The 54948-nt window shown below is 73.1% G+C and carries 54 protein-coding genes and 2 pseudogenes; 23 read left to right on the forward strand and 33 right to left on the reverse strand.

The window, feature by feature from the left end:
* A pseudogene (locus ACWEOZ_RS25440) lies at positions 1-320 on the forward strand (hypothetical protein); the annotation flags it as partial.
* Here the strand turns inward: ACWEOZ_RS25440 and glgA are convergent.
* The 5 genes from glgA to ACWEOZ_RS25465 all read right to left on the reverse strand — a co-directional run bounded on the left by glgA (position 302) and on the right by ACWEOZ_RS25465 (position 4454).
* Positions 302-1525, reverse strand: a complete 1224-nt coding sequence (glgA, locus tag ACWEOZ_RS25445; protein ID WP_451913170.1) for a glycogen synthase — start codon at positions 1523-1525, stop codon at positions 302-304. The pseudogene ACWEOZ_RS25440 and the gene glgA sit on opposite strands and share 19 nt — an antisense overlap.
* A gap of 41 nt (positions 1526-1566) precedes the next feature.
* The gene (locus tag ACWEOZ_RS25450) at positions 1567-2196 is read right to left on the reverse strand and encodes a class F sortase (protein ID WP_451913171.1); all 630 of its coding nucleotides are present in this window, start codon (positions 2194-2196) and stop codon (positions 1567-1569) included.
* Positions 2193-2849, reverse strand: a complete 657-nt coding sequence (locus ACWEOZ_RS25455) for a DUF4142 domain-containing protein (RefSeq protein ID WP_451913172.1) — start codon at positions 2847-2849, stop codon at positions 2193-2195. The genes ACWEOZ_RS25450 and ACWEOZ_RS25455 overlap by 4 nt, the downstream gene beginning before the upstream one ends.
* A gap of 91 nt (positions 2850-2940) precedes the next feature.
* The gene (locus ACWEOZ_RS25460; protein ID WP_451913173.1) at positions 2941-3927 is read right to left on the reverse strand and encodes a hypothetical protein; all 987 of its coding nucleotides are present in this window, start codon (positions 3925-3927) and stop codon (positions 2941-2943) included.
* Positions 3927-4454: a SigE family RNA polymerase sigma factor gene (locus tag ACWEOZ_RS25465; RefSeq protein ID WP_451913174.1), complete on the reverse strand. Its 528-nt coding sequence runs from the start codon at positions 4452-4454 to the stop codon at positions 3927-3929. The genes ACWEOZ_RS25460 and ACWEOZ_RS25465 overlap by 1 nt, the downstream gene beginning before the upstream one ends.
* A gap of 140 nt (positions 4455-4594) precedes the next feature.
* Between ACWEOZ_RS25465 and glgC the strand changes: the two genes are divergently transcribed.
* On the forward strand, positions 4595-5827 hold the full coding sequence (gene glgC / locus ACWEOZ_RS25470) for a glucose-1-phosphate adenylyltransferase (protein WP_451913175.1): 1233 nt from the start codon (positions 4595-4597) through the stop codon (positions 5825-5827).
* 25 nt (positions 5828-5852) lie between these two features.
* On the opposite strand, the gene ACWEOZ_RS25475 is transcribed toward glgC, so the two are convergent.
* The 5 genes from ACWEOZ_RS25475 to ACWEOZ_RS25495 all read right to left on the reverse strand — a co-directional run bounded on the left by ACWEOZ_RS25475 (position 5853) and on the right by ACWEOZ_RS25495 (position 9248).
* Positions 5853-6878, reverse strand: a complete 1026-nt coding sequence (locus tag ACWEOZ_RS25475; protein WP_451913176.1) for an AraC family transcriptional regulator — start codon at positions 6876-6878, stop codon at positions 5853-5855.
* 36 nt (positions 6879-6914) lie between these two features.
* Entirely contained in the window at positions 6915-7244 is a 330-nt protein-coding gene (locus ACWEOZ_RS25480; protein ID WP_360552291.1) for a phospholipase, read from the reverse strand.
* A gap of 8 nt (positions 7245-7252) precedes the next feature.
* Positions 7253-8662, reverse strand: coding sequence for a DUF4331 domain-containing protein (locus ACWEOZ_RS25485; protein ID WP_451913177.1), 1410 nt, complete (start codon positions 8660-8662; stop codon positions 7253-7255).
* A 47-nt stretch (positions 8663-8709) separates the two neighbouring features.
* The gene (locus tag ACWEOZ_RS25490) at positions 8710-8988 is read right to left on the reverse strand and encodes a hypothetical protein (RefSeq protein ID WP_212986598.1); all 279 of its coding nucleotides are present in this window, start codon (positions 8986-8988) and stop codon (positions 8710-8712) included.
* A 113-nt stretch (positions 8989-9101) separates the two neighbouring features.
* Entirely contained in the window at positions 9102-9248 is a 147-nt protein-coding gene (locus ACWEOZ_RS25495; RefSeq protein ID WP_451913178.1) for a hypothetical protein, read from the reverse strand.
* Positions 9249-9331: 83 nt separating this feature from the next.
* Between ACWEOZ_RS25495 and ACWEOZ_RS25500 the strand changes: the two genes are divergently transcribed.
* Together ACWEOZ_RS25500 and ACWEOZ_RS25505 are read left to right on the forward strand one after the other, a co-directional pair.
* A complete protein-coding gene (locus tag ACWEOZ_RS25500; RefSeq protein ID WP_451913179.1) occupies positions 9332-9787 on the forward strand; it encodes a DUF732 domain-containing protein in 456 nt (151 codons plus the stop codon).
* Positions 9788-9974: 187 nt separating this feature from the next.
* On the forward strand, positions 9975-10265 hold the full coding sequence (locus tag ACWEOZ_RS25505; RefSeq protein ID WP_451913180.1) for a peptidoglycan-binding protein: 291 nt from the start codon (positions 9975-9977) through the stop codon (positions 10263-10265).
* 1 nt (position 10266) lies between these two features.
* Here ACWEOZ_RS25505 and ACWEOZ_RS25510 read toward each other — a convergent pair whose 3' ends face one another.
* Both ACWEOZ_RS25510 and ACWEOZ_RS25515 read right to left on the reverse strand, forming a co-directional pair.
* Positions 10267-12120: a hypothetical protein gene (locus tag ACWEOZ_RS25510; protein WP_451913181.1), complete on the reverse strand. Its 1854-nt coding sequence runs from the start codon at positions 12118-12120 to the stop codon at positions 10267-10269.
* A complete protein-coding gene (locus ACWEOZ_RS25515; protein ID WP_451913182.1) occupies positions 12117-12722 on the reverse strand; it encodes a hypothetical protein in 606 nt (201 codons plus the stop codon). The genes ACWEOZ_RS25510 and ACWEOZ_RS25515 overlap by 4 nt, the downstream gene beginning before the upstream one ends.
* Before the next feature lie 93 nt (positions 12723-12815).
* Here ACWEOZ_RS25515 and ACWEOZ_RS25520 point away from each other — a divergent pair, with 93 nt between their 5' ends.
* On the forward strand, positions 12816-15542 hold the full coding sequence (locus ACWEOZ_RS25520; RefSeq protein ID WP_451913183.1) for an AAA family ATPase: 2727 nt from the start codon (positions 12816-12818) through the stop codon (positions 15540-15542).
* Here the strand turns inward: ACWEOZ_RS25520 and ACWEOZ_RS25525 are convergent.
* The 3 genes from ACWEOZ_RS25525 to ACWEOZ_RS25535 form a co-directional block, all read right to left on the reverse strand.
* Positions 15539-16117, reverse strand: coding sequence for an RNA polymerase sigma factor (locus ACWEOZ_RS25525; protein ID WP_451913184.1), 579 nt, complete (start codon positions 16115-16117; stop codon positions 15539-15541). The genes ACWEOZ_RS25520 and ACWEOZ_RS25525 overlap by 4 nt on opposite strands.
* Positions 16118-16292: 175 nt before the next feature.
* Positions 16293-16715 (reverse strand): nitroreductase/quinone reductase family protein, encoded by a 423-nt coding sequence (locus ACWEOZ_RS25530; protein WP_451913185.1) that lies wholly within the window; start codon positions 16713-16715, stop codon positions 16293-16295.
* Positions 16716-16749: 34 nt separating this feature from the next.
* A complete protein-coding gene (locus tag ACWEOZ_RS25535; protein ID WP_451913186.1) occupies positions 16750-17514 on the reverse strand; it encodes an alpha/beta fold hydrolase in 765 nt (254 codons plus the stop codon).
* A 68-nt stretch (positions 17515-17582) separates the two neighbouring features.
* Here ACWEOZ_RS25535 and ACWEOZ_RS25540 point away from each other — a divergent pair, with 68 nt between their 5' ends.
* Positions 17583-18011: a MarR family winged helix-turn-helix transcriptional regulator gene (locus ACWEOZ_RS25540; protein WP_451913187.1), complete on the forward strand. Its 429-nt coding sequence runs from the start codon at positions 17583-17585 to the stop codon at positions 18009-18011.
* On the opposite strand, the gene ACWEOZ_RS25545 is transcribed toward ACWEOZ_RS25540, so the two are convergent.
* The 3 genes from ACWEOZ_RS25545 to eno form a co-directional block, all read right to left on the reverse strand.
* A complete protein-coding gene (locus ACWEOZ_RS25545; RefSeq protein WP_451913188.1) occupies positions 17983-18243 on the reverse strand; it encodes a DUF6069 family protein in 261 nt (86 codons plus the stop codon). The genes ACWEOZ_RS25540 and ACWEOZ_RS25545 overlap by 29 nt on opposite strands.
* Before the next feature lie 26 nt (positions 18244-18269).
* The gene (locus ACWEOZ_RS25550) at positions 18270-19178 is read right to left on the reverse strand and encodes a S66 peptidase family protein (protein WP_451913293.1); all 909 of its coding nucleotides are present in this window, start codon (positions 19176-19178) and stop codon (positions 18270-18272) included.
* A 140-nt stretch (positions 19179-19318) separates the two neighbouring features.
* Positions 19319-20584: a phosphopyruvate hydratase gene (gene eno, locus ACWEOZ_RS25555; RefSeq protein ID WP_451913189.1), complete on the reverse strand. Its 1266-nt coding sequence runs from the start codon at positions 20582-20584 to the stop codon at positions 19319-19321.
* Between the two features lie 91 nt (positions 20585-20675).
* On the opposite strand from eno, the gene ACWEOZ_RS25560 reads away from it, so the two are divergent.
* The 3 genes from ACWEOZ_RS25560 to ACWEOZ_RS25570 are packed head-to-tail and all read left to right on the forward strand — an operon-like array spanning position 20676 to position 23715.
* Positions 20676-21593: a MerR family transcriptional regulator gene (locus ACWEOZ_RS25560; protein WP_451913190.1), complete on the forward strand. Its 918-nt coding sequence runs from the start codon at positions 20676-20678 to the stop codon at positions 21591-21593.
* 11 nt (positions 21594-21604) lie between these two features.
* Positions 21605-22753 (forward strand): molybdopterin molybdotransferase MoeA, encoded by a 1149-nt coding sequence (locus ACWEOZ_RS25565; protein WP_451913191.1) that lies wholly within the window; start codon positions 21605-21607, stop codon positions 22751-22753.
* A gap of 50 nt (positions 22754-22803) precedes the next feature.
* Positions 22804-23715 (forward strand): endonuclease/exonuclease/phosphatase family protein, encoded by a 912-nt coding sequence (locus tag ACWEOZ_RS25570; protein ID WP_451913192.1) that lies wholly within the window; start codon positions 22804-22806, stop codon positions 23713-23715.
* 27 nt (positions 23716-23742) lie between these two features.
* On the opposite strand, the gene ACWEOZ_RS25575 is transcribed toward ACWEOZ_RS25570, so the two are convergent.
* Together ACWEOZ_RS25575 and ACWEOZ_RS25580 are read right to left on the reverse strand one after the other, a co-directional pair.
* A complete protein-coding gene (locus tag ACWEOZ_RS25575; protein WP_451913193.1) occupies positions 23743-24387 on the reverse strand; it encodes a response regulator transcription factor in 645 nt (214 codons plus the stop codon).
* Positions 24388-24439: 52 nt separating this feature from the next.
* The gene (locus ACWEOZ_RS25580; protein WP_451913194.1) at positions 24440-26044 is read right to left on the reverse strand and encodes a methyl-accepting chemotaxis protein; all 1605 of its coding nucleotides are present in this window, start codon (positions 26042-26044) and stop codon (positions 24440-24442) included.
* 105 nt (positions 26045-26149) lie between these two features.
* Between ACWEOZ_RS25580 and ACWEOZ_RS25585 the strand changes: the two genes are divergently transcribed.
* Both ACWEOZ_RS25585 and ACWEOZ_RS25590 read left to right on the forward strand, forming a co-directional pair.
* Positions 26150-26989, forward strand: a complete 840-nt coding sequence (locus ACWEOZ_RS25585) for a patatin-like phospholipase family protein (protein WP_451913195.1) — start codon at positions 26150-26152, stop codon at positions 26987-26989.
* 83 nt (positions 26990-27072) lie between these two features.
* Complete coding sequence (locus ACWEOZ_RS25590; protein WP_451913196.1) at positions 27073-27435, forward strand: DUF2203 domain-containing protein; 363 nt, start codon at positions 27073-27075, stop codon at positions 27433-27435.
* A gap of 22 nt (positions 27436-27457) precedes the next feature.
* On the opposite strand, the gene ACWEOZ_RS25595 is transcribed toward ACWEOZ_RS25590, so the two are convergent.
* Positions 27458-28252 carry a hypothetical protein gene (locus ACWEOZ_RS25595; protein ID WP_451913197.1) on the reverse strand — a complete coding sequence of 265 codons (795 nt, stop codon included), beginning with the start codon at positions 28250-28252 and terminating at the stop codon, positions 27458-27460.
* A 191-nt stretch (positions 28253-28443) separates the two neighbouring features.
* On the opposite strand from ACWEOZ_RS25595, the gene ACWEOZ_RS25600 reads away from it, so the two are divergent.
* Complete coding sequence (locus tag ACWEOZ_RS25600) at positions 28444-28743, forward strand: hypothetical protein (protein ID WP_451913198.1); 300 nt, start codon at positions 28444-28446, stop codon at positions 28741-28743.
* 46 nt (positions 28744-28789) lie between these two features.
* On the opposite strand, the gene ACWEOZ_RS25605 is transcribed toward ACWEOZ_RS25600, so the two are convergent.
* The 8 genes from ACWEOZ_RS25605 to ACWEOZ_RS25640 form a co-directional block, all read right to left on the reverse strand.
* Positions 28790-30028, reverse strand: a complete 1239-nt coding sequence (locus tag ACWEOZ_RS25605) for a cellulose binding domain-containing protein (protein ID WP_451913199.1) — start codon at positions 30026-30028, stop codon at positions 28790-28792.
* Positions 30025-31452: a cellulose binding domain-containing protein gene (locus ACWEOZ_RS25610; protein ID WP_451913200.1), complete on the reverse strand. Its 1428-nt coding sequence runs from the start codon at positions 31450-31452 to the stop codon at positions 30025-30027. The genes ACWEOZ_RS25605 and ACWEOZ_RS25610 overlap by 4 nt, the downstream gene beginning before the upstream one ends.
* 92 nt (positions 31453-31544) lie before the next feature.
* The gene (locus ACWEOZ_RS25615; RefSeq protein WP_451913201.1) at positions 31545-31826 is read right to left on the reverse strand and encodes a hypothetical protein; all 282 of its coding nucleotides are present in this window, start codon (positions 31824-31826) and stop codon (positions 31545-31547) included.
* A gap of 110 nt (positions 31827-31936) precedes the next feature.
* The gene (locus ACWEOZ_RS25620) at positions 31937-34318 is read right to left on the reverse strand and encodes a phosphoketolase family protein (RefSeq protein ID WP_451913294.1); all 2382 of its coding nucleotides are present in this window, start codon (positions 34316-34318) and stop codon (positions 31937-31939) included.
* Positions 34319-34497: 179 nt separating this feature from the next.
* The gene (locus ACWEOZ_RS25625; RefSeq protein ID WP_451913202.1) at positions 34498-34809 is read right to left on the reverse strand and encodes a hypothetical protein; all 312 of its coding nucleotides are present in this window, start codon (positions 34807-34809) and stop codon (positions 34498-34500) included.
* Positions 34810-34922: 113 nt separating this feature from the next.
* Entirely contained in the window at positions 34923-35564 is a 642-nt protein-coding gene (locus tag ACWEOZ_RS25630) for a response regulator (protein ID WP_451913203.1), read from the reverse strand.
* Between the two features lie 86 nt (positions 35565-35650).
* Positions 35651-36202, reverse strand: a complete 552-nt coding sequence (locus ACWEOZ_RS25635; RefSeq protein ID WP_451913204.1) for an RNA polymerase sigma factor — start codon at positions 36200-36202, stop codon at positions 35651-35653.
* Positions 36203-36284: 82 nt separating this feature from the next.
* Positions 36285-37319 (reverse strand): FAD-dependent monooxygenase, encoded by a 1035-nt coding sequence (locus tag ACWEOZ_RS25640; protein ID WP_451913205.1) that lies wholly within the window; start codon positions 37317-37319, stop codon positions 36285-36287.
* A gap of 51 nt (positions 37320-37370) precedes the next feature.
* Between ACWEOZ_RS25640 and ACWEOZ_RS25645 the strand changes: the two genes are divergently transcribed.
* The 3 genes from ACWEOZ_RS25645 (at position 37371) to ACWEOZ_RS25655 (ending at position 39712) form a co-directional block, all read left to right on the forward strand.
* The gene (locus tag ACWEOZ_RS25645; RefSeq protein WP_451913206.1) at positions 37371-37871 is read left to right on the forward strand and encodes a hypothetical protein; all 501 of its coding nucleotides are present in this window, start codon (positions 37371-37373) and stop codon (positions 37869-37871) included.
* Positions 37871-39001 carry an MAB_1171c family putative transporter gene (locus ACWEOZ_RS25650; protein WP_451913207.1) on the forward strand — a complete coding sequence of 377 codons (1131 nt, stop codon included), beginning with the start codon at positions 37871-37873 and terminating at the stop codon, positions 38999-39001. The genes ACWEOZ_RS25645 and ACWEOZ_RS25650 overlap by 1 nt, the downstream gene beginning before the upstream one ends.
* Positions 39002-39223: 222 nt before the next feature.
* A complete protein-coding gene (locus ACWEOZ_RS25655; protein ID WP_451913295.1) occupies positions 39224-39712 on the forward strand; it encodes a hypothetical protein in 489 nt (162 codons plus the stop codon).
* A gap of 110 nt (positions 39713-39822) precedes the next feature.
* Here the strand turns inward: ACWEOZ_RS25655 and ACWEOZ_RS25660 are convergent, their stop codons facing one another.
* A complete protein-coding gene (locus ACWEOZ_RS25660; RefSeq protein ID WP_451913208.1) occupies positions 39823-41196 on the reverse strand; it encodes a glycoside hydrolase family 43 protein in 1374 nt (457 codons plus the stop codon).
* Between the two features lie 166 nt (positions 41197-41362).
* Between ACWEOZ_RS25660 and ACWEOZ_RS25665 the strand changes: the two genes are divergently transcribed.
* Positions 41363-42547, forward strand: coding sequence for an MFS transporter (locus ACWEOZ_RS25665; RefSeq protein WP_451913209.1), 1185 nt, complete (start codon positions 41363-41365; stop codon positions 42545-42547).
* Positions 42548-42568: 21 nt separating this feature from the next.
* Here ACWEOZ_RS25665 and ACWEOZ_RS25670 read toward each other — a convergent pair whose 3' ends face one another.
* Positions 42569-44578: an FAD-dependent oxidoreductase gene (locus ACWEOZ_RS25670; RefSeq protein WP_451913210.1), complete on the reverse strand. Its 2010-nt coding sequence runs from the start codon at positions 44576-44578 to the stop codon at positions 42569-42571.
* A 125-nt stretch (positions 44579-44703) separates the two neighbouring features.
* Between ACWEOZ_RS25670 and ACWEOZ_RS25675 the strand changes: the two genes are divergently transcribed.
* The 6 genes and pseudogenes from ACWEOZ_RS25675 to ACWEOZ_RS25700 all read left to right on the forward strand — a co-directional run.
* Positions 44704-45291, forward strand: coding sequence for a GNAT family N-acetyltransferase (locus ACWEOZ_RS25675; RefSeq protein WP_451913211.1), 588 nt, complete (start codon positions 44704-44706; stop codon positions 45289-45291).
* 78 nt (positions 45292-45369) lie between these two features.
* Positions 45370-46569: a cytochrome P450 gene (locus tag ACWEOZ_RS25680; RefSeq protein WP_451913212.1), complete on the forward strand. Its 1200-nt coding sequence runs from the start codon at positions 45370-45372 to the stop codon at positions 46567-46569.
* Positions 46570-46698: 129 nt separating this feature from the next.
* A complete protein-coding gene (gene lanKC, locus ACWEOZ_RS25685) occupies positions 46699-49281 on the forward strand; it encodes a class III lanthionine synthetase LanKC (protein WP_451913213.1) in 2583 nt (860 codons plus the stop codon).
* A 57-nt stretch (positions 49282-49338) separates the two neighbouring features.
* On the forward strand, positions 49339-49467 hold the full coding sequence (locus ACWEOZ_RS25690; RefSeq protein ID WP_360552370.1) for a SapB/AmfS family lanthipeptide: 129 nt from the start codon (positions 49339-49341) through the stop codon (positions 49465-49467).
* Between the two features lie 84 nt (positions 49468-49551).
* A complete protein-coding gene (locus ACWEOZ_RS25695) occupies positions 49552-51255 on the forward strand; it encodes an ABC transporter ATP-binding protein (RefSeq protein WP_451913214.1) in 1704 nt (567 codons plus the stop codon).
* A gap of 677 nt (positions 51256-51932) precedes the next feature.
* Positions 51933-52694, forward strand: a pseudogene (locus ACWEOZ_RS25700) (ATP-binding cassette domain-containing protein); the annotation flags it as partial.
* A 225-nt stretch (positions 52695-52919) separates the two neighbouring features.
* Here the strand turns inward: ACWEOZ_RS25700 and ACWEOZ_RS25705 are convergent.
* Together ACWEOZ_RS25705 and ACWEOZ_RS25710 are read right to left on the reverse strand one after the other, a co-directional pair.
* Positions 52920-53528 (reverse strand): LuxR C-terminal-related transcriptional regulator, encoded by a 609-nt coding sequence (locus ACWEOZ_RS25705; protein ID WP_451913215.1) that lies wholly within the window; start codon positions 53526-53528, stop codon positions 52920-52922.
* Between the two features lie 160 nt (positions 53529-53688).
* Positions 53689-53976: a hypothetical protein gene (locus tag ACWEOZ_RS25710; protein WP_451913216.1), complete on the reverse strand. Its 288-nt coding sequence runs from the start codon at positions 53974-53976 to the stop codon at positions 53689-53691.
* A gap of 193 nt (positions 53977-54169) precedes the next feature.
* Here ACWEOZ_RS25710 and ACWEOZ_RS25715 point away from each other — a divergent pair, with 193 nt between their 5' ends.
* Positions 54170-54778 carry a hypothetical protein gene (locus tag ACWEOZ_RS25715; RefSeq protein ID WP_451913217.1) on the forward strand — a complete coding sequence of 203 codons (609 nt, stop codon included), beginning with the start codon at positions 54170-54172 and terminating at the stop codon, positions 54776-54778.
* The last annotated feature ends 170 nt before the right edge of the window (positions 54779-54948 follow it).

Here is a 54948-nt window from a genome sequence, read left to right on the forward strand (position 1 = left end):
CCGACCCGGGCGCCGCGGCCGGGGAGCTGGCCGCGGCGGTCAACGACGTGCTGGGCCTGACCGACCAGCCCGAGGTCCACGTGCACCGCTGGACCTACGCCCAGCCTGTACCGCAGGGCATGCCCTCCCGGCCCTCACCGTCACGGCCGTCCGCCGCGCACGGCGAGCGGGGTTCGATGCAGTCGGTCATGCCGTCATTCGCCACGGACGGGCGGGTGTGGCTGGCCGGGGACGCGTTCGGCAAGCCGCGGGTGCAGACCGCGTGGCTCTCCGGACGGGCTGTGGCCCGGGCGATCCTGGCTCAGAGCACCGAGCGGTAGACCTCCAGGGTGTCCACGGCGATCCGGGACCAGCTGAAGTGCTCCACCGCGCGGCGGCGCCCGGCCAGGCCCATCTCGGCCGCCCGGGCCGGGTCCTTGATCAGCTTGGTCATCGCGGCGGCCAGGTCGGCGATGAAGCGCTCCGGGTCGACCGGGGTGCCGGTGCCGTCGGAGACCTGCTCGATCGGCACCAGCAGGCCCGTCTCACCGTCGGCCACGACCTCCGGGATGCCGCCGGTCGCGGTGGCGACCACGGCCGTCTCGCAGGCCATCGCCTCCAGGTTGACGATGCCCATCGGCTCGTAGACCGACGGGCAGACGAAGACCGTCGCGTGCGTGAGCACCTGCACGACCTCGTGCTTGGGCAGCATCTCCTGCACCCAGATCACCCCGGCCGCGTCCCGGGCGTTGCGCAGCTGGATCGCCAGGCCCTCGACCTCGGCGGCGATCTCCGGGGTGTCCGGCGCGCCGGCCAGCAGCACGATCTGGGTCTCCGGCGGCAGGTCGTGGCAGGCCCGCATCAGGTACGGCAGGCCCTTCTGCCGGGTGATCCGGCCGACGAAGACCACGCTCGGGCGGTTCAGGTCGATGCCGAGCCGCTCGACGACGTCGGTGCCGCGGTTCGGGGCGTACTGCTCGGTGTCGATGCCGTTGTAGACCACCCGGACCTTGTCCGGGTCGACGCTCGGGTACGCCGTGAGCACGTCCCGCTTCATGCCCCCGGAGACGGCGATGATCGCGTCGGCGCCCTCGATGGCGGTCCGCTCGCAGAACGAGGAGAGCGCGTAACCGCCGCCGAGCTGCTCGGCCTTCCACGGGCGCAGCGGCTCCAGGCTGTGCGTGGTGACCACGTGCGGGACGCCGTACAGCAGCTTGGCGGTGTGACCGGCGAAGTTCGCGTACCAGGTGTGGCTGTGCACGATGTCGGTGCCGTCGCAGCCCGCGGCCATCCCCAGGTCGACCCCCATGGTGCGCAGCGCGGCGTTGGCCCCGGCCAGCTCGGCGGGCTCGGGGTACGCCGTCACGCCCGGCTCGTCGCGGGTGGCACCGAAGCAGTGCACCCGTACGTCGGTCAGGGGGCGCAGGTCGCGGGCCAGGTATTCCACGTGCACCCCGGCGCCGCCGTACACCTCCGGCGGATACTCCCGGGTGAGCAGGTCGACGCGCAGGTCCCTACCGCTGGAGGTCGAACGTGAGTCGGTCACGTGTCGCAGAATAGTCGCATCCCGGCCGGCCGGCCCGGTTGTCACATCGGGGTGGCGTAGACGACGACATTGTGGTCGTAGGTGCCGTTGCGGAACGCTCCCCCACAGGTGACCAGGGCCAGCTGCGGGCTGGTGTCCCGGCGGAACAGGGCCTCCGGCAGGCGGCTCTTGGCGTAGCTGCGCCGGGCCGTCACCCGGTAGGCGATGCTGCGGTCGCCGGCCCGGACCTCGATCCGGGAACCGACCGCCAGCTTCTCCAGGCGGTAGAGCGCACCCTGGCCGTCCTCGGCCGTGTCGACATGACCGGCGATCAGGACGGTGCCGCGCCGCTCACCGGGCAGCACGGAGCCGATCCACCAGCCGAGCCGGTCCGGGTCGTCCGGCACGTCGAGCGCGCCGTCACGGGTGACCCCGACCGGATCGACCGGGGCCCCCACCTTCAGCCGGTCGATGGTGACGCCGGTCGGCGTCCACAGCGCGGGGGCCGGCGCCCTCGTCCTCGCCGCGGCCGTCGGGGGCGTCGATGCCGACACGACGACCGGCGGGGGCAGCACGCCCGCGTCGGCCGGAGCCGGGGACGGGCGCAGCATCAGGACGAGGCCGACGGCCAGCGCGCCCAGGCCGGCCACCAGGGTGGTCCAGCCCGCGGCGCGCCGGCCGTGGCGGCTCATCGCGTGGCGGCCGGGGAGCGGCGGCGCAGCAGCACCAGGGCCGCCGCGACCAGCAGCAGACCCAGGGCGCCGAAGCCGATCGCCGCCGGGGCGTTCGACGTGGCGGCCTGCCCGCCGGTGCCCGTGCCGATGCTGCTCGGCACGCCGAGGTCGCTCGCGGCGTCCTCCAGCAGGCCGTGGTGCGCGGCGACCACCGGCGCGGAGCTCTGCGCCACCTTCTTGGCCTGCGCGTCACTGCCCTTGGCGACCTCCTGGTCACCGAGGCGCATGGCCTTCATGTGAGCGTCCATCTGCGTGGGGATCCACAGCGCGTCGAAGTCGCTGCCGGACGCCGCCTGGTAGCGCCGGGCCAGCGCCCGCTGCTCCGCGTTGGGGGCGTCCGGCAGGTCGACCCCGAGCGCCTCGGCGGTGTCGGTCAGCGTCGCGTCGAGCTTGGTGTGGTCGGCGACCCAGCGGGCCCCGAGGTCCTTCACCTGCTTGCTGGCCGCCTTCTGCTGGGCCAGCTTGCCGGTGGCGATCTCGGCCAGGTTGGACTGGTGGGCCGCCTTCAGGAACGTGGTGTCCTGGTCGGACGGCGCCGCCGCCGCGGCGGTCGCCGGCAGGAGCAGAAGGGCAGCCACCCCGGCCACCGCCACTGTACGTCGGATGAACATGGTCATCGATCCCTTCGTCTCGTGACGGGGCGACTACCCGGCCACCCGGCCACTATGCGAAGAATCGACGCAGAAATCGACGCAACTTGTCTCACTCCGCCACGATGACCCCTTCCGCGAAGCGAATCAGCTGGTCACGGGTGAGAGGGACGTCCGTCTGCTCGACCGCGATCGACAGCAGACGCTTGCTGTCGAGCCGCACGTTGAGCGTTCCCGGCCCCTGATCCAGGGTCTCGAGAGTGGCCGGCCGGCCATGGATGGTGAGCCGCTCGTCGTCCGGCGACGGCTCGTCCTGCCCGGAGGCAGTGCCCAGGCCCAGGCAGATCCCCCGGCCGCTCTCGCCGTCGGTGAGGGTCTCCGGTGGCGCCAGGCACAGGTAGTCCGTGGTGAGCGTCTGCAGGACCAGCCCGGGCGGTGCCGTGGCGATGCCGAACGGCAGCGGCGTGGGCGGCGTCGCCACCGGTCGCAGCCCGGCGGCGAACCGCAGCACCTCCGCCTCGGTGTTGCGGCTGCCGCTGCTGAGCTGGGCCCAGCGTCCGTCGGCGAGCCGCCAGCGCACGCCCACGTACCGGTCGCCCGGGCGATTGCCCTGGTAGACGCCCGCGTCCAGGGTCCGGATCAGCGCCGGGCGGCCGTTCACGGTGATCGCCCGGTCGTCGCCCTCGACCCACCAGTCCCCCGGCCGCGGCCCCACCGACAGATCCAGGGCCCGATCGGCGGACTCCCCGTAGATGAGCAGGACGTTCGGCCCCACCCGGCCGACCCGGGCGGCGCCCAGGCCGGGGGGCGTCCAGCCGGGCGCCAGCGGAAAGACGGGCAGGTCCAGCCGGGGCCGCTCCCACCCCGCTCCCGGGTCGGCCGGGGCCGGCCCCTGCGGTGGCGGCGCGGGCGAGCGGTCACCGGCAATGGCGACCGGCACGGCGACCATCGCGGCCAGCACCACCGCCGCTCCCAGCACCGCCGTCCGGCGCCGGTCGGAGCGGCGGATGCCACCGCGCACCGCGTCGAGCAGATCCGGCGCCGGCACCGGCTCGTCGGCGCGCTCGCGCAACATCGCGCGCAGGTCGTCCTCGAGCATCATCGCGAACCTCCGGACAGGGTGGTGAACGGGGTCGGGCTGAGGTCGGTGCGCAGCCGCGCGAGCCCCCGGGCGGCGTGCACCCGGACGGTCGAGGCGGCGCAGCGCAGCACCTCGGCGATCTGCCGGTCGTCGAGGTCCTCGTAGTAGCGCAGCACCAGCACGGCACGCTGCGCGCGGGTCAGCCGGTCCAGCCGGGCCCACAGGTCGTCGCGTGAGGCGTGCTGGTCGGCGAAGTCGGGCACCGAGCGGCCCGGCGGCGCGGTGGTCTGCGGGACGCTCTCGCGCCGGCCCGGGCGTTCCCCGCTGGAGCGCCGCCGCAGCCAGGACACGTGCGACCGCACCAGCGCCGTACGCAGGTAGCCGTCCGGGTCGTCCGCCTCGATCCGCGACCACCGCCGGTACGCCTTGATCAGCACCTCCTGCACGAGGTCCTCGCCCAGGTGCCGGTCCCCGCAGAGCAGATGGGCGAACCGGCGTAACGCGTCTCCCCGCGCTCTGACGTACTCCTCGAACCCATGGCGCACTGCCTCGCTCCCCCGCTGCGGTCGTGACTTCTGCCTCCAGGACGCCGTGGCGGCGCGATTCTGCTTACCGGAAACCGTAAAATCCCGGGAATCGCCGCTTCGACTGGCGCTGGGGCACCGGGAAAGTTAGCGTCACGGGCATGGCTGTCAAGGTGCTCGCGATCGTTCTGGCAGGTGGCGAAGGCAAGCGCCTGATGCCCCTCACCGCGGACCGGGCCAAGCCCGGTGTGCCCTTCGGCGGCATATACCGCATGATCGATTTTGTCCTGTCCAACCTCGCCAACGGCGGGTTCCTCAAGATCGTGGTGCTGACCCAGTACAAGTCGCACTCGCTCGACCGGCACATCACCAAGACCTGGCGGATGTCGACGCTGCTGGGCAACTACGTGACCCCGGTGCCGGCGCAGCAGCGGCTGGGCCCGCGCTGGTTCGCCGGCTCGGCGGACGCGATCTACCAGAGCCTCAACCTGATCAACGACGAGAATCCCGACTACGTCATCGTCTTCGGCGCGGACCACATCTACCGCATGGACCCCAAGCAGATGGTCGACGACCACATCGCCTCGGGCGCGGCCGTGACCGTCGCCGGGATCCGCCAGCCCAAGTCGATGTCCGACCAGTTCGGCGTCATCGACGTGGGCGAGGACGGCAAGAAGATCCGCGCTTTCCGGGAGAAGCCGGTCGATGTCGAGGGCCTGCCGGACGCCCCGGACGAGATCTACGCGTCGATGGGCAACTACGTCTTCACCACCCGGGCGCTGTGCGAGGCGGTCACCGCCGACGCCCAGGACCCGGACAGCAAGCACGACATGGGCGGCAACATCATCCCCATGCTGGTGGAGCGGGGCGAGGCCAACGTCTACGACTTCCGCGACAACGACGTGCCGGGCAGCACCGAACGCGACCGTGGCTACTGGCGCGACGTGGGCACGCTCGATTCCTTCTACGACGCGCACATGGATCTGATCGCGACATTGCCGGTCTTCAACCTCTACAACATGGACTGGCCGATCTTCACCAACTACGGCTCCTGGCCGCCGGCGAAGTTCGTGCACGGCTACGACGACCGGCAGGGCCGCGCGGTCGACTCGATGATCTCGCCCGGGGTGGTCGTCTCCGGCTCCCTGGTCGAGCGCTCGGTGGTCTCCCCCAACGTCCGGGTGAACTCCTGGGCCCACGTGGAGGGCTCGGTCCTGATGGAGGGCGTGCAGGTGGGCCGGCGGGCCGTGGTCCGCAACGCGATCATCGACAAGAACGTGCTGATCCCGGAGGACGCCCAGATCGGCGTCGACCTGGAGCGTGACCGCAAGCGCTACACGGTCTCCGACAGCGGCATCGTCGTCATCGGCAAGGGTCAGCGCATCGAGCCGTAGCAGTCGCCCCCGCGACCGCCTCCGGTCAGAGGCGGTCGCGCAGCGTCTGGCTCGGTGAGACGCCGTAGCGTTCCCGGTAGGCGCCCGCGAAGCGCCCCAGGTGGGTGAAGCCCCACCGGGTCGCCACCTCGCTCACGCTGACCTGGCCCGGACCGGCCCGGGTCAGCTCCGCGTGCACGCCCTCGAGCCGCAGCCGGCGCAGATAGGTCAGCGGGGGCACACCGACGTGCTGACGGAAGGACTCCTGCAGCACCCGGATGCCGACCCCCGCGATGCCGGCCAGCTCGGCCGCCGTGAAGGAGCGGCCCGGCTCGGCGTGCATCGCGTCCAGGGTCCGTTTCACCGTCCGGGGCCGCCGGGCGGTCGGCTGTCCCGCCAGGCCCTCGGAGAACGGGTGCTCGACCGCCTGGGCCAGCCCGCTGATCGCCAGCTCACGCCAGCGGCGCAGCAGCGGCGGCAGCAGGTTCAGGCCGTCCGGCTGGCGGGTCTCGGCCAGCAGCAGCCGGACCAGGGCCAGCCAGCTGCGGCCCGGACCGCCGGCGAGCCCGAAGGTCGCCCCCAGCGGCAGCGGTGAGCCGACCTTGCGGTCCAGGGTCGCGTCGAGCTCGCGTTCCAGGGCGAGCCGGTCCACCTTGAAGCTGATCAGCCGGCAGTCGGCCGACCAGCGCAGCGAGATGTCACCGACCGGGCGGAACACGGCGGCCTGGCTCGGGTCGGCCGTGGTGGCCGCCCCGCGGTGCAGCACCTGCACCGCACCGGTCAGCGGGGCCAGCACGTGGTACGCCGTCTCCAGGTTGCCGGACTCCAGGCACATCTCGACGCCGTAGCTGATCTCGCCGATGGTGATCGGCCCGATCTGCGCCACCTCGCCGGAGAACGTCACCTCGTCCGCGCCGCCGGCGGGTTTGATCTCCAGCGGACCGTAGTACATCCGCCGGCAGAACGAGCTCGCCTGTTCCACATCGGCCGTCCGGAGGCTGACGGAAACCGCCACGTCCCCGTCCGGAGCTCCCGTACCGGGCTCCGGACCGGCCGCCCCTGCCGTGTCCATCCGCTCACCCTAGACCGACAGAGGCGTCACCGCGCGTCACACTTTGGCGGGTACCGGCCACTCGTACTCGGTGACCGAGCCACTGCGCACGTCGACCTCGGCCAATGGGGTGACCGCGTCGCGCCAGACGACGTAGCGGCCCTCGGCCAGGTTGTCGATGACGACGCTGAACAGCACGCCGTCGCGCACGTACCGGGCGCGGACCGCGGCGTGGGTCCGCGTCGCCGCGTCCCCCACCGGGCTCACCTCGATCTCGTGGCCGTGCAGGCTGCCCGGGGTGTGGATCACCAGCGCACCGATGCCCGCCCCGATGTTGAGGACCACGGTGCCCTGCCCGGACGGGTCGAGGGTGTGGTGATGGTGCACGCCCGCGCTCACTTGTCCGCCGGCTCGGGGTTGTTGAAGCCGTCGAACGGCACCCCGAGGTACGGGAACTTCTTGAGCAGCTTGGAGCTGGCGTCCTTGGCCGACAGTCCCTGCTCGACCAGCGCGGCCGCGGCGTCCGGCTTGAACTTCTCGTCGACCAGCGGCACGGTCACGCCGGCGATGGCCCGCAGCGAGATCGACACGACGTCGTCGGCGACGCGGCGCCCGTTCGGGAAGCCGGCCAGGTCTCCGCCGAGGATGCCGAACGCGTTCGGGTCCTCCTTGGTCGGCGGGATGGCCGTGTTCAGCCGCAGCATGTCGGCCTGCACGTCGCCGGTGTTGTTCTGGAAGTCGTCGATCAGCCCGTCCGGGATGCCGGTGAGCAGGATCGCCACCAGGTCGGCGCGGGCGGTCTTGGCCTTGTTGAGCTCGGCCAGGTTGTCGAACAGGCCCGGGTAGAGCACCGGCAGCAGGGCACCGAGCTCGGGCTGCTCGACGAACTCGGCGAAGCGCTTGTCCTCGCTCGGCGGCAGGCTGTTCCACAGGTCCTTCTGCGCCATCGGCACGATGACCTCGTTGAACAGCGGATTGCCGAGCCGCGACACCTGGACCTGCGGGCCCACGTACACGTCGTCGTTGTCCTTCTTGCCGTGCCGGACCTGCACCTGGCGGCGGCTCGCCGAGGTCCAGACGCCGATGACGGCGCCCGGGTCGCGGCCGCGGACCTTCTTCTTGCCGTCCTTGCGCACGTAGTGCAGCGGCAGCTGGATGGCGATGCTGTGCACGTTCATCTTGTCGGTGGCGTTGACCGCCTTGCCGGCGTAGTTGAACAGCTTCTGCCCGACCAGGTGCTTGTCCTGGAACGGCCGCAGCGTGCCGAGGTCGAAGATCGCGCCCAGGTCGACGAAGAACGGGTCGGCGCGCTGGCCGGCGAAGACCTTCTCACCGGTCTTCAGCTTGTGCACCGCGTCCTCGGCGAGCTTGTCGTAGTCCGGGATGGACAGCGGGCCGACGTTGCACGGCGGGCAGGGCAGCTTCTCGGCCAGCACCGTGTGCTTGCCGTGCGCGTCCACCTTGGTGACCGAGTAGAACTGACGGCGGTTCCAGTTCTCGCTGTCGAGCGACTCGATCGGCCCGGTGTTGTACAGGAACGTCCGGTCGTTGCGCAGTTCGGTGCGGAACCGGAACTGGTACGTCAGATCCGGGCGGCCGTCACCGTTGGAGTCGACGTGGATCTCGTAGAGCACGTCGTCGCCGAACTCGAAGAAGTTCGGGCCACTGGCCGGCAGCTGCAACGGCACGTAGTTGGCGATCAGCGTGACGGTGTCCGGGTGGTCCGGGCTCACGAACGCGTACAGGTCGGCGCTGTCGGCGACCGGGTCCTTGCTGATTTCCGGCGCTTCGCGGTGCGATGACATGGAGGACTTCCTTACTCAGGAATCGGGGGGCTGGGTGAGGAAGCGATTCAGGCGCGCTTGACGGCCTTGAGGAGCTTCTCGGCGAGGTCGGGATCGGTCAGCGTCACCTTGGACCCGCCGGAGAACACGTCGAACGTGCCCTTCTTCGCGTCGCGCAGGGAAATCACCAGCGGCTCGCTGTCGCTCGAACCGGCCTTCTCACCGGCGAGGCTCAGCCCGGCCACGCTGGCGCCGGCGGCGCCGACTCCGACCGTGGCGGCGATGGCAAGAACCCGACGGCGCGACAGGCGGTTAACCGCCCGCGTGCCGTAGTGGACACGACTCATGCTCGGCCTTTCGTCAAACGCTGCGGCGGTCTCCCGCCGTCGCGCGAATCGGGGTTATTGCCCGGGACTTACGTCGTCGACGTCCATCAGTACGAAGCCACCACCGCAGTGGTTCAAAGCAATTTCCCAGCAAAGGTTTCCTTCAGGTTGGCCTTGCCGCCGAACCGATGAATGCGCAGCTCAACCGGGGAAAGGGCGATTACCGGGAGCGTTTCCGGTGCGATCCGAATCGGCCACGCACCGTTTCTCGGCGACTGCATGGGGTGATCTTGGGACGGTGACCCGTGAGGATCCCGGTCGTTGAAGGTGTGGCCGGCACGAACACGGACGAGCGGGGTGGATGATGGCGGGACGATGGCTGGTCGCGGCGGTGCTGCTGGTCACGCTGGGCGGGTGCGGTGACGGACCGGAGGCCGAGCCGGCGACCGTACCCGTGCCGGTGACCACCAGTGCGGCACCCGTACCGGCGTCGCCGAGCGTGCTCGCCGGCCGGGCCTCCCCGGCCCGGACGGCGCCCCGGACGACGCCGAAGGCCGTCGGACGGGACCGGGCCGACCCGGCGGAGTTCGTCGCGGCGGTGCAGCGCACGATGCCCGGCCTGACCCTGGACCGCCGTGACGAGGAGATCGCCGCGCTCGCCCAGCAGGCGTGCGCGGCGCTGGCCGCCGGCCGGTCCGCCGCCGCCGTGGTGACCGAGGTCCGGGCCTTCGGCACCGACCGGGCCGGCGCCCGGCAGCTGATCAAGCTGGCAGTCGGCACGGTGTGCCCCGGGCAGGTCCGCCGGGCCGGCGAGTTCTGACCGGCGGGCCACCTGGTGTCTTTGTCCGCGGTGCACATCTCTGCACCATTCCTGCCATAACGACGGCCTGGCGCGGGTCGGCCGAAAGTCGCAGCCGACGCACAGCAGGTCGCTCCCCTGGTCCGATGCCCCGCACAGGTTGACTGCGGATGCTGGGAAGTGCCCGTCACCCACCCAGGAGGTCATCATGTCGGCACGCGGAATGCTCGGGCTGGTCGGCACCGCCGTCGGTGGCCTGATCGGCTGGGGCGACCCGGTCCCGGCCGCGGACCCGGCGGCCCTGCGGGGTCTGTTCGCCGACCTCGGCCTGACCGTCGGGCGCACCGAGGAGGACCTGGCCACCGCCGTCCGCGGCTTCCAGGCCCGCGTGGGCCTGGAAGCGGACGGCGTCGCCGGTCCCCGCACGGTGCACCTGCTGGCCCGCTACGCCAAGGAGGCCCGGGAGCTGCACCGCTTCGAACGCGCCGCAGCGGCCTGACTCACTCCGGCTTTCCCAGGGCCCGCAACGCGTCCAGTCCGGGCAGCAGGAAGTACTCCCCGCCCCGGCACGTCACGAGCGGCCGCGGCACCTCGACGTACGCCGGCGGCGAGCCCTGCAGCAGGATCCGGGCGCCCGGCCCGCCGGCCGTGGTGAAGATGTCCTGCTCGTGGCCGCGGCCGAAGGCGTTGCCGTCGGCCATCCACTCGGTCTGCACGAACTCGAACTGCCGGCCCGGATCGGCGACCACGGCCAGGAAGAGCAGCCCGCGTTCGGCGCCGTCGTCCTCCGCGCCGGGCGGCAGGTACGGGCCGTACGGGATGCCCCGGCGCAGCATCAGGTGCCGGCGGGTGAGCTTGCTGCCGCCGGGCAGCGCCCCGCGCGGGTTGGCCCGCCGGACGTGGGCCGCGGCCGGGCACGGCGCCAGCAGCTCACCGTCGCGGCGGCGCCCGACGAGCCCGGCGGCGACGTCGTCGGCTCCCCCTTCGAAGCCCGCGGCGGCGGCCCCGGTCATCTCCCGGAACCCCGGCACGTCCTGCTCCAGTTTGCGGTAGACCAGATAGCTGCCGTTGCGGCTCAGGCCCGGCGGCAGGAACCGCCCGGCCACGTCACCGTCCACATCGGGCAGGCCCAGCACGAACTCGCCGGGCGGCAGCACCTCACCGGGGGCGTCGCGGCGGCCGTAGCCGGCCACCCGGGGCTGGGAGATGCCGTCGGCGAAGCCGAAGTGCTCGACGAACGTCCGGCTGTCGCCCTCGGCCGCAGGCAGGCGCCCGCCGCGCTGCTCACCGACCACCCGCAGCCCTTCGCTGTCGGCGATGCCGGCCCGCAGCCGGTCGAGCCACGGATCGAGCTCGGCCGGGCCGCTCGCGGTCAGCAGCAGCACGACGTCGACCGCGCCCGGCCCGGTGAACGGCTCCTGCCAGGGCCCGGTGCCCCGGCCGGGCGACAGCACGTCCTCGCGGGCGTGCATGCCTTCGCGGAACTCCTCGGGGAACTCCTTCAGCTCGGCCGCGGGCACCCCGAGGCGGGTCAGTCCGGTGTGGCTGATACCCAGGTGCAGGGCCCGGGCGGGCCGGTCACCCACCTCGGCGGCCGAGGTGACCTCCGGTGCGACGGTACGCAGCCAGCGCCGGGCCTGCGGCCCGGAGGTGATCCGGAGGAACAGGTGCGCGGCCACACTGTGGTCGGCGAAGCCGCGCAGCACGATGCCCTGGATGTCGGGCAGCTCCAGCTCCGCCACCGGGCCCGGCTCCGGGACCCGGTCCTCCTCCAGGTCGACGGCGAGCCGGAAGCGGCTGCGCAGCATGCCGTCGGCGTTGCCCGGCGCGGTCGCGGCGAACGCGGCCACCTTGCGGCGCAGGCGCAGCGCGTCGGTGAGCTGCGCGACCGATCCCTCCGGGCTGCCGGAGAACGTGTAGTCGGCCCGCACGCTGCGCTCGGTGAAGAACGCGACGAAGGGCGCCTCCCGATCGTGGCCCGGATAGCCGGTGCAGTCGCCCCAGACAGCGTCAGCGTCCGGGCCGAGCAGCCGCAGCCGCCGGAAGAAGTCGGCCGGGTCGCCGTCGACGGTCGCGGTCATCAGCAGGTACGGGTGAGGCAGGTCGTCCGGGCGCGGCGGGCGGCCGCCGTGCGCGAGCAGATCGAGCAGCCGCGCTTTGCGGCTCATCCCTTCCGGCCGCCGCTGGCGCACCGCGTGCTCCAGCACGACGAGGCGGGCGAAGTGGACGCCGGCCACCGTGGCGAACGGGCTGCGCTCGAAGGACCGGATCCGCTCCCGCAGCCCGGCGGCGCGACCGTCGGCGATGCGGGCGAACACGGTCACCGACCGGGTGCCGGTCCTGGTGCGGCTCATGGCTGCGCCTCCCAGCTGTAGAGGTCACTCTGGACCTCATCGACGAACCGCTGCCACGCGTCACCGAACTCGGCCGGGTCGGCGGTGCCGAGATGCCGGTCGTAGGCCTGCTTGACGCGCAGCGCGGATGCGATCTCGGTCACTCCGGCGTCCGGGTAGGCGGCGTAGTAGTGGTCGACGTCGAGGTCGTTCGCCCGGATGTAACGCCGGAACGGCTCGGGCGGCAGCGCTCCGGGGAAGCCGAAGGACCAGCCCCAGATGAGCGCCATCCGGGCCGGGATCTCCAGCGAGAACGCGTCGATGTACTTGCCCCAGGCGCCGTTGAAGTCGCTGCGGAACAGCAGGTACGCGTACCGGGAGCGGCGGCTCTGGCCGGGGAAGCGGGGCAGCACCGACCAGTGCGCGAAGTGGATGAACGACATCCGTTTGAGGTCCTCGGGCGCGCCGAGCAGGTGCCGCAGGAACAGGAAGCCCCGCAGCAGCGGCACCCAGCGCCGGGGCATCGGGGTGAGCACGGTCAGCGGGGTGCCGCGACCGGCCAACGAGGACAGATAGGAGCCGTCCCGCGACTCCTCGCCCGGTGGGTTCGTTGTCTCGATCATGGTGATGATCCTTCACGAAAGATCAACCGCGTCGGCTCCCGCTGACACGGTACGGGTACCCTCGCCCGGTTGCGACGGGAATACACTCGGCCGATGATGCTCGGACGGACCGCCGAACGTGCATTGATCGACGGTCTTCTGACAGGCGCGCGGGCGGGCCGCAGTGACGCCCTGGTGCTCACCGGCGAGCCCGGCATCGGCAAGACGACCCTGATCCAGTACGCCGTCGGGCAGGCCGAGGGCATGCAGGTGCTGTCCGCGCGCGGCTACGAGGACGAGTCGGAGATACCGTTCGCCGGCCTGGCCGACCTGCTGCGCCCCGTGCTCGGGGTGCTCGACGAGCTGCCCGCCCCGCAGGCCGCCGCCCTGCGCAGCGCCCTGGCCCTGGGCCCGCCGGTGGCCGGGGACCGCTTCACCGTGTGCGCCGCCACCGTCGGCATCCTGGCCGCGGCGGCCGAGAGCTCGCCCCTGCTGATCGTGGTGGACGACCTGCAGTGGCTGGACGCGTCCTCGCGCGAGGCGGTGCTGTTCGCCGGCCGCCGGCTGCACGCCGACGGCATCGCGCTGCTGCTCGCGACCCGGGATCCGGCCGACGCCGCCGGGCTGCGCTACCCGCAGGTGGCGCTGTCCGGACTGTCGGTCGAGGACGTCGACGAGCTGTGCCGGGCGACGCTGTCGGTGGCGCCGGAGGGCACCGGGGAGCGGTTGCACGCCGCGACGGCCGGCAACCCGCTCGGTGTCATCGAGCTGTGCCGGGAACGGCCGGAGATCGTCGAGGACGGGGTCACCGCTCCGTTCGTGGCGCCGGGCTCGCGCATCGAGCGCGCGCTGCGCGGCCGGCTGGAAGAGCTCGACGACGACACCCGCCGGGCCCTGGTGCTGGCCGCGGCGGCCGTCGGCGGCGACATCGCCACGCTGCTGGCCGCCGCCCGGGCCAGCGGGCTGCACCTGCGGCACTTCGCGCCGGCCGAGAAGCACGACCTGATCACCGTCGACGAGCAGCGCATCGAGTTCCGGCATCCGCTGCTGCGCTCGGTGGTCTACCACGGCGCCTCCACCGACGACCGCGTCGCCGCGCACACCGCACTGGCCACCGCTCTGGCCGGAGCCCCCGGTGACGCCGCGGCCGACGCCCGGGCCTGGCACCTGGCCGCGGCCACCCTGGCCCCGGACGAGCAGATCGCCGCGGAGCTGGAGCAGGCCGCGCTGCGGGCCAGCCGGCGCGCCGGCTACGTGGCCGCGGCGCGGGCGTTCGGGCAGGCCGCCCGGCTCAGCCGCGGTCCGGACCGGGCCCGGCGGCTGCTGCGGGCGGCGCGCTGCTGGCAGCTGGCCGGGCGCAACGACCAGGTGCTGACGCTGCTCGACGACGCGCTGCCGCTGACCGCCGACCCCAGCCGGCGCGCCCTGATCCAGCACATGGACGCGTACGTGCGGATGTGGCGCGAGCGTCCCGACGGCGTGCTGCCGTTCCTGGTCCGCAGCGCCGAAGCCGTGCAGGAGATCGATCCGGCCCGGGCCGCGCTGATGTACTCCGACGCCTGCATCCCGTACTTCATGGTCGGTGACATCGAGCAGTTGCAGGCCGCGGTCCGCCGCGGCTACCAGCTGGCCGAACGGGTCGGCGGGGTGGCCCAGCTGGTCGCCGCGGTGGCGCTGGCCGGCGGGCTGACCCTGGCCGGGGACCGCGAGCAGGCGAGCGCGCTGCTGCGCGACTGCCACGCCGAGCTGCTGGCGGCCGATCCCCTGGTCCGCGCCCAGGACCTGTGCCACGCCTCGCTGACCTGGATCTGGCTGGAGGGCTACGAGCAGGCCGGCGAGCTGCTCGGCCGGGTGGTCGCCGCGGCCCGGTCGGCCGGTGCCCTGGGCGTGCTGCCGCAGGCGCTGGGCATCGAGTCGGAGCTGCACTTCCGGGTCGGGCGCTGGCACGACGCGCGGGTCAGCGCGGCGGAGAGCCTGCGCCTGGCCAGCGAGACCCGCCAGGCCAACCTGTACGGGCTGTTCTTCGCCGGCCGCCTCGACGCGGTCCAGGGCCGCGACGACGAGTGCCGCCGCCAGGTCAGCCGCACGATGGAGGTGGCCGAGCGGCTCGGCGTCGGCTGCATGGCCCTCTACACCGGTCACGAGCTGGGTCTGCTGGCGCTCAGCCAGGGCGACGCGGGCGAGGCGATCACCCGGCTCGAGGCCGTCCGGGAGCTGCCCGTGGTGGCGCACATCCACGAGCCGGCCGTGGTGCCGTGGGTGTTCGACCTCGTGGAGGCGTACATCCGGGACGGCCGGGCGGACGCCGCGGGTGAGCTGCTCGCCGAGCAGGAGTCGCATCCGGGCGGGCAGTGGGCGCAGGCCGCCGCGGCCCGGTGCCGGGCGCTGCTGGCCGCCCCGGAGGAGATGGACGAGGCGTTCCGGGTCGCGTTGCAGGCCCCGGGGTGCGCGGTCATGCCGTTCGAGCGGGCCCGCACCCAGCTCTGCTACGGCGAGCGGCTGCGCCGGGTCCGCCGCCGGGCCGACGCGCGCCGGCACCTGCACGACGCGCTGGAGACGTTCACCCGGCTGGGCGCGCAGCCCTGGGCGGAACGGGTCCGCACCGAGCTGCGCGCCACCGGCTCCACGGTCGGCCGGTCCCCCGATGCGCTGCCCCGGCTCACCCCGCAGGAGCTGCAGGTGGCACTCGTGGTGGCCCGGGGGGCCACCAACCACGAGGCGGCGGCCACCCTGTTCCTGTCGCAGAAGACGATCGAGTACCACCTGAGCAACATCTACCGCAAGACCCACATCCGCTCCCGGGCCGACCTGGCCGGCATTGCGAGTGCCGCCCAGGGCTAGTGCCATGCGTGCGCCCCGAGCCCGGCCCGCTCCAGCGAGGTGCGCAGCTTGCGCAGCGAGCGCATCCGGGTCGGCCCGATGCTGCCGATCGGGATGCCCTGGCACCGGGCGAGATCGGCGTACGCCGGGGCGTCGTTGCTGCTGAGCGCCACCACCAGAGCGCGCGAGGAGTCCGGCAGCGAGTTGACGTGCTGCCACAGCAGGTCGTTCATCCGGGCGTCGACGGCGGCCTTCTCCGGGTGCGGCGACCGTTCGTCGCGCTGCTCGGCCTGCTGCTCCAGGCCCGGGACCTCCCGCTTGCCGCTGCGCATGAGCTTGAGGCACTCCCGGCGGGCGATGGTCACCAGCCAGGAGCTGACCCGCTCCGGATCACGGACCTCGCCGAGATGCTCGAACGCGCGCAGCCAGGTGTTCTGCACGACGTCCTCGGCATCGGACTCCGGTAGCCGGAACGAACGCACGGTCCACCAGACCAGGCGCTCGAACTCGTGCACGAATCTGTCGGCGGCGCCGGTCGCGCCGGACTGCGCCGCGTCGATGATCTCCCGGGTGCCGTCGTACTGCTGGATCGTCATGACCGCGCCTCTCCTGGTCCGAACGGAACCTGGATGACGCTAGGGAGCGGCGGGCCGGTTGAGATCCGGGCGCCACCCTGGGGTTGGCCGGCACCCACCCTGGGGTTGATACCGGCCGGCCAGTCGGAGATCCGACTGCATCAGGGACCGTGGCGGCGCGCACGGCGGCGGAACGTCAGGCGGAGGGCGGGACCAGCAGGCGGACGACCGGGAACTTGCGGTCGGTCTTCTTCTCGTACTCGCGGGCGTCGGGCCAGTAGTCGCGCCAGACCCCGTACACGCTCTCCCAGCGCGGGTCGCCCGGCCGGATGACCTCGTAGTCGACGCTGATGGTGGCCGCGCCGAGCTCGATCGTGGCCGGGCCGGTGGCGGCCTCGAGGTTGGCGACCCACTGCGGGTCCTCCGGGGCGCCGCCGAGACTGGCGCAGATCACGTACGCGTCGGCGTCGGGCGCCGCGACCAGCGGGGTGACGTACTCCTGGCCGGACCGCCGGCCGACGTGGTGCAGCAGCACCAGGGTCTTGCCCTCCCAGTGCATGCCGACCACACCGTCGTTGGCCCGGAACCGGTCGATGATGGTGTCGTTGAACGAAGCCATGAGCAGAGGCTAGCGGCCGGAGGACGGTCCCGCCTCACACCGCGAAGTCCCAGATCGCCTCGAGGGTCTGCTGCGGGGTCTCCAGCTGCGGCAGGTGACCGGCGCCGGGCAGCGGAATGTGGACGGCGCCCGGAATGGCCGCGGCGTAGGCCTTGCCGTACTCGGCGTCGACGATCCCGTCGCTCTCGCCCCACAGCACGCCGGTGGGCACGGTGACCGCGGCCAGCCGGGCCGCCAGGGTCGGGTCGGCCATGGTGGTGCCGGCGAAGAGGGCGATGGCCTGCCGGTTGGCTGCCAGCACGGCCTTCTGTGCGTCCGGCAGGGACTCCGGGTCGAAGCGGAACCGGTCCGGGTCGGCGTAGGACAGCTCGGTCAGCTCGGCCGGGGTCAGCGAGAAGAAGTCCGCGACGGGATGGCCGGGCACGGTGATGCCGACGCCGTTGAGGATCACGACACGGCTCACCCGGGGGTTGCCCAGCAGCGCGAGCTCGGCGGCGATCCAGCCGCCGATGGAGTTGCCGACGACGGTGACACCGGTGAGGCCGAGCTCGTCGAGGAGAGCGGCGTAGAGCTCGGCCAGCCCCCGGACGGTGGTGAGGTCGTCGGGGCGCGGCGTGCCGTTCCAGCCCGGGTGCGTCGGCGTGAGGACCCGGGCCGGCCGCTCACGGGCCAGCAGCTCGCCGAACGACAGGAACGAGAACGGCCCGGCCCCGCCGTGCAGCAGCAGGAACGGGCGCCCGGAACCGGCCTCGGCGACGGTCACGGCGGCCGACGCCACCGCGTAAGTGTTGATCGTCATGGTGGGAACGCTAAGTCAGCATCCTTATATAAGCAACCTTAGTTAAGGATGTTGTTATGCTGCTCACCATGGGAAGATCCGTCCAGGAGGTCGGTCTGCTGGTCAAACGCCTGCAGCACCGCCACCACCGCGCGATGACCGCCGCCCTCAGCGACCTCGGCGTCTCCCTCGTGCAGTGGGACACCCTGCGCCACCTGCACGAGAACCCCGGCGCGTCGCTGCACGACCTGGCCCAGCTGACGTTCCAGACCGACCAGGCCTTCGGCACCCTGGCCACCCGGATGGCCGACCGCGGCCTCATCGAACGCGAGCCGGGGCCCGGCCGGGCCATCCGCCACCGCCTCACCGCCAAAGGCGACCGGATCCGGGTGGAGGGCGGGCGCCGGGCGGCCGGGGTGCTCACCCGAACCCTGGGTGGCCTGGACCCCGGAGAGCTCGATCAGCTCGGCGACCTGCTGGAACGCGCCCTCACCGACGGACCACCAGACGCCGGGTGACGACCGGGATGACGATGATCGCGGCGAGCACGTGGGCGCCGGCCAGCATCAGCATGGTCGAGATGGCGGTGGCACCCGCGAAGCCCGGACCGGCGAAGGACACAGCGGTCAGGGCGATCGTCGCCCACAGATAGGTGCGGGCCGGGCGGTCGGCGTACCGGCGGAGCAGCACGGCCAGGACGGTTCCCCAGAAGACAGAGACCGCCACGCCGAAGGCGAACAGGCCGGGCACGATCGGCCCGGCGGTCGAGGCGCCGATCAGGATCTGGCCGTCACGCCCGGGGCCATCCGGAGGGTGCCGGCCACCGTGTCGATCGTGGCCTTCGTGCCCAGCGGCACGGTCAGCTGCCCGTTGCCGTGGCCGATGCGCAGCCCGCCCAGCACCGGCACGCCCAGATCACCGACCCGGTCCTGGACCGCCTGGGCCGCCGTCCACTGGCCCTCGGTCACCGGGGCGTTGGTGAACTGGCCGATCGCGATGCCCTTGATCCCGCGCAGCGCGCCCGCCCGGCGCAACTGGGTCAGCATCCGGTCATAGCTGTACGGCGCCTCGTCGACGTCCTCGAACATCAGGATCGCCCCGGTCAGGTCCGGGAAGTCGCGGGTGCCGTAGCTGGTCTGCAGAATCGTCAGGTTGCCGCCCAGCAGCGTGCCCGTCGCCGTCCCCGGCACGTGCACCGCCGCGCTCGGCTCGGCCGGGTCGCGGGTCAGCACCACCGGGTCGGTCGTCATGATCGCCCGGCGCAGCGACTCGATCTCGACCGGGCCGGTGCGGGAGTCGGTCCAGTTGACCATCGGGCCGTAGAAGCTGACCAGCCGCGCGCTGCGCCACAGCCGGCCGATCAGCGCGGTCAGGTCGCTGAAGCCGACCAGGACGCGGGGGTCGCGGCGGACGGCGGCCAGGTCGAGCCCGTCCACGATGCGCTGGGTGCCGTAGCCGCCGCGGGCGGCGAAGACGCCCCGGACGCCGGGGTCGCGGAACGCCGCGTTCAGGTCGGCCAGGCGTGCCTCGTCGGTGCCGGCCAGGTAGCCGAACTTGTCGTTGACGTGGGCGCCCAGCTCGACCTCCAGGCCGAAGCCGCGCAGGATCTCGATGCCGCGGGCCAGGCGGGTGTCCGGCGCCGAGCCGGTGGCGACGACCCGCACCCGGTCGCCCGGGCGCAGCATCGGGGGCCGGACGGCGCGGCGGGGCGCGGCCTGGGCCGCTCCGGGGACGAGGGTGCCGCCGCCCGCGACGGCGGCGGCTCCCAGCAGAGTACGGCGCGTGATCGTCATCCTTCGCAGCGTGCCGTCCGGTCCGCCGGCGGTCAAGGACAGCCGGCGTACCGGGCGGTGTCGCCCAGCTCCTCCTCGATGCGGATGAGCTGGTTGTACTTCGCCGTACGGTCCGAACGCGACAGTGAGCCCGTCTTGATCTGGCCGCAGCCGACCGCCACGGCCAGGTCCGCGATGGTGGTGTCCTCGGTCTCGCCCGAGCGGTGGGACATGACCACCCGGTAGCCGGCCTTGTGGGCCGTGTCCACCGTGGCCAGTGTCTCGGTCAGGGTGCCGATCTGGTTGAGCTTCACCAGGATCGCGTTGGCGTAGCCGCCCTCGATCCCGGCCCGCAGCCGTCCGGCGTCGGTGCAGAAGACGTCGTCGCCGACCAGTTGCACCCGGTCGCCGGTGCGGGCGGTCAGCAGCTGCCAGCCGGTGATGTCGTCCTCGGCCATCGGGTCCTCCAGCGAGCTGATCGGGTAGCGGGCCAGCAGCTCTTCGAGATAGCCGACCTGCTCCTCGACCGTGCGGTCACGGCCCTCGCCGGCGTAGCGGTAACGTCCGGCGGAGAAGAACTCGGACGCGGCCGGGTCGAGGCAGATGCCGATGTCGGTGCCGGGCTTATAGCCGGTGTCCTCGATGGCCCGCAGCACGAATTCCAGGGCCTCGTCCGCGGTGGCGAACCGTGGCGCGAAGCCGCCCTCGTCACCGACGTTGGTGTTGTGCCCGGCCGCGGCCAGGGACTTCTTCAGGGTGTGGAAGACCTCGGCGCCCATCCGGACCGCCTCGAAGAAGGTCGGCGCGCCCACCGGCGCGATCATGAACTCCTGGAAGTCGAGCGGGTTGTCGGCGTGCGCGCCCCCGTTGACGATGTTCATCATCGGCACCGGCAGCAGGCGGGCACCGACCCCGCCGACGTAGCGGTAGAGCGGCTGGCGGTGCGCCTGCGCGGCCGCCTTCACCGTGGCCAGGGAGACACCGAGGATCGCGTTGGCGCCGAGGCGCGACTTGCCGGGCGTACCGTCGAGCTCGATCATCGTCCGGTCCACCCGGGCCTGGTCCTCGGCGTCCAGGCCGGTCACCGCCGCGGCGATCTCGCCGTTGACGGCGGCGACCGCCCGGCGCACCTCCCGGCCGTGGAAGCGGGCCGGGTCGCCGTCGCGCAGCTCGACCGCCTCGTGGGTGCCGGTCGACGCCCCGGACGGGACCGCCGCCCGGCCCCGGGAGCCGTCGGTGAGCATCACGTCGACCTCCACCGTCGGGTTGCCGCGGCTGTCGAGCACCTGCCGGCCGGTCACGCTTTCGATCGTCGTCATGGGGCCAGCCTGGCCAGCGGGGACGGGATGCGGAAGGGCGACGATGAACACCTTGACCCGTACCCGGGGGTGCGGGTTTAGGGTCGGTCGGATGCGGGTGGGTGAGCTGGCACGGCGGACCGGGACGACGGTCCGGGCGCTGCGATACTACGAGACGGCCGGGCTGGTCGTGCCGCGGCGGCTGGGCAACGGCTACCGCGAGTACGACCCCGTCGCCGTACGGCTGGTCGCGCAGATCCGCGAGCTCATGGCGCTGGGGCTCAGCGTCGAGGAGACCCGCCCGTTCGTGGAGTCGATCGCCTCCGGGGCCGGGGAGGCGGACGTGTGCGCGGCGGCGCTGGCCACGTATCGCAGCACCATCACCGGCCTGCAGGAACGCATCGGCCGGCTGACCGCCCAGCGGGAGGCCCTCGACGCCCGGCTCGACGAGGCCGCGGGTCGGGTCGTGATCGGCCGCCCGGCGCCGGGCGCGGATCCGGCCGCGCTGACCGGCCGCCGGATGCCGGCGCTGGCGTTCTACGGCACCGACGGACGGCCGGTGGATCTCGGTGCGCTGGGGCCGGGCCGCAGTGTCATCTTCGTGTATCCGCTGACCGGGCGTCCCGGCGTCGACCTGCCCAACGGGCTGCTGGAGATCGCGGGGGCGCGGGGCGGCACCGAGCAGGCCGCCTGGTTCCGCGACCATCACGCGGAGCTGCGCAGGGCCGGCGCAACCCGGGTCTACGGGCTCTCCGCGCAGTCGAGCGGCTATCAGCGGGAGCTCGTGCACCGGCTGCGGCTGCCCTATCCGCTGCTCCCCGATCCGCAGCTGACCTGCGCGCGGGCTCTGGGCCTGCCGACCTTCGCCGCCGGTGACATGACCCTGTACGAGCGCCTCACCCTGATCGTGGCCGACGGCCTGGTCGAGCACGTCTTCCACCCCATCCCCCAGCCGGCCTCGCACGCCCGGCAGGTGCTGCGCTGGCTCACCAAGCGCCGGTCGGCGGGCCGCGACGAGCACCGGATGTGACACTGGCAGCGATGCCAACCACCGACAGTGCCACCCCGTGGCGGGCCGCCCGCCTGATCGCCGCCCGGGCCGCCACCGCCCTGCCGGCCGAGGACGTCCCGCTGGACCGGGCGGTGGGCCGGGTGCTGGCCGCTCCGGTCCTGGCCCGCGCCGACCTGCCCGGCTTCGACACCGCGGCGATGGACGGTTATGCCGTGGCCGGCGCCGGCCCGTGGCAGGTCGTCGGGCGGATCCTGGCCGGAGCGCCGGGCCCGGCGCGCGAGCTCGAGGCGGGGCAGGCGGTGGAGATCATGACGGGTGCGCTCGTGCCCGCCGGGACGTCGGCGGTGCTGCCGTACGAGACCGCCGACCTGAACGGCACGACGCCCGCCGGGAAGCCGCACATCCGCCGGGCCGGTGAGGACGCCCGGGCCGGCAGCGAACTGGCCGGTGCGGGCCGGCTCGTCACGCCCGCGGTGGCCGGGTTGCTGGCCCAGGGCGGCGCCGACAGTGCGCCGGTGCACCGGCGGCCCCGGATCCGGCTGCTGGTCACCGGCGACGAGGTGGTCAGCTCCGGGGTCCCGGCCACCGGGCAGGTCCGCGACGTCTTCGGGCCGATGGTCCCGGCCCTGGCCGAGGCCGCGGGCGCGGTGGTGACCGAGCGGCTGGTGCTGCGCGACGATCCGGGCCTGCTGGCCGAGCGCCTGGCCGCCCCGGACGCCGACGTGGTCGTGGTGACCGGGTCGTCGTCGGCCGGCGCGGCCGACCATCTGCACCGGGTGCTGGAGAAGGTCGCCGCGCGGCGGCTCGTCGACCGGGTGGCCTGCCGGCCGGGCGGCCCGCAGCTGCTGGCCGCACTGCCGGGCGGGCGGTGGGTCACCGGGCTGCCGGGCAACCCGTTCGCCGGCCTCGTCGCGGCGGTCACGGTGCTGCAACCCCTGCTGTACGCCCTCACCGGCCGGTCCGCGCCGCTCGCCACCCGCCTGCCCGTGCGTGGCGACGTGGTCGTCACCGCGCCGGTGACCCGCCTGGTCCCCGTGCGCCTGGCCGGTGACCACGCCGTGGTGGTGGCCGGGAGCCGACCCGCGAGCCTGGCCGGTGCCGCCGCCGCGGACGCCCTGGCCGTGCTCGAGGACGGCTGGGCCGACGGCTCCCCCGCCGATCTGCTCCCGCTCGGCTGACCGGATCGCGTCCCGGCTCCGCGTCGCGCGACACTCATTAGGCTGGACGGATGGATCGACGGCAGGTGCGCGTGGGCAGTGCCCTGACCGCCGTCGCCGCCGTCACCCTGGCCGCGGTGCTGGCGCTGCACCGGCTGGTGCCCGGAGCGCTCGGCACGGCCCTGGACAGTGGGCTGCCCTGGCTGGGTCTGCTGGTGCCGGCCCTGCTCGCGGTGGCAGCGCTGCGCCGCTCGTCGCGGACCTTCGTCGTCTGCCTGCTGCCCGCGGTGTTCTGGACGGCGATGTTCGGGCCGGTGCTGGTGCCCCGCTCGACGGCCGACCACCACGACCTGCGGGTGGCGACGCTGAACCTGGGCGCGGAGAACCCGAGCCCCGGGCCGGCGGTCCGCGCGGTGCTGGCCGCGGCGCCCGACGTGCTGGTGCTGCAGGAGCTGACCCCGGCCAACCTCGCCGCGGCCCAGCGGGAGCTCGCCGGCGGGTACGCGTACCACGCGGTGACCGGCACCGTCGGGCTGTGGAGCACGCTGCCGCTGACCGGGACCGGCCCGGTCGACATCGGCATCGGCTGGACCCGGGCGCTGCGGGTCACCGTGCCCAGCGCCGACGGCCCGGTCCGCATCTACGCCGCGCATCTGGCCTCGGCCCGCCCGGCCGCCACCGCCGAACGCGACCAGACGATCGCCGCGCTGGCCGCTGCGGTCGCCGCCGACGAGAGCCCGCGGGTGCTGGTGGCCGGGGACCTGAACACCGCGACCACCGACCGGCAGTTCGACGCGTTCGCGCCGCTGCGCGACACCCAGCAGGAGGCCGGCGCGGGTTTCGGCTTCACCTGGCCGGCCGACCTGCCGGTGCTGCGCCCGGATCACATCCTGCAGCGCGGCATGTCGACCCAGCGGTCGTGGGTGCTGCGGGCGCCGGGCAGCGATCACCGGGCCGTGCTGGCCGAGCTCGACACCGCCTGAGCGCCGCGGCCGGGCCGGACCGCCGGGTCAGGCCGGGACGACGAGGCGGAAGCCGACGCCGCGGCGGTTCTCGATCCACTTGGCGTCGCCGAGCTTGCTGCGCAGGCTGGCCACGTGGAAGTCCAGCGTCTTGCCGGGACCGAGGAAGCCCGGATCCCACACGGTGTCGAGGATGTGCCGGCGGGCGACGACCGCGCCCGGGTCGGCGGCCAGCAGCACGAGCAGGTCGTACTCCTTGGGGGCGAGCGGGATCGGTACGCCGTGCAGGCGGATCTGCCGGTTGCGGGTGTCGATGGCCAGGGGCCCGTACCGGCGGACCGGTTCCTGGGCCGGCTCCCGGGGGGCCCGGCGGGTGACCGCGCGCATCCGGGCGACCAGCTCCGGCACCCGGTACGGCTGCGCCACGAGGTCCTCCACGCCCAGCTCGCGGCCGAGGCTGCGGTCGTGCACGCCACCGCGCCCGGTCAGCAGGATCATCGGGATGTCACCGTCGCCGCGCAGCTTGCGGCAGGCCTCGACACGGCCGGTGTCGCGCGCGCCGAGGTCGAACAGGACCACGTCGGGCGGCGCCGCGGCGAGTGCGGCCGCGCCGGTGGTGACGTGGTCCGCGGTGATGCCGTACCGGGCCAGGCCGTCGATCAGCGGTTCCGCGACCGACACGTCGTCTTCCACCAGCAGGACTCTCATGGGCGGTGATACGGCTGCGGAGGCCGAGCGGATGAATTCAGACCCGGTAGACCGCGACCGTGCTGCTGAGCTCGGCGGCCATCCGGGCCAGCTCGGCCGCGGTCTGCTGGGTCTCGGTGGCGCCGCTGGTGACCTGCTGGGCCGCCTCCGCGACGCCCGAGATCGTCTCCGCGATGCTGGCCGAGCCGGCCGCGGCGGTGCCCACGCTGTGCGCGATCTCGCCGGTGGTCGCGGTCTGCTCGGCCACCGCCGAGGCGATCGTGGTGGTGTAGCCGTTGATGGTGGTGATGACCTGGCCGATCTCGCGGATCGCCTCGACCGCGCCGTTGCTCTCGGCCTGGATCGAGGCCACCTGGGTGGAGATGTCCTCGGTGGCCCGGGCGGTCTCCTGGGCCAGGTCCTTGACCTCGCTGGCCACCACGGCGAAGCCCTTGCCCATCTCCCCGGCCCGGGCCGCCTCGATCGTCGCGTTGAGGGCGAGCAGGTTGGTCTGCTGGGCGATGGCGGTGATCAGCCTGACCACGTCACCGATCTGGGTCGAGGCCGCACCGAGGCGGGCCACGCTGGTGTTGGTCGCCTCGGCGGTGCGCGCGGCCCCGGCGGCCACCTCGGCCGCCTCGCCGGCGTTGTCGGCGATCGCCCGGATCGACACCCCCATCTCGTCGGCGCCGGCCGCGACTGCCCGGACGCTGTCCGACACCTGCCCGGCGGCCGAGGAGACCGTGCTGACCTGCACGGAGGTCTCCTCGGCGGAGGCCGAGAGCTGCAGCGACACGGCCGAGAGCTGCTCGGAGGCCGAGGCCAGCGTGTGGGAGCTGCCGCTGACCTTGCCGACCAGGCCGGCCATCGCCTCGGCGGTGGCGTTGAGCGTGTCCCCGAGCTGGGCGATCTCGTCGCGGCCGCCGACCCGGACCCGGGCGGTCAGGTCACCCTGACCGATCTGCTGGAGGGTACGCACACAGCGGGCCAGCGGCCGCACGATCAACCGGGCGATACCGGCCGCCAGCAGCAGGCCGGCCACCGCGCTGGCCACCAGCACGACGATGACCCAGAGCCGGGTGGAGCGGAACAGCTCCTCCGCCCCGGCCTCCTGAGCGGCGGCCTCCCGCACGGTGGCCTCGGACAGCGTGGCCAGGTCGGCCCGCAGGGCGCTGAGCTCGTTCTGCTGCGGACCCGAGCGCAGCGCCTCCAGCGCGGTGCGGTCACCGCCGGTCACGGCCGGGACGAGTTGGTCGTCCACCAGGGTCTGGTATCGCGCCCAGTGGCCCTCGAAGGTGGTGATCGCCGCACGTGACGCCGCACCCAGCGGGAAGGCCTCGTACTCCGCGGCGGTGGTGGCGACGCCCTGCTCGGCGTCTTTCAGAGCGGTGGCAGCGGACGAGCGTTGTGCGGCGTCGCGGGCCAGGATGAGGTCGTCGGCCGCGAGCCAGGCCAGGTTCGCCGCACTGCGCAGTTCCCCTATGGTGTGCAGCTCCAGGCTGTGCCCGTACACCGTCTCGACCTGGTCGTTGGTGCGGCTCAGGCTGCTGAGGGCGTAGGCGCCGTCGGCCACGCTGAACGCCGCGATGATCCCCACCGCGATCATGATCTTGGTGCCGACCCGCCGGTCCGTCAGCAGCCGCCACCGCAGGTTGTCCGCCACCTGATCAGCAAACCACCCGCCCCGGCCCCGACGAGCCGGAACGCCGCAGAAGCGGGTGTGACGCAGCTGCTTGTGAGGCGGCACGGCGGCCTGCACCCTGGGGGCATGGAGCTGACAGACCCCGGCCCGCCGGCCCGGGCCGAGCCGGTCCGCATCGGGCTGGCGCTCGGCGGCGGGGCGGTACGCGGCGCGGCCCACATCGGCGTGCTGAACATCCTCGACAAGGCCGGCCTGGCCCCGTCCGTGATCACCGGCTGCAGCGCCGGCGCCCTGGTCGGCGCCCTCTACGCGGCCGGGATGAGCACGCCGGACATCTCCGCGCTGGCCCGCACCCTGCACTGGACGCGCCTGGTGCGCCCGAGCATCACCGGCCGGTCGCTGTTCGAGACGTCCCGGCTGGGCACCTTCCTCGACAAGACGCTCGACGGCCGTTCCTTCGCTGACCTGGACCTGCCGTTCGCCACGGTGGCCTGCGAGCTCACCACCGCCCGGCGGGTGGTGCTGGACGAGGGCCCGGTGGCCAGCGCGGTCCTGGCCAGCTCGGCGATCCCGGGCGTCTTCCCGCCGGTGAGCCGCGACGACATGCTGCTGGTCGACGGCAGCCTGGTCGACATGGTCCCGGCCGCCCTGGCCCGCAGCATGGGCGCCGACATCGTGGTGGCGGTCGACGTGTCCGGCCCGTTGCCGCGCCGTCCGCCGAAGACCATGGTGCAGATCATGGTGGCGGTCAGCACCCTGCACCCCGGCGTGGAGGGACAGCTGGCCCGCGACGCGGACCTGGTGCTGACGCCGGACGTCGACGCGTACGCGTTCTGGGAGCTGTCCCGGATGAGCGAGTTCGAACAGGCCGGCGAGGCCGCCGCCGAGGAGTCCCTGCCCCTGGTGCAGGCGCTGGTGCAGGTGGCCGAGGCCCGTGCGGCCTGGCGCAACCGGCAGCACCCCTGAGGACGTGCCGGCCCGCGCATACCCGTCGGCGACCTCCCGACCTCAACGCTGCGCGGCCCACCCTGGGTGACAGACTTGCGGCCATGGGGTTGTTCACGCCGGCGCAGGCCCGCAGCGAGCTGGCCCGGCTGCGGCCGGTGCTCGACGAGCTGGTCGTCGTCCGGGCCGACATGGTCGAGCTGTCCGCCGCGCTGGCCGTCGGGGGCACGCCGACGCCGCTGGGCGGGCTGCCCGAGCAGAAGGCGGCCGAGGCCCGGCTCAACGAGCTGATGACCGAGGTGCAGGAGACCGGGGCCGAGCTCAAGGGCGTCGCGCCGTTGCTGGTCGACTTCCCGGCCGATCTCGACGGGGTGCCGGTGCTGCTGTGCTGGCTCGAGGGCGAGACCGAGCTCGGCTGGTACCACCGCCTCGACCTGGGTTTCGCGGGCCGGCGCCGGCTGCCCTGACGAGCGGCCGGCGCCGGCGCGCTCAGGAGTCGGAGGGCAGCTGCCGGCGGCCGAACTCAAGGGTGTCGAGGTCGCCGTAGAACTGATCGGTGTCGATGTCGCTCTGGTCGGCCCTGATGCGTTTGCCGCCGATGACCACGGCGCCGCTGGGCAGGATGTCCGCCAGCGGACCGGTCCGCTGCGCGGGCGGCAGCACCTGACGGCCGGTCGTGCGGTCGTGGACGCGGATCTGGAACAGCACCGGGGACAGCCGTACGCAGGTCACCCGGTACCACCGGCCCACCGTCAGCTGGAAGTCCTCGGGCCCGGCCGGCAGCAGGACGAACCGGGTGCCGTCCGACCAGCGGCACGAGGGCCGGCCGTAGTCGACCTGCATCTTCCACTGGCTGACGCCCGCCCCCGCCGCGCCGAACTGGAAGACGTTCATGCCGGCGTGCGGGGACGGCGGCTCGGTGAGGCGGATGTCGGCGCCGAACACGAACCGTCCCTCGCCACCGTCGTCCGGGACCAGCGTGACGGTGCGGACCGGCTGGACGATCGCTTGTGGACAGGGCGCGACGGTGCAGCTGCCGCCCGGGAAGCGCAGGAACGGGTCGCCGCCGGGTCCGGCCACCGAGGTCACGGCACCGCCGCCGCCGGTGCGGATGCTGCCGGGCAGATCGTTGCCGCTGCTGTCGGCGACCTGGGTGGCGGTCACCAGGTCGCCGGCGTAGCGCAGTTCCAGGGTTCCCGGCGGTGGTGCCGCCACCGCGGGACCGGCCAGGGCGAGGACGAGCACGGCCACGGCGCCGCTCGTCGCTGAGCGCAGAAGGTTCATGGTGCCGAGTGCAGCGGAGCCGGCCGCGGTGGACAAGGCGCAGCGGTGCGACAGGCAGGGCCGTACCCGATCGGGGTCGTCCGGCTGTCGTATCGTGGGGTGACGTCGCAGGCCACGTCGGAGGTGATCACGGTGCACCGGTGCTCATGACAGCCCCATCCCGGGGTGTCACGGAGCCGAAAGGCGACCGTATGAGCAGGACCGACAAGACCAGGCCGTGGTGGGTGAAGCTGGCCGAGCGGCCGATGGTGACCTGCCGGCCGCAGCACGATCACCGCTTCGGCGTGTGCACGCTGCCGGACCGGGTCGACGCCACGACACCGGTCGACCGCCCCCGGCGGGGCTGCTACTGGGTGGTGACCGCCCGTTACGCGGACACCATGCACAACGGCTGCCGCTCATGCACGGGTTACTACTTCCGCCGCGAGGACCGTCGCCGCAGCCGTCATGAGACGCGCCGCGAGCTGCGCGGCTATCACGGCGAGGACTGACGGGCCGGCGGCCGGGCCGGTCCGGCCCGGCCGCTGCATCCCGCGGTCAGCGCAGGTACGAGGCCAGCGCGATGCCCTGTTCCCGCAGCGCGGCGGCGATCAGGGCGGCGATCTGCCGGGCCCCCGCGGTCTCGAAGTGGGTGTGGTCGTTGCAGAAGAAGGCACCGACCGCGCCGGCGTTGTAGTCACCGTTGTTCGGGCACAGCTTGAGCGAGTTGTACAACGCGACGCTGCGCTGGTGCAGATCGATCAGCGGCACGCCGTTGGCGGTGGCGGCGTTGCGTGTCTCGGTGAGGAAGCCGCGGTTGCCCACGGCGGTGCTGCCGCTGCAGGTGATCGCGGCGACCGGGGTCACGAGGATCGGCGTGGCGCCGCGCGCCTTGGCGGCCTGGGCCATCATGCCGAGCAGTTGCTGGTAACGGGCGGCGCCGACGTGCCGGGGGCAGGCGGAGTCGCCGTCGTTGATACCGAACTGGATGAACAGGTAGTCGCCCGCCCGCATCCCGTTGGTGGCATCGAGCATGGTGGTCCACCGCGAGCTGAAGGTGGTCGGGCTGACGATGCACTCACCGGCGGCGTTCTTGGTGCCGGTGACGTTGCCCTCGTAGAGCCACGTCTGGATGCTGCGGCCGCCGACCGCGCTGTTCTGCACGGTGACGTCGCTGGTGAAGTACGGCGCGAACTGGCCGCCCCAGCCGACCGGGCAGGTGCCGGCGTTCGCCATGGTGGAGTCACCGGCCATCCAGATCTTGACCCGCGTGGCCGGTGCCGGCGGTGAGACCGGCGGGGTGCTCGGGCCGGTGCAGGGCGTCGGCGACGGCGTGCCGGGGGTCGGCGAAACCGTACCGCCGGTCGGTGACGGCGTGCCGGCCGGGCCGCCGCAGAGGGTGCCGTTGAAGGTGAACGACGCCGGTACGGGGTTGCTGCCGGTGTGGCTGCCGTTGAAGCCGAAGGTGACCGACGCCCCGGACGCCACCGCGCTGTTGTAGCTCACGCCGGTGGCGGTGACCGCCGGCCCGGCTGCCGTGACGGTGGCGTTCCAGGCCTGGGTGATGCCCTGGCCGGGCGCCAGCGTCCAGCCGAGCGTCCAGCCGGTCACCGCGTCGCCCAGGTTGGTGACAGTGACGTCGGCACCGAATCCCGTACCCCACTGGCTGGTGACCTTGTAGTCGACGCGGCAGGCCGGGGCCGCCGCGGCCTGCGCCGTGGTGATGCCGACGCTGCCGGTCAGGACGGTCAGGGTCGTGGCGATCAACAGCGCGAGGCGCCGCCGGGAAAACGTCATGGAGTGCTCCTGGAGGACAAGGCCGAGGCGGCAGTGCATGCCGTGCCGTTGAGGGCGAAGCCGGTCGCGCCGCTCTGCGCGCTGTCGGCGATGAAGCCGAAGCTGGTGGCGCCGCCCGCGGGGATCTGCCCGTTCCAGGCGACGTTGACCGCGCCGGCGCTCGGGCCGGACTGGGTGGTGGTGGCGTTCCACGCCTGGGAGATCTTCTGGCCGGCGGGCAGCGTCCAGGTCAGCGTCCAACCGGCGACCGGCGCGGTCGACGTGTTGCGGATGGTGACGTCGAACTGCGCGCCGCCGGTCCACTCGCTGGTCCTGGCGTACGTGATCGCGCAGGCCCCGGTCGGCGGGGGCGGCGTCGCCGACGGGGGTGCCGACGGGGAACCGGTCGGTGACACCGTCGGCGACGGGGAGGTGCTGGTGCCGATCCTCTCGGTGATGATCGGTGCGAGCCGGGCCGCGATGGCCTGGTGACCGGCGTCGTTGGGGTGCACGTTGTCGCTGAGTCCGCCGGCGGGCACCCAGCCGTCGGTGGGCACGAAGAAGGTGTTGCGGTCGCCGGCGGACGTGACGGTCTGCACGGCTGCCTGGGTCTGCGCCGCGTACCGCTTGGTGAAGGTCTGCAGGGCCAGGATCGCGGCCTGCGGGTAGCGGGCGCGGATGTCGCGCAGCAGCTGGGTGTAGACGGTCTGGAACGTGGTGCTGCTGACGCCGTGCCCGACGTCGTTGGTGCCGAGATTGATCACGACGGCGTCGGCCCGGTAGCGGGAGAAGTCCCACAGCGGTGACCCGGCCGCGGTGTTGTTGCGCAGGAACCGGTCGGCCATGCCGGTGCAGCCGTCCGCGGCGCTGACCAGGCAGGCCCCGCCCTCGGCGATCTGCGTGTGCGCCGCGCCGAGCCGCTCGCCGGTCAGCCACCCGTACGCGGTGAGCGCGTTCTTCGACGACGTGGTGCCGACGGTGATCGAGTCGCCGATGAACTCGACCAGCCGGGCGGGCCGGGGCGGGGCGACCGTGGTGGCACCGCTGTCGAGCACGAGCCCCTGGAAGACGGCATCGCCGTGGTAGGACCCGGCGACCACGCGGTAGGAGACCCGCAGCGTGTGGTTACCGGCCCGCAGCGGCGCCGGGGTGAGGTTCACCGTGCCGCTGACGTTGCTCAGGTAGACATCGGCACCGCCGTCGATGCTGTAGTAGAGGTCGATGGCGGCCCGCTGTCTCAGAGCGACCCTGGTGCCGGTGAAGCCGGTGACGAGATAGGCGCCGGCGAAGTGCGGCACGACGGCGGCGGGGTTCGCGGTGTCCCAGCGCCCGTAGAAGGCGATGTTGGGGTCGCGCGGTGAGCCGTCGCCCGCGGCCGCCTGCGCCGCCGGGCCGAGCAACAGCGCCGCGGCGGAGAGGACAAGAACAGTCAGCCACCGTCGCATCGGCCGTCTCCTCAGGATTGGGAGCGCTCCCAATCGGGAGGTGGCCTCATCGTCGGTCGCCGATCGATGCTTGTCAATGGAGGTCCGCCGGGTCAGTCCTCCCGGGGTACCGACAACGGGTGGCGGTCCGCGTCGCGTTCGGCCAGCCGCTGCACCGCCCGCCGGTACTGCGGCCCGGTGATCTCGCCGTCCAGCAACTGCCGGGCCAGGACACCCTCCAGCGTCTCCGGCACCGCCGGCACGGGCACCACCTCGGCCTCGGCCGGCTCGGCCGAGCCGTCCTGGTCCGCGCCCTTGACGGCCGACCACGCGGTCGCCACGACGATGGCCGCCAGCGTGATCGTCAGCAGCACCATGAAGATCATCGTCGCCATCACCTCCCGGCACCATCTTGGTTCCGTTCGACCCGGCAGACCAGAGCCGAACGTCCCATTGCACGGAAGGCGGCACCGGCCGGAGCCGGTGCCGCCGCCGGACGACCGGGTCAGCCCTGCTGAGCCCAGTCGCCCAGGGTCCAGTCGCGGACCTCGGGCATGTCCTCCAGGTGCTCCACCACATAGGTCTCGTGCTTGGCCAGCTGCTGCTCGCACCAGGTCTTGAGCTCGCTCGCCCCGCGCGGCAGCCGCTTGGCGTTGTTGATCGCGTCCATCACCAGGTGGTAGCGCGACGCCTTGTTGCGCACCGTCATGTCGAACGGTGTGGTCGTCGTGCCCTGCTCGATGAAGCCGCGGACCCGGAACCGGTCGGCGTCGGGGCGGCCGTGCACCAGCTGGTGGATGGCGCCCGGGTAGCCGTGGAAGGAGAAGACCACGTCGACCGTGTCGGTGAACAGCTCGGTGAACATCGTCCCGCTCATGCCGTGCGGGTGGTCCTTCGGGCGTACCAGGGTCATCAGGTCGACCACGTTGACCACCCGGACCTTCAGTCCGGGCAGCTTCTCCTTGAGGATCTGGGCCGCCGCCACGGTCTCCATGGTCACCACGTCGCCGGCGCAGGCCAGCACGATGTCGGGGTCGCTGGTGCCATCGTCGGTGCCGGCCCACTCCCAGATGCCCGCGCCCCGCGCGCAGTGCTCGACCGCCTCGTCCATGGTGAGGAACTGCAGCTGGGGCTGCTTGTCGATGACGATCAGGTTGATGTACGAGCGGGACCGGAAGCAGTGGTCGGCCACCGACAGCAGCGTGTTGGCGTCCGGCGGCAGGTAGACCCGGGCCACGTCGCCGCGCTGGGTCAGCACGACCTGGATCAGGCCGGGGCCCTGGTGCGAGAAGCCGTTGTGGTCGTTGCGCCAGGCGGTCGAGGTCAGCAGCACGTTCAGGCTGGGCACCTTGGCCCGCCACGGCAGGTTCCTGGCCTCCTGCAGCCACTTGCCGTGCTGGACCGTCTGCGAGGCGCTGACCATCGCGAACGCCTCGTAGGTGGCGAACATGCCGTGCCGGCCGGTGAGGGTGTAACCCTCCAGCCAGCCGTGGCAGTTGTGCTCGGAGAGCACCTCCATCACCCGGCCGTCCCGGCTGATCTTGACGTCCTCGTCGGTGACGTGCTCCATGAAGCCGCGGTCGGAGACCTCGAAGACGGCACCGAGGCGGTTGCTGTTCGTCTCGTCCGGGCAGAACAGCCGGAAGCTGTACGGGTTGCGCGCGTAGATGTCGCGCATCAGCTCGCCCAGCTTGCGGGTCGACTCGGCGTGCTGGGCCGCCGGGCGGGGCACCTCGACGGCGTAGTCGCGGAAGTCGGGCAGGTCGAGGTCCTCGGTGAGCCGGCCGCCGTTGGCGTGCGGGCTGGCGCTCATCCGCAGGTCACCCTCGGGAGCCAGGGCGCGCACGAGCTCGGTCGGTGCGCCGTCGGCGTCGAACAGCTCCTCCGGCCGGTACGAGCGCAGCCAGGTGTCCAGGATGGCCAGGTGCTCGGGGTTGTCGCGGACACCGGAGAGCGGCACCTGGTGCGAGCGCCAGGTGCCCGTCACCTTGATACCGTCCACCTCGGCCGGACCGGTCCAGCCCTTGGGCGAGCGCAGGATGATGAGCGGCCAGCGCGGCCGGGAGCCGTCCCACTCGCCGTCGCGGGCCGAGCGCTGAATGGCCCGGATCTTGCCCCAGGCCTCGGCCAGGGCGGCGGCGAAGCGGTGATGCATGCCGGGCAGGTCCTCGCCCTCGACCTCGATGATCTCGTACCCGTGGCCCTGCAGCAGCGCGCGCACCTCGGCCGGGTCCTTGCGGGCCAGCACGGTGGGTCCGGCGATCTTGGCCCCGTTGAGGTGCAGGATCGGCAGCACCGCGCCGTCACGGGCCGGGTTGAGGAAGGAGACGCCCTTCCAGGATCCCTCCAGCGGCCCGGTCTCGGCCTCACCGTCACCGACCACGGCGACCGCCAGCAGATCGGGGTTGTCCATGACGGCGCCGAACGCGTGGACCAGCACGTAGCCCAGCTCACCGCCCTCGTGGATCGAGCCCGGCGTCGTCACCGACACGTGGCTCGGGATGCCGCCCGGGCTGGAGAACTGCCGGAACAGCCGCAGCATGCCGGCCTCGTCCTGGGAGACGTCCGGGTAGATCTCGCTGTAGGTGCCCTCCAGGTAGCCGGCGGCGACCAGCGCCGGGCCGCCGTGGCCGGGCCCGGCGAGATAGATCGACTGCTGACCGGTACGCCGGATCAGGCGCGACACGTGCGCGTAGATCAGCGACAGCCCCGGGCTGGTCCCCCAGTGCCCGAGCAGCCGCGGCTTGATGTGCTCGGACGCCAGCGGCTCGCGCAGCAGAGGATTGCCGCCCAGGTAGATCTGGCCGATGGTCAGATAGTTGTTGGCCCGCCACCAGGCGTCCAACTGGGCGATCTCCGTGTCGTCCGGAGCGGCGAGCGCGCGCACCAGTTCGTCGTCGCGGGTGCCGGCCTGGTGTTCCGATACGGCGGTCACGGTGCTTCCTTCCGGTGACTGATGCCTTACTGGTCGGTTCCCAATCTAGGGGTGAACAGATCACCGCGCGCAGAGGACGACGGACGTGACCGCCGGGCCGGCCGGCCCCCGCCGCCGGGCCCTTCGGCCCCTCAGACCGGTTGCGTCTCCGGCTCCGGCCGGCGGGACTCGGCGCGATCGCGGATACCGTTCAGCATCCCGCGTTCCATGATCAGGCTGCCCGGCTCCAGCACCACCCGGCTGACCAGCCGGCGACCGCGCGCGGACCTCGGCACGGCGATCCGGTTACGGCTCACCAGCCGGGTCCCGCCGCCACGGACGTCCAGGCCGAAGATCCAGACCCAGGCCCCGTCGGCCGAGCGGAAGGCCAGCGTCCGGGGCCGGTCGCAGATCTCCACCCGCATGCCCGGGCCGTCCGCGCCGAGTGGCAGCACGTCACCCACCGCGAGCTGCTGGAACTGCGGCAGGATGCGGTCCTCCTCCTTCGCGTCTGCCCCGGCCGTGCCCCGGCCGCGTCGCCGCCGGTAGGGCCACCCGGCCCACCCCGTGGTGACCGTCAGTGCGGGTGGTCGCCGAGCAGCTTCGTCGCCAGGACCGCGGCCTGGGTACGCCGTTCCAGGCCGAGCTTGGCCAGCAGACTGGAGACGTAGTTCTTGACGGTCTTCTCCGCCAAAAACATCCGGCCCGCGATCTCGCGATTGGTCAACCCCTCCGCCACGAACTCCAGGATCCGCCGCTCCTGATCAGTCAGCGAAGCCAGCTCCCGAGGCTGCTCGACCCCGTGCCGGATGCGTTCCAGCACCCGCTGGGTCACTGCCGGATCCAGCAGCGACTGCCCGGCCGCGACCCGCCGGACGCCGTCGACCAGGTCCGTGCCCCGGATCTGCTTCAGCACGTACCCGGACGCGCCGGCCATGATCGCGGCGAACAACGCCTCGTCGTCCTCGTACGAGGTCAGAATCAAACCCTTGATCGACGAATCCACCGCCCGCACGTCACGGCACACGTCGATGCCACTGCCGTCGGGCAGACGCGCGTCCAGGACCATCACGTCCGGCCGCAGCGCCGGAATCCGCCGGGTCGCCTCCTGCGCCAGTCCCGACTCCCCCACCACCTCGATGTCCCCGGCGGCGTGCAGCAGGTCGGCCAGGCCACGGCGAACGACCTCGTGGTCGTCGAGCAGGAAGACTCGAATCATGTGTCCTTCCTACCGGGCGCAGGTCCCGCGACCAAGGGCCGGAGGTCCTGTCGGGCGTGGGACGGACGGCACGGCCGGGTGGGCGGTCAGGACAGGGCCTCACGCATGGCGATCCGGGCCCGCCGCGCGCGGGACTTCACCGTGCCCTCCGGCACTCCCAGCAGCAGAGCCGTCTCCCGTACCGACAGCCCGTCGAGGACCAGCGACCGCAGCACCACCCGCAGCTCGGCCGGCAGCACCAGCAGGGCCTGCTCCAGCTCCTGGCCGATCCGCCCGGCCATGACCTCGTCCTCGGCGGCGGGCGCCGTCGACTCGGTCAGCGGGACCGCCGGCAGCTGGGCCTGCCGGGCGCGGCGGCGGAACGCGTCGACCAGCCGGTTCGCGGCGATTGTCCAGAGCCAGCCCACGGCGCTGCCCGCGGTGGCCGCGCCGGCGAAGCTGCCCGCCGCCCGCCAGACCGCCAGGTACGTCTCCTGGAGCACGTCGGCTACCACGTCCTCGTCGGCGCACCGGCGTCGCAGCCGCGCCGCGAGCCAGGGCGACGTGCGGCGGTACAGCTCGTCGAACGCGGGCCGGTCCCCGGTGGCCGTCCGGCGCACGAGGGTCTCCTCGTCGACCGCGTCCCAGCTTCGTCTCACACCACGCAAGACGACTCCCACCTGTCCACGGTTCCGCGCCTGAGGTGACCCCCGTCACTATGCGTCAGGGCAGGCGGCGGTGTCAGGCGGTCGGCCGGCCCATCCGGGCACTGGCCGCCACCGTCTCCTCGGTCTGCGCGCGGCGCCGCGCCGCGTACGCGGCGAACGCCGAGGCGGGCTCCGGCTGCTCCCGCAGGGCGGCGGCCAGCGCGACGGCGTCCTCGAGCGCCATCGACGCGCCCTGGGCGGCCGCCGGCGAGGCGGCGTGCGCGGCGTCGCCGACCAGCACCATCCGGTCGTTGTGCCAGCTCGGCGTGGTCGGGATGTCGTAGGAGTCGCCGCCCACGACGTCCCCGCCGGTCGCCTCGATGATCGCCGCCGCGGGGGTGGCGTCGTCGCGTACGGCGTCGAGGACGAGCTCACGCCACTGCGCGGCCGTCGTCCCGGTGGGGCGGCTGTCGCCGGTGAGGCGGGCGAACCACCAGGTGCGCCCGTCGCCGGGGGCGGTGAAGCCGAAGAAGGCGCGGGCGCCGAAGACCATGTGGTACGCGTCCGGCGCGCTGCCGGCCGGGTTGCCGTCCGCGTAGCCGTAGACGACGTGCTGGCCGGTGTAGCGCGGGGTCGGCGCCTGCGGGTCGATGAGGTGGCGGGTCGGTGAGTGGATGCCGTCGGCCCCGACCAGGACGTCACCCCGGGCGCGGGTGCCGTCGGCGAAGCGGGCCTCGACGCCACCGTCGACGGTCGCCGCGCCGGTCAGCCGCTTGCCGTGCAGGACCGGGATGCCCCGGGAGATCGCCAGGTCCTGGAGCACCCGGTACAGGGCGGCGCGGCTCAGCGTGCGGGCCGTACCCTCGATCGCCCGGTGCTGCAGGTGCGCGCCCTCGGCGTTGAACAGCTCCACCGCCGCGGCCGGGTAGGAGGCCGCCACGACGGCCTGGCCGGCGCCGATCGACTCCAGCGCGGCCATCCCGTTGGCCATCACGGTCAGGAAGGCGCCCGCGTCGTCCCCGCCGGACGGGTGTGCCTCGTGGACGATCGAGGGGATCCCGGCCCGGTGCAACGCGAGCGCGGTGGCGGCGCCGGCGACGCCGCCGCCGGCGATGAGTACGTTCGTCATGGTTGTTGGATATCCTTCGATGACTTCACCGGCGGCGAGGGGGCGGGCGGGGTGAGCGATCGCAGGCTGCGCAGGCGGTGCCGGACGCTGCTGCGTGAGCTGGATGTGCGGCCACCCCTGGACGTCCGGGAGCTGTGCGCGCGGCTGGCCCGGCAGCGGGGCCGCCCGATCCGGCTGGTGGACCACCCGATCAAGGTGCCAGGGCCGTTCGGGCTCTGGTTCATGACGGAATCCATGGACGTCATCTTCTACCAACGCGAGACCACCCGTCCGCATCAGGATCACATCATCCTGCACGAGATCGGGCACCTCATCGCCGACCACCCCAGCGACGAGGGCGACGACCAGGCCTGGGAGGCGCTCACCCCGGACGAGCGCCCCGGCCGCAGCTCCCGGGCGCGGCGCCGCACCTGCTACGACTCGGCCTACGAGCGGGAGGCCGAGCTGATCGCCACCGTGATCCTGGAATGGGCCAGCGTGCTCAATCCGCTCTATCCCGCCGGCGCGGAGCGGCTCGGCTCGTCGCTGTCGCACCATCAGGGGTGGTTGTAGTGGCCCCCGTCCTGCTCGCCCTCATCGCCGCGGCGCTGTGGATCGGCGTGCTCAACAAGGTCGTCCAGCTCTGGCGGGCGCCCGAGGACCTGCCGCTGCGCGCGGTGGCGGCCTGCGTGGTGAGCGCGACGCTGACCTTCACCGCCAACCTGCCGCCGCTCGGGCCACTGCTCGACCGGGCCGGGGCCGGGGTACGCAGCCTGGTGGTCAACGTGGGCACGATGGCGGCGGCGTACTTCCTGCTGGCGTTCCTCATCTACTCCATGCGCGGAAGTGCTGCCCGTCGCGCCGTACGCCGGCAGGCGGTGCCGCTCGCCGCCGGGGTCCTGATCGCGGTCACCGCGTGGGCGTCGGCCCCACCCGCGGTGCGCGCCGACCCCGCCGAGACGGCCAACGGCGCCAGCCCGCACGCCACCGTGTTCGTCGTGGCCGTGCTCGGCTTCATGGCGTACGCGCACTCGCAGTCACTGCGCTGGTCGGTCGCGTACGTGCGCGCCGCCGGCACCGCCCGCCTGCGCCGCGGTCTGATCATCCTGAGCGTGGCGGTCGGCGCCTTCCTGATCGCCGACGCCACCAAGTCGGTGCTGGCCCTGCTCCAGGCCACGATCGAGCCGGCCCCGGGCGCCGTACGCGTGTTCACCCTGGTCTACCTGACCGGCGTCGCCGCGGGCGCGCTCGCGTTCGTGGTCGGCGTCAGCTACGCGGCGGTCGTCGGCATGCTGGTCTCGGTGCCGCTGTGGCGCGCGCACCGGCGCTACTACCGCCAGCTGGAGCCGCTGTGGACGGCCGTGGATCAGGCGTTCCCGCAGCTGGTGCTCGGTCGCGTGCCCGCCGTCTCGTGGCGCGGCCGGCTCGGCTGGGACAGCAGCCACTACCGGTTCTACCGGCGGGTCGTCGAGATCCGGGACGGGCTGGTGTTGCTGGGGCCGTACTTCGAGGGGTCCGCGGGCCGCGACGAGACCCCGCGGGACGAGAAGGCCTGGGCCGAGGTGATCCGTGGTGCGCTGCGCGCGAAGGCGGCGGAGAGCCCCATCGTGGACGCGGACCCGGTGCTGGTGCCCGGTGGGGACGATCTGGAGAGTGACGCGCGCCGGCTCGCCGGCATCTCCCGGGAACTGATCATGCGGTGACGTCCCGGGCGCCGCGGCGTGGCGCGGGCCCGGTCTCGGCCGCCCCGTGATCGGTCGGAACGGGCCCGCGTTGTCCACTGTCGTCGCGCAAATACTTTGCGACACTATATTTAACGACTGACACCGGTCAAGGCGGATCCGCGGCCCCGACGGTTAACCGTAGACGACAGGCGTGGGAGCCTCGACGACATGTCCGACAGTGCAGGCCGGCCGCCGGCCACGGTGGCAGCCCGGTTGAACGAGCTGTTCGCCACCGTCACCTGGGTCGATGACCGCGGGCGCACCCGGGAGTATTCGACCCCGCAGGTGGCCCGGGCGATCACCGACGACCCGGCCCACGACACCAGCGTCTCGCGTGTCTATCTCGCCACACTGCGCTCGGGGGCCAACACCAACCCGACCGTCGCCGTGCTCAAGGCGATCGCCAAGTTCTTCGACGAGCGGCGCGCGCCGGGCAGCGCCCCGGTCACCGCCTCGTTCCTGCTGGGCGAGCACGACCCGGCCGGCGACGACCCGGAGAGCCGGGAGCTGCGCCGTAAGCTCGCCGACCGGCAGGTCCGCATGATCGCCATGCGGGCGGGCGACATGACCCCGGCGGTGCGCCGCCAGGTGCTGCAGATGCTCGACATCCTGGGCGAGCCGACCGCTGACGGCACGCCGCCCACGCCGGAAAAGGTGCGTGCCGAGGACGACACGACCGAAAGTGGATAGTCCACCGGTTAGACAGCGCCGGGCCTTGTCGTTTAAGTTGGTCGTACGGCGCCGTTGCGAGTTCTTCCCCCGTGGAATTCGCAGCGGCGCCTCTTTGCGTTCACCGCACCCTAGTAACCGATGTGGAACGTCGCGTCCTGCTTGTCGGTGCCCGGCGAGCTGCTGGTGATCGGGTCGATCCGCAGCACGTAGCCGCTGTGCCGCACGTAGCGGTCCGGGAAGTTGTGCGAGCGCAGCGACGTCCAGCCGGCGTCGGCCCAGCCCGCGACCCGGTGGAAGGTGGCGTCGGCCTTGAAACCGCTGGTCCCGTCGTTGGCGTTGAGCACCAGCGCGTAATTCGCGTGCCGCAGGTAGCGATCGGGATAGTTCACCGACCGCAGCGACACCCCGGCCGGGTCGGCCAGGCCGGGCACGAGCGTCCACAGCTGATCCTGGTACGGGTCGAACGGATACGCGTCGATGCGTCCCACCCCGTCGGCGTGCCGGACGTAGCGGTCCGGGAAGTTGTACGACTTGAGCCGGTTCCAGGACGGCGTGCCCCAGGTGCCGGTGAGCCCGGACAGCTCGGCCGCGGTGATCGCGGTGATGCCCAGGTGCTTGGAGTTCAGCGGCTGGGTGTACGCGCGGTCGTTGAGCAGGCTCCACGAGCCGGCCGCGACGTCACCGCTCTGCCAGCAGTAGAACCGGCCGTTCGGGCTCCAGGTGTCGCCCCACATGTACCAGACGTTCGCACTGGTGGACTTGACGATCTGCGGGGCCTCCACGCCGCGGCCGGGGCCGATCGCGCCGGTGTAGACGCTGAAGCTGCCCGGGTTGAGCGAGGTGGACCGGGCGCCCAGCAGCGTGCTGTTGGTGTTGTTCTTGTAGTACATGTAGGTGACGCCGCCGACCGTGACGAAGTTGCCGTCGATGGCGTCGTAGCCGGGGTCGAAGAAGACCTGCGGCGCCGAGGCGGTGACGAAGTCGGCGGTGTAGGAGACCATCAGCACGTTGTGCCCGTTGACCACGGCGGAGAAGACGACGGCGTAGCGGCCGCGGGCGGCGTCCCAGAAGGCCTCCGGGGCCCAGGCGTGGGTGGCCAGCGAGTGCACCTTGAGCAGCCGGTAGTCGCGGAAGCTGCGCAGGTCCGGGGAGTCCCAGACGTGCAGGTACTGGCTCTGGTAGGACCAGTTCGTGCCGTTGAGGTCGGTGGCCAGCACGGTGAACGTGCCGTCCTGTCTGCGCAGGATGAACGGGTCGCGCAGCCCGCCGCTGCCCGCGGTCGGCGTCGCGACCGGCCGGTTCTGGTTGAGCGGGGTCCAGGCGAGGCCGTCGTTGCTGACCGCGAGGTGCAGGTTGTAACTGGCGGCGCTCATCGACGGCGACTCCGTGAAGTAGGCCATCGCGTAGCCGGCGTAGGTGGCGGCCTGGGCGGCGCCGGGCCGGATCAGGGCACCCGCGGCGGCGCTCGCCCCCAGCGCGGACAGCAGAGTACGACGTCTCACGAGCACCTCACAGGCTATTGTGAACGGTAACATTGACGTTAACGAATGATTCCGGTCTCGTGGCGCGATTGTCAAGAAGTCGCTATCGACGTGCGGGCGCGCACGTGCCAGAGTGAGCGCCCATGGAGATCGTGAACAATTCCCATGTTCGCCGATCGGGCCACGGATGACGGCTGCCGAACCCTCCGGTGGCACCCGGGCCCGGTGGATCGGCGCGGGCTACGCGGCGCAGGGCCTCGGGTACGCCGCGGTCGTCACCGCGCTGCCGATGTTCAAGGAGCGCCAAGGCCTCGACGACGCCCTGGTCTCGGCGATCCTGCTGCTCGTGGTGGTCGCGGCGGCCGGCGGCTCGCTGGCCGCCGACGCGGTCGCCGCCCGGTGGGGCAGCCGCTTCGCCCTGGCCGGCGGGCTGGTGACGATCGGCGTCGCGCTCGGCCTGACCACCTTCCACACCCCGACGGCTGTGTTCGTCGCCGTCCTCATCGTGTACGGCGTGGGCCTGGGCACCGTCGACGCCTCGCTGAGCATGCAGGGTGTGCTCGTCCAGGCCCGGCTGGGCCGCAGCGTGATGAACAGGCTCTTCGCCGCCTACACCGCCGCCGCCTTCATCGCCGCGCTGCTGATGTCGGCCTTCGTCGCGAGCGGGGCCGGCGCCGGCGTGGCGGTGGGCGTCGCGGGCGGGTTCGCCGTCCTGATCGCGCTGGCCGGCTGGCGCGGGTACGAGCCCGCGCGCACCGTCATGCCCGACCTGACCGGGCACCGCCATCCGCGCGACGGCAGCCGGCGGGTGGTGCTCATCTGCGGTGCGCTGATCTTCACCGCGTTCCTGGCCGACTCGGCCGTCAGCACCTGGAGCTCGGTGTACCTGCACGACTCGCTGCTGGCCGCGGACTCCGTCGCGCCGCTGGGCTACGCGGCGTACCAGGTCGCGGTGCTGGTCTCCCGGCTGGCCGGCGACCACGTCGTCCCCCGCACCGGCGTGGTCGCCGCCGCGGGCGCCTCCCTGCTGGTCTGCGCGGTGGGCTGCGGCCTGGTCGTCGCGGTCCCGTCGGTCGCGGTGGCCGTCGCCGGCTTCGCCCTCACCGGCCTCGGGGTGGGCGTGCTGGTGCCGCTGGCGTTCAGCGCCGCCGGGCACGCCGTGCCCGGCAACAGCGACGAGGTGATCGCCCGGGTCAACCTGTTCAACTACGGCGGCGCGCTGATCGGCGCGGTGCTGCTCGGCCTGCTGTCCGAGCCGGTCGGACTGCGGATCGCGTTCCTCGTCCCCGTGCTGGGACTGCTGCTCACCCTGCCGGTGGTCCGGCAGCTGCGGCGGCTCACCGCCACGGCGCCCTCCCCGGCGGTGCCGTGACGGACCGGACGGGGCACGGCATCAGGCCGGCACGAAGCGTACGGCGTCGGCGACGACGTAGCCCGTGGTCGACTCCGTCCGGATCAGCACACTTCCGGTACTGCCGGCGGCGAAGGTGAACGTGCCCAGCGACACCCATTGACCACCGGACACCCGCTGGTCGACGGTCCGGGTCGTGGTGCCGCCGCTGTGCACGACGTCGACCGGCACGTTGCCCGCCCGGTTCTCGTGCGCGGTCCACCGCAGATACACCGCGTAGCTGCCGGCGGCGGGCAGGGCCGGCGTGAACCGCAGCCGGTTGACCCCCTTGGCCGTGTTGCCGTCGTGCTCGTAGTCGGGGCCGTAGAAGCCGCCGGTCGCGGTGCTGCGGACCCAGACGCCGGCGCGGGTCACGCCGGACGTGGCGGCGTTGTCGACGATGACCTCGCCGGTGCCGGTCAGCGGCCACCGCAGCAACTGGCCGTCCTGGCGCAGCCGGGCCTCGAGGGCGGGATAGCTCAGCTGCTGCACCGGAACCGCCGCGTCGATGGCGAGCACCGCCGCGGTCGCCGCCGACTGGGCCAGGATCATGAACACCGGTTCCATCCGGATCGACCCGTACGCGATGTGACTCGCCGCCAGGCACACCGGCACCAGCAGGTTCGGGCACTGGGCCGGGTCCGGCACGATCGAGCGGTAGCTGATCGGGAACGGTCCCGGCACGCCGGTCTGCACGTCGCCCTCGTTGCGGACCGCGCCGCCGACCACGACCCGCTGACAGTTGTGCGAGTCCATGGTGTAGCTGGCCAGCCCGACCGGATCACCGGCGCGCGCCGACCCCCGGCAGTCCCGTTCGGTCATCACGTAGGCCGACCGCATCCGCCGCGCCTCCCGGACGTAGAGCTGCGGCGGCCACCCGCCCGAGGCGGTGAACTCGTCGACCGGCAGCCCCCAGGACGCCGCCGCGGTGCGGATCGAGGCGGGCAGCCCCGGATCGTTGGCGAGGAACCACATCAGGCCCTGCTGGTACGTCCGGTGCTCGGCGACGATCGTCTCCCGCGCGGCCGGCCCGGCCGTGGGATAGGCGTAGTTGCGCCCGATGAAGTCGGTCGAGACCGCCCCGTTGTTGTTGGAGTCGGTCTTGCCGCCGCCGACACTCTGCGTGGTGAAGAACGGCCCGGTGTAGCCGGCGGCGACGTACCGCCGGAGCAGCTCGTACTCGGCCGGGTCGTACCCGGCCGGCTTCGGGAACGGGATGCGGCCGGCGTCGCGGGTCAGGCACATCCGGAAGTTGTACGCCTGGATCCGGTCGTCGGTGGTGCCGTTCGGGGCCACCGGGCTCGCCGAGACGCCCGGCAGCAGCCCACTGCCCGGGTTGCCGGCGACCACGTACGGATCGACGGGCCGGTCGAACTGGTGCTTGTCCCGCAGCTGCACGCCGTTGATCGTCTCGCCGTACTCGGTGTTCGCCTCCCGGCCGAGCGTCCAGCTGACCCCGGCCCGGTCCATCAGGTCACCCTCGTAGCCGGCGTCGACGTACATCAGTCCCCGGAACACCTGGCCGTTGTCGGTCACCAGCTCGGTGATCCGGGCCCCCGCGCGGGTGACCGAGCTCAGCCGGGCCCCGAGGTAGACGGGCACCCCGGCCTCGGCCAGCAGGTCGTCCAGCACCGCGCGGGCCACGTGCGGCTCGAAGGTGAACCGGGCCGGGGAGGTGGGAGTGACGACCGTGCCGTTGTACTTCGCGTACACCCGGCGGTAGAACTCCCCGGCGATGCCGCCGATGGATTCCTTGACGCCGCTGTCGGTGAAGCCCAGACCGCCGGTGGTGAGGCCGCCGAGGTGGGTGCCGGGCTCGACGACCACGGCGGTGCGGCCCATCCGCCGGGCCTGGACCGCGGCGACCAGACCGGCCGCGGTGCCGCCGTAGACGACCAGGTCGGCCTGCACGGCGGCGGCCGCGAGGGCGGGCAGGGCCGGTGCGGCCGCGGTGACCACCAGGGTCGCGCCGCCGATCCGCAGGAGGTGACGCCGGCTGAGGTGAGCTGACATGGCGGGGCGCCTCCCTGGTAGCGGAACCCCGTCATCCTCATCAGCCGCCGAGTCCAGTGTCAACGGTCGGTGGACGGACCGGAAATCGCCTCGCGGCGCCCCGGCCGGTGTGTGATCGTGACCGGATGCCACAACCGATCCTCCGGACCGAGCGGCTCATGCTCGTCCCCCTGGCCGACCGGCACCTCGAGCAGGAGGTCCAGCTCGACTCGGACCCGGAGGTGCTGCGCTACATCGTCGGCCGGGCACGGTCGCGCGAGGAGGTCGTCGCCGCCCACGCCGAGCGGATGGCGCTGGGACGCAAGGTGGACGGGCTGGGGTACTGGATGGCGTACCGGTCCCCGGGCGACGAGGACGAGTTCGTCGGGCTCATGATGCTGCCGCCGGCGCACGGTCCCGACCAGCCCGACGACCCGGCCGTCGCCGAGCTCGGCTACCGCCTGCTGCGCCGCCACTGGCGGCAGGGCCTGGCCAGCGAGGCGTCCCGGGCGTTGCTGGCCCACGCTTTCGAGACCGTCGGGCAGGCCCGGGTGATCGCGCAGACCATGGCGGTGAACGCCGGGTCCCGGGGTGTGATGGCCGCCGTCGGCCTGCGCCACGTAAGGACGTTCTTCCCGGTCTGGGACGACCCGCTACCGGGGGCGGAGCTGGGCGAGGTCGAGTACGAGATGACCCGGGAGATGTGGGCGGAGCGCAATACCGATTCCGGGTGACCCGGGCCGGCTGCGCCGGGCCCTATGCTCGGGATCAACCGGCCCGGTGGGCGGGCCGCCGGGACGAAGGCGGACCCTGTGTCGACACCGGTTCTCGACCTGTACGGCGATGAGTTCCGCTCCCGGCCGCACGAGGTGCTGGCCGCCCTGCGCGAGCAGAGCTGGTGGGCCGAGTCCCCGGTCGGCCCGGCCGTGCTGCGCCACGAGCCGGTGCAGACGTTGCTGGGGATGCGTCAGCTGCGGACCCCCGGAGTGGATTTCCTGGCGCTGCAGGGCATCACCGACGGGCCGCTGGTCGAGACGATGCGCAGCTTCCTGCTCAACGCCGACGGCGAGGACCATCAGCGGCTGCGCCGGCTGGTGAGCAAGGCCTTCACGGTACGGCGGGTGCAGGACTTCCGCCCGGCCGTGCAGGCGTGCGCCGATGAGCTGATCGCCGCCCTGTCCTTGACCGACGGGGTGGACTTCGTGGCCGCGTTCGCCGAGCCGTACAGCCTGCGGGTGGTGTGCGAGTTCATCGGCATCCCGGAGGGCGACAGCGCGCAGGTCAACCGGTGGGCACACGACGCCGGGCTCATCTTCGGCTTCAGCGTGGCCGAGCACGCCGGGCGCATCGAGTCCGCCGTGCGCAGCCTCAACCTGTTCATCGACGGTCTGATCGAGGCGCGCCGCCGCGAGCCGGGCCCGGACCTGCTGAGCGCGCTGATCCTGGCCGAGGAGTCCGGCGAACTGCTCAGCGACGCCGAGCTGCGCGCCATGGTCATCACGATGCTGTCCGCCGGCCAGGGCACGGTGCAGTTCCAGCTGGCCCAGGCGATCGACACCTTCATCGCGTACCCGGACCAGTGGAGCCTGCTGGCCGACCGGCCGGAGCTGGCCGCGAACGCCGCCGAGGAGGTCGTCCGGTTCTGCCCGTCGGCGCTGCTGGGCGTGCCGCGGATCGCCAAGTCCGACGTGGAGCTGCACGGCACGGTCTTCCCGGCCGGGACGTGCCTGCTGCCGATCACCGGATCCGCCAACCGCGACAGCGCCGTCTTCGCTCGCGCCGGCACCTTCGACATCCGCCGCGAGCCCGCCGGACAGCTCACCTTCGGCGGCGGGATCCACTACTGCCTGGGCGCGGCGCTGGCCCGGGTGGAACTGCAGGAGGCACTCCCCCGGCTCGCCGCCGCCCTGCCCGGCCTGACCTCGGCCGGCCAGGCGGAATGGCTCGCCCCCACCGAGGCCGTCTACGGCCCGGTACGCCTGCCAGTGCGCTTCCGCCCGGTTCAAACGTGACGGATGTCAGCAGTTTCCCCTCCCGCATCTCACCGTGACCTGATGACAGCGCTCACTACACCGGCTCCCTCCACCCGCCGAGACTGAGAGGCAAGCAAGCACACGGAGCGGTACGAGGGGAGCCGGGCGATGGACAAGCACTACGAACGGTTCTGTGTCACCGATCCGTACTTCTACGACTCCCTGACCAGTGCCCGGCCCGAGGCGACCTGGTTCGCCGCGGCCCGGCGCCCGGTGCCCGAGGGCTGGCAGCGCGAGACCCTCGACGACTGGCTGATCTACGGACCGGCCGGTGGCGAGCTGCCCGAGCAGGGCTGGAAGATCCACATCTCCGCCTGTCTGGACAACGCCGAGCGGATCCTCGACCAGGTCTTCGGCTACTGCCGGGAGCGCGGGCTGCCGTTCAAGTTCATCCACGGCCGGGCGGCGCTGCTGATGCGCAACGCCAAGTACGCCCGCCGCGGCACCAGCGGCAAGTTCATCACCGTCTACCCGCGCGACGACGCCGAGCTCGAGGTCGCCTGCAAGGAGCTCAGCGAGCTGCTCGACGGCGAGCCGGGCCCGTACATCCTCAGTGACCTGCGCCTGGGCGACGGGCCGGTGCACGTGCGCTACGGCGGTTTCGCGGCCCGCTACTGCGTCGCCGACGGGGTGGTCGAGCCGGCCATCGCCGATCCGTCCGGCACGCTGGTGCCCGACCGGCGCGACCCAATCTTCCGGACCCCGGAGTGGGTGACGCTGCCACCGTTCCTGGGCGCGCATCTGGCCGCCCGCAACGCCACGACCGTGGTCGACCTGCCGTACTCCATCGAGGAGGTCATCCACTTCTCCAACGGTGGCGGCCTCTACCGCGGCACCGACACCCGCACCGGCGAGCCCGTCGTTCTCAAGGAGGCGCGGCCGCACGCCGGCCTCGACGCCGACGGCGTGGACGCGATCGCGCGGCTCGGCCGGGAGCAGGAGGCGCTGGAGCGGCTGTCCGACCTCGCCACCGTGCCGCGGGTGCACGACCGGTTCCGGCTGGGCGAGCACGAGTTCCTGGCCCTGGAGTACATCGACGCCCAACCGCTCAACAAGCTGCTGGTCGACCGCTACCCGCTGATCGACCCGGATGCGACCGCCGAGGACTACCGCGCGTACACCCGGTGGGCGCTGCACATCTACCGGCAGATCGAGCGGACCGTCGACACGATCCACGAGCGCGGCCTGGTCTACGGCGACCTGCACCTGTTCAACGTGCTGGTGCGCACCGAGGGCCCGGACGCCGACACAGCGGTGCTCATCGACTTCGAGGTCGCCGGCCCGGCCGACGGCTATCGCCGGCCCGGCCTGCGCAACCAGGGCTTCGCGGCGCCCCGCGGGGTCACCGGCACCGACGTCGACCGGTACGCCCTGGCCTGCCTGCGGCTCGCCCTGTTCCTGCCCCTGACCGCGATGCTGCGGCTGGCGCCGGAGAAGGCCCGTGACTTCGCCGCCGTGATCGCCGAGCACTTCGAGGTGCCGGAGGAGTTCCTGAGCGAGGCGGTCGCCACCATCACCGCCCGGCCGGCCGCGCCGCACGGCAGCACCCAGCTCCACGCGGACATGTCCGTGCCGGCCATGATGCACCGGCTCACCGACGCCATCGTGGACAGCGCCACCCCGCAACGCGACGACCGGCTGTTCCCGGGCGACATCGAGCAGTTCCACTCCGGGGGGCTGAATCTCGCGTACGGCGCCGCCGGGGTGCTGCACGCCCTCGCCGTCACCGGCGCCGGCCCGTTCCCCGGCTTCGAGGAGTGGCTGGTCCGGCGTGCGCTGCACCCGCAGTCCGGCTCCCGGCTCGGCCTCTACGACGGGCTGCACGGCGTGGCGTACGTCCTGCACGAGCTGGACCGCCGCCAGGAGGCCCTCGACGTGGTCGAACGCTGCCTCGGCGAGCAGTGGGAGCAGCTGGGCCCCGACCTGATGAGCGGCCTCGCCGGGATCGGCCTCAACCTGCTGCACCTGGCCCAGGCCACCGGCGAGACGGCCCTGCACGACGCCGCCCGGCGCGCCACCGACCTGGTGTCCGCACGGCTGGCGGAGCTCGCCACCGATGAGCCACCGGCCGGCGACCTGGCCGTCAGCGGCGGACGGCAGCCCCGCGCCGGCCTCACCCACGGCTGGACCGGCCCCGCCCTGCTGTTCCTGCGGATGTACGAGCGCACCGGCGACCCCACCCTGCTGGACCGGGCCGTGACAGCGCTGCGCCAGGACCTGCACCGGTGCGTCGTGCGCCCCGACGGCGCGCTGGAGGTCAACGAGGGCTGGCGCACCATGCCCTACCTGGCCCAGGGCAGCGTGGGCATCGGCATCGTCCTCGACCAGGTCCTGGCCCACCGCGCCGACGAAGGTCTGGCCCGGGCCGGCGCCGCGATCAGCCTCGCCGCCCGGTCCCCGTTCTACGCCCAGGCCGGCCTGTTCGCCGGGCGCGCCGGGATCATCCGCTACCTCGCCGGCCACGACCGCGACGACGACCGGCTGGCCCTTCAGCTGCGCAACCTGTCCTGGCACTCGGTCCCGTTCCGCGGTCTCGCCTTCCCCGGCGACCAGCTGCTGCGGCTCTCCATGGACCTGGCCACCGGATCCGCCGGCGTGCTGCTGGCGCTCGGCGCGGCCCGCCACCACCCGGGCGCGGACCTGCCCTTCCTCACCCCCGCCGCCGGATCCCCGCGACCGGCCGGCACCTGATGACTTCCGCCCGTCCGGGCGGGGAGAACGCAACACCGAGCAAGGAGGAGAACGACCATGGCACTTCTCGACCTGCAGGGAATGGAACTGTCCACCGAGGCGAAGAACGCCGGGGGCGGCGGCGGCAGCCGGGCGAGCCTGCTGCTCTGTGGCGACAGCTCGCTGAGCGTCACGACCTGTAACTGACCGGCAGTCCTGAGCGCGGCCCCGGACCGGGACACCATCCTGGTTCCGGGGCCGCTCCCGTCGTACCGACTTTCAGGAGGCGTGATGTCCGCGGTGACCGGTGACCGGGTGCTCATCCGGGCCGTCCGGCACGGTGGCCCCTGGGTCGCCGTGCTGGTGCTGGCGGCCCTGGCCGTCGCCGCGGCGGATCTGCTGCTCCCGGCCGCGCTCGGCGCCGCCGTCGACGCGGCCCTGACCCCCGGGGCCCGGCCCGGCCGCTGGATCGCCGCGGCCGTCGCCCTGATCGTCGTCATCGCCGTCGCCGAGATCCTCACCGGCCTCGCGGCCGGTCTGAGCACCGCGCGGGCCACCGCCCGGCTGCGGCACACCCTGGTCCGGCACGTGTTCGCGCTCGCTCCCGGCGCCGCCCGCAAGCACCCGGCCGGCGACCTGGTGAGCCGCCTGGTGGGCCAGGTGCCCAGCGCCGCCGGCGCCGGCGCGGCCGTGGCCCTGGCCGGTACGGCTCTGGTGCCGCCGCTGGGCAGCCTGGTCGCTCTCACCCTCATCGACCCGTGGCTGGGCGCCACCTTCGTCACCGGCCTGCTCGTGCTGACGCTGCTGCTGCGCACGTACGTCGTCGACACGGCCGACGCGACCACCCGCTACCAGCGCACCCAGAGCGACATCGCCGCCCGGCTGACCGAGGCGCTGACCGGCGCCCGCACCATCAGCGCGGCCGGCACGGTGGAGGCGGAGATCCGGCGGGTGCTGCGGCCGCTGCCCGACCTCGGCCGGCACGGCGCCCACACCTGGGACGCGATCGGCCGGGCCGCCGCGCAGGGCGTCCTGCTGGCGCCGCTGATGCAACTGGCCGTCGTCGGCGTCGCGGGCCTCGCACTCAGCGCCGGCCGCCTGACCCCGGGCGCGGTGCTGGCCGCCCTGCAGTACGTCGCGCTGGGCGCCGGGCTCGGCGGGGTGGTCGGTGTGCTGGGCCGGATCGCCCGCAGCCGGGCCGGCTGCCGCCGCACCGCCGAGATCCTGGCCGAACCCCTCCAGCAGTACGGCGGCCAGGACCTGCCCGCCGGCCACGGCCGCCTGGAGCTGCGCGGCGTCACCGTCCACCATCCGGCCGGCGTGGACCACCCGCCCGTGCTCGACCACCTCGACCTGGTGATCCCGGCGGGCGCCACCGTGGCGGTCGTCGGGCCGTCCGGGGCGGGCAAGTCCACCCTGGCCGGGGCCTGCGGGCGGCTCCTCGACCCGGACGAGGGTGAAGTGCTCCTCGACGGGGTGCCGCTGCCCCTGATCCACCACGACGCCCTGCGCCGCGCGATCGGGCACGCCTTCGCCCGGCCCGTCCTCGTCGGGGCGACCGTCGGCTCCGCCGTCGCCCTGGGCCCCGGCTCCCCCACCGGGCACCGGATCCGCGCCGCCGCCCAGGCCGCCCGCGTGGACACGGTCGTCGAACGTCTCCCCGACGGCTACGACACCCGCCTCGCCGGCACACCGCTGTCCGGGGGCGAGGTGCAGCGGCTGGGCATCGCCCGCTCGCTGGGGGCGGAACGGCTGCTGGTGCTGGACGATGCCACCTCCAGCCTGGACACCGTGACCGAGTACGAGGTCGGGCGGGCGTTGCTGGACGCGGCTGATCGCCGTACCCGGGTGGTCGTCACCCACCGGGTCGCCACCGCCGCCCGGGCCGACCAGGTCGCCTGGCTCGACCACGGCCGGCTCCGCGGCTACGCGGAGCACCGGGTCCTCTGGCAGGACCGGGACTACCGGGAGCTGTTCGCCGGAGCGGACCGATGAGGTATCTGCTGCGGTTCCTGCGCCGCCACCCCGCCCCGCTGGCCCGGCTCGCCTGGTGGTCGGCCGTCGAGGCGGTGCCCGCCGTGCTGTCCGGGCAGGTCGTCGCCCGCGCCGTCGATCGTGGCTTCCTGGCCGGCCACCCGCACACCGGCCTGGCCTGGCTGGGCCTGCTCGCGGCGGCGGTCATGCTCGGCGCGTACGGCACCCGCAACACCTACCGGTGCCTCGCCGGCCTGGCCGAGCCGCTGCGGGACGAGCTGGTGGCCCACGTCGTCGCCGGTGCGCTGCGCGGAGCCGCCGACCGCTCAGCCGTCGCCCGGCTCACCCACCAGGTCGAGATCGTCCGCGACACCTTCGCCGGCGCGGTCATGACGGTGCGCGGCTTCCTGTTCGCGGTGACCGGAGCCCTGCTGGGGCTGGCCGCCCTGGCCCCGCCGATCGCCCTGGCTGTCGTGGTGCCGATGCTGGCCGGCCTGACCTTGTTCGCCGTGTCCCTGCCGGCGATGGTGGCCCGGCAGCGCGCGTACGTGGCCGCCGACGAGCAACTCGCCGACGAGGCCGGCTCGGCGTTCGCGGGCCTGCGGGACGTGGTCGCCTGCGGGGCGGAGAGCCGGATGACCGCGGCACTCGCCGTCCCGGTGGACGCGCAGGCGGCGACGGAACGCTCGGTCGTGCGCATGACCGCCGTACGCGGACTCAGCCTCGCCCTGGCCGGCTGGCTCCCGGTCGTCATCGTGCTGCTGGCGACACCGTCGCTGATCCGCGGCGGCCTCACCGCCGGCGCGGTCCTCGGCGCCCTGACCTACCTGCTGCACGGCGTGCAACCGGCCCTGAACACCCTGATCGGCGGCCTGGGCGGCGGAGGCGTACGGCTGACCGTGACCCTCGACCGCATCCTGCGAGCCGGCCGGCAGCCGGCACCCGCACCGGTCACCGCAGTGCGGCAGCCCACCGACGCCGGGGTGAGCCTGCGCAGCGTCACCTTCTCCTACAGCCGGCACGCCGAGCCGGTGGTCCGCGACCTCGACCTGACCGTCACCGACGGCGACCACCTGGCGATCGTCGGGCCCAGCGGCATCGGCAAGTCCACCCTGGTCGCGCTGCTGGCGGGCACCCTGCGACCCCGGCCGGGCGAGGCCCGGCTGGGCGGCGTCCCGATCGCGGAGCTGGACCCGCGCACCCTGGCCCGCCACCGGGTGCTCATCCCGCAGGAGGCGTACGTGTTCAGCGGCACGCTGCTGGACAACCTGCGCTACCTGCGCCCCGGCGCCGGCCGCCGCGACCTCGACCACGCGGTGACCGCCGTCGGCGCGGACGACCTGGTGGCCCGGCTCGGCGGCTACGAGGCGCCGATCACCCCCGACCTGATGTCGGCGGGCGAACGGCAGCTCGTCGCGCTGGCCCGGGCGTACCTGTCCCCGGCCCGGCTCGTCCTGCTGGACGAGGCCACGTGCCACCTCGACGCGGCCGGGGAGGCCCGTGCCGAACGGGCCTTCGCCGACCGCCCCGGCGCCCTGGTGGTGGTCGCCCACCGGGTCAGCTCCGCCGTACGGGCCCGCCGCATCCTGCTGCTGGACGGCGAGGAGGCGACTCTGGGCACGGACAGCTCGCTGCGGCTCAGCTCACCGCTGTACCGCGAGATCACCGGGCACTGGGACGCCGGGTCACCGGAACCAGCCCGCCTCCTCAGCCAGCCGGACAGCCTCCAGCCGGTTACGGGTGCCGGTCTTGCGAAGAATGGTGGAGATGTAGTTCCGGACGGTGCCCACCGTCAGATGCAGCTTCGCGGCGACCTCCTCCGAAGGCAGCCCTGAGGCGACGGCGTTGAGCACGTCCAGCTCCCGGGGCGACAGCGGACTGCGCGGAGCGGCCACCATGGCGACGGCCAGGCTCGCGTCGATCACCCGTTCACCCCCGGCCACCTGCCGGATACTCCGGACCAGCTCACACGGCGCGGCCTGGGTGCCGACCACCCCGCGTACCTGAACCTCCAGCGCGCGGCTGAGCCGCCCCGGAGCATCCGGCCCGGCCAGCACGAGCGTGGCGCAGCCCGGCAGCTCGGCGGTGAGCCGATCGACGGTGCGCAGCCCGTCATCGGCCAGCAGATCGACGCTGACCACAGCGACATCCGGAGGAACAGCGCGGGCCATGTCCAGCGCCTCATCGAGGCAGCCGAGAGCGGCGACCACCTCGAAGTCCTCCTCCAGCGACAACGTCACGGCGAGGGCGCCGCGGAGCAGGTTGACGGGTTCGACGAGCAGAATGCGGATCACGATGGCCTCCCAGCCAGGGTCAAAGCTTCGCGGTGGGAACGCCGGCAAGCGAGCGGGCTCGGCCACGGTGGCGGGCGGAGCACGGAAGCCGGCGGACGGCCGAGCGCGGGTCCTTCTGTGGACCGGCGTGGCCTGTTTCCTGTCCCCGGAGGGAGGGCGATCAGCTGGGAGGTCCGCTGTAGCGGACGGTCCGCCCGTGGGCGGTGAGGTCACCGGCTGCGGAGAGCCTGCCGGTGATGGTCTCGGGCCGCCAGGACGACGCGAGGGTGCCCATCGTCGGCGAGCCCGTGCCGCCGAAGTCGCGGGCGTGACCCGCGCCGGCGGAGTTGGCGGGCTGGTGCGGTGGGGTGGGCAGCGGGGTGGAGAGGGGTGCTGCCTGCGGCTTGGTGTTTCCGGCGCGGTCGACTGTGGTCGGGGTGGGTGCGTCACGCAGGTCGAGTGCGGGCATCGGGCCGGACGGCGACAGAGCCGGTGCCGGGTGGGCCGGGGTTCGGACGGGAGCGGCTTGATGTTGCGGCTCGGTGGTGGTGGCCTGCTCGTGCGCCGCGGGGGGCGTGGGGAGGTGGGGGCTTACCGGTGCAGCGGGCGCCGGTGGCAGCTCAGGTGCGAACGGCGGGGAAAGGTCGGGCGTTGGCGGGTAGTTGGGCAACGCGGATAGCGCGGGCAGGCCCGGCGCCGCAGGCAGCGCAGGCAAGGCGGGAAGCGCGGGCAGCGCAGGCAGCGCTGGCAGGCCCGGCGCCGCAGGCAGCACAGGCAAGGCGGGTAGCGCAGGCAACGCAGGCAATGCGGGGAGAGACGGCACGAGCGGCGATGCAGGCAAGGCCGGCAACGTCAGCGGACTGGGCAACGCGGCTCCCGCCGGCAGCACAGGCAAGGCCGGCAACGTCGGTAGGGCGGGCAACGCAGGCACCGCCGACACGGCCTGCGACGCAGGCAACGCGGGCAACGTCGGCGAGCTAGGCAACGCGGGCACCACCGGCACGGCCTGCGACGCAGGCACCGTCGACAGGGTGGGCAACCCGGGCAACGTCGGCACGGCCTGCGACGCAGGCATGGCGGACAACACGGGCGGGGTGGGTGTCGTGCTGACTGCCGGACGTTGCGGACCAGATGGCAGCGCCGGAATGGTCGGCGACGTGGGCAGCCCGGGATGCGAAGGCCGTGTGGAGTGCACCGGCGACACGGGCAGCTCCGGCAGCGCGGGCACGGACGGAAGGGCCGGCTCTACTTCCGGACGCGCTGGCGACTGAGGTTGGGCTTGGCGTGCCGGGGCGTTCGCGTCCGCAGGCGACCGGGGCACGTCGGGCAAGCCGGGAGCCGCCGGCATGTCGCGCGAAGCGGGCAGCGTGCGGGTGACCGGCCGCGCCGGCGATCGCGCTGGCCCAGATTCGACCGGCGAGCTTGGATCCCGTTCTGCCGA

Source organism: Actinoplanes sp. NPDC004185, assembly GCF_053603475.1.

Coding starts and splice junctions, on each gene's coding strand:
- ACWEOZ_RS25450 (WP_451913171.1), bottom strand. CDS start 2,196: ATGAGCCGCCACGGCCGGCGCGCCGCGGGCTGGACCACCCTGGTGGCC.
- ACWEOZ_RS25455 (WP_451913172.1), bottom strand. CDS start 2,849: ATGTTCATCCGACGTACAGTGGCGGTGGCCGGGGTGGCTGCCCTTCTG.
- ACWEOZ_RS25460 (WP_451913173.1), bottom strand. CDS start 3,927: ATGCTCGAGGACGACCTGCGCGCGATGTTGCGCGAGCGCGCCGACGAG.
- glgC (WP_451913175.1), top strand. CDS start 4,595: ATGGCTGTCAAGGTGCTCGCGATCGTTCTGGCAGGTGGCGAAGGCAAG.
- ACWEOZ_RS25475 (WP_451913176.1), bottom strand. CDS start 6,878: ATGGACACGGCAGGGGCGGCCGGTCCGGAGCCCGGTACGGGAGCTCCG.
- ACWEOZ_RS25485 (WP_451913177.1), bottom strand. CDS start 8,662: ATGTCATCGCACCGCGAAGCGCCGGAAATCAGCAAGGACCCGGTCGCC.
- ACWEOZ_RS25490 (WP_212986598.1), bottom strand. CDS start 8,988: ATGAGTCGTGTCCACTACGGCACGCGGGCGGTTAACCGCCTGTCGCGC.
- ACWEOZ_RS25495 (WP_451913178.1), bottom strand. CDS start 9,248: ATGCAGTCGCCGAGAAACGGTGCGTGGCCGATTCGGATCGCACCGGAA.
- ACWEOZ_RS25500 (WP_451913179.1), top strand. CDS start 9,332: ATGGCGGGACGATGGCTGGTCGCGGCGGTGCTGCTGGTCACGCTGGGC.
- ACWEOZ_RS25505 (WP_451913180.1), top strand. CDS start 9,975: ATGTCGGCACGCGGAATGCTCGGGCTGGTCGGCACCGCCGTCGGTGGC.
- ACWEOZ_RS25510 (WP_451913181.1), bottom strand. CDS start 12,120: ATGAGCCGCACCAGGACCGGCACCCGGTCGGTGACCGTGTTCGCCCGC.
- ACWEOZ_RS25515 (WP_451913182.1), bottom strand. CDS start 12,722: ATGATCGAGACAACGAACCCACCGGGCGAGGAGTCGCGGGACGGCTCC.
- ACWEOZ_RS25520 (WP_451913183.1), top strand. CDS start 12,816: ATGATGCTCGGACGGACCGCCGAACGTGCATTGATCGACGGTCTTCTG.
- ACWEOZ_RS25525 (WP_451913184.1), bottom strand. CDS start 16,117: ATGACGATCCAGCAGTACGACGGCACCCGGGAGATCATCGACGCGGCG.
- ACWEOZ_RS25530 (WP_451913185.1), bottom strand. CDS start 16,715: ATGGCTTCGTTCAACGACACCATCATCGACCGGTTCCGGGCCAACGAC.
- ACWEOZ_RS25535 (WP_451913186.1), bottom strand. CDS start 17,514: ATGACGATCAACACTTACGCGGTGGCGTCGGCCGCCGTGACCGTCGCC.
- ACWEOZ_RS25540 (WP_451913187.1), top strand. CDS start 17,583: ATGGGAAGATCCGTCCAGGAGGTCGGTCTGCTGGTCAAACGCCTGCAG.
- ACWEOZ_RS25550 (WP_451913293.1), bottom strand. CDS start 19,178: ATGCTGCGCCCGGGCGACCGGGTGCGGGTCGTCGCCACCGGCTCGGCG.
- eno (WP_451913189.1), bottom strand. CDS start 20,584: ATGACGACGATCGAAAGCGTGACCGGCCGGCAGGTGCTCGACAGCCGC.
- ACWEOZ_RS25560 (WP_451913190.1), top strand. CDS start 20,676: ATGCGGGTGGGTGAGCTGGCACGGCGGACCGGGACGACGGTCCGGGCG.
- ACWEOZ_RS25565 (WP_451913191.1), top strand. CDS start 21,605: ATGCCAACCACCGACAGTGCCACCCCGTGGCGGGCCGCCCGCCTGATC.
- ACWEOZ_RS25570 (WP_451913192.1), top strand. CDS start 22,804: ATGGATCGACGGCAGGTGCGCGTGGGCAGTGCCCTGACCGCCGTCGCC.
- ACWEOZ_RS25585 (WP_451913195.1), top strand. CDS start 26,150: ATGGAGCTGACAGACCCCGGCCCGCCGGCCCGGGCCGAGCCGGTCCGC.
- ACWEOZ_RS25590 (WP_451913196.1), top strand. CDS start 27,073: ATGGGGTTGTTCACGCCGGCGCAGGCCCGCAGCGAGCTGGCCCGGCTG.
- ACWEOZ_RS25595 (WP_451913197.1), bottom strand. CDS start 28,252: ATGAACCTTCTGCGCTCAGCGACGAGCGGCGCCGTGGCCGTGCTCGTC.
- ACWEOZ_RS25600 (WP_451913198.1), top strand. CDS start 28,444: ATGAGCAGGACCGACAAGACCAGGCCGTGGTGGGTGAAGCTGGCCGAG.
- ACWEOZ_RS25605 (WP_451913199.1), bottom strand. CDS start 30,028: ATGACGTTTTCCCGGCGGCGCCTCGCGCTGTTGATCGCCACGACCCTG.
- ACWEOZ_RS25610 (WP_451913200.1), bottom strand. CDS start 31,452: ATGCGACGGTGGCTGACTGTTCTTGTCCTCTCCGCCGCGGCGCTGTTG.
- ACWEOZ_RS25615 (WP_451913201.1), bottom strand. CDS start 31,826: ATGGCGACGATGATCTTCATGGTGCTGCTGACGATCACGCTGGCGGCC.
- ACWEOZ_RS25630 (WP_451913203.1), bottom strand. CDS start 35,564: ATGATTCGAGTCTTCCTGCTCGACGACCACGAGGTCGTTCGCCGTGGC.
- ACWEOZ_RS25640 (WP_451913205.1), bottom strand. CDS start 37,319: ATGACGAACGTACTCATCGCCGGCGGCGGCGTCGCCGGCGCCGCCACC.
- ACWEOZ_RS25665 (WP_451913209.1), top strand. CDS start 41,363: ATGACGGCTGCCGAACCCTCCGGTGGCACCCGGGCCCGGTGGATCGGC.
- ACWEOZ_RS25670 (WP_451913210.1), bottom strand. CDS start 44,578: ATGTCAGCTCACCTCAGCCGGCGTCACCTCCTGCGGATCGGCGGCGCG.
- ACWEOZ_RS25675 (WP_451913211.1), top strand. CDS start 44,704: ATGCCACAACCGATCCTCCGGACCGAGCGGCTCATGCTCGTCCCCCTG.
- lanKC (WP_451913213.1), top strand. CDS start 46,699: ATGGACAAGCACTACGAACGGTTCTGTGTCACCGATCCGTACTTCTAC.
- ACWEOZ_RS25690 (WP_360552370.1), top strand. CDS start 49,339: ATGGCACTTCTCGACCTGCAGGGAATGGAACTGTCCACCGAGGCGAAG.
- ACWEOZ_RS25695 (WP_451913214.1), top strand. CDS start 49,552: ATGTCCGCGGTGACCGGTGACCGGGTGCTCATCCGGGCCGTCCGGCAC.
- ACWEOZ_RS25710 (WP_451913216.1), bottom strand. CDS start 53,976: ATGCCCGCACTCGACCTGCGTGACGCACCCACCCCGACCACAGTCGAC.